General features: G+C 39.9%; 52 protein-coding genes and 1 pseudogene (1 of these 53 only partly in view). 29 read left to right on the top strand and 24 right to left on the bottom strand.

The features are described 5' to 3' along the window. Nucleotides 1–118 precede the first annotated feature (118 nt). The 4 genes from BGO42_RS06465 to BGO42_RS06450 are packed head-to-tail and all read right to left on the bottom strand — an operon-like array spanning nucleotide 119 to nucleotide 2490. On the bottom strand, nucleotides 119–763 hold the full coding sequence (locus BGO42_RS06465; RefSeq protein ID WP_273246677.1) for an endonuclease III domain-containing protein: 645 nt from the start codon (nucleotides 761–763) through the stop codon (nucleotides 119–121). Between the two features lie 4 nt (nucleotides 764–767). After that, a complete protein-coding gene (msrB, locus tag BGO42_RS06460) occupies nucleotides 768–1160 on the bottom strand; it encodes a peptide-methionine (R)-S-oxide reductase MsrB (protein ID WP_273246676.1) in 393 nt (130 codons plus the stop codon). Next, nucleotides 1157–1624 carry a peptide-methionine (R)-S-oxide reductase MsrB gene (gene msrB, locus BGO42_RS06455; RefSeq protein ID WP_177734683.1) on the bottom strand — a complete coding sequence of 156 codons (468 nt, stop codon included), beginning with the start codon at nucleotides 1622–1624 and terminating at the stop codon, nucleotides 1157–1159. Before msrB (BGO42_RS06455) ends, msrB (BGO42_RS06460) begins: the two co-directional genes overlap by 4 nt. A gap of 5 nt (nucleotides 1625–1629) precedes the next feature. After that, entirely contained in the window at nucleotides 1630–2490 is an 861-nt protein-coding gene (locus BGO42_RS06450; protein WP_273246675.1) for an alpha/beta hydrolase, read from the bottom strand. Nucleotides 2491–2670: 180 nt separating this feature from the next. Between BGO42_RS06450 and BGO42_RS06445 the strand changes: the two genes are divergently transcribed. From BGO42_RS06445 to BGO42_RS06395, 11 genes are all read left to right on the top strand, one after another. Next, nucleotides 2671–3489 (top strand): M48 family metallopeptidase, encoded by an 819-nt coding sequence (locus tag BGO42_RS06445; protein ID WP_394353027.1) that lies wholly within the window; start codon nucleotides 2671–2673, stop codon nucleotides 3487–3489. A 56-nt stretch (nucleotides 3490–3545) separates the two neighbouring features. Further along, on the top strand, nucleotides 3546–4841 hold the full coding sequence (locus tag BGO42_RS06440) for an MFS transporter (RefSeq protein WP_273246674.1): 1296 nt from the start codon (nucleotides 3546–3548) through the stop codon (nucleotides 4839–4841). A 62-nt stretch (nucleotides 4842–4903) separates the two neighbouring features. Beyond that, nucleotides 4904–5497 carry a lipocalin family protein gene (locus BGO42_RS06435; protein ID WP_273246673.1) on the top strand — a complete coding sequence of 198 codons (594 nt, stop codon included), beginning with the start codon at nucleotides 4904–4906 and terminating at the stop codon, nucleotides 5495–5497. Nucleotides 5498–5661: 164 nt separating this feature from the next. Next, on the top strand, nucleotides 5662–6660 hold the full coding sequence (locus tag BGO42_RS06430) for a DUF6252 domain-containing protein (RefSeq protein WP_273246672.1): 999 nt from the start codon (nucleotides 5662–5664) through the stop codon (nucleotides 6658–6660). A 266-nt stretch (nucleotides 6661–6926) separates the two neighbouring features. Next, nucleotides 6927–9386, top strand: coding sequence for an endopeptidase La (gene lon / locus BGO42_RS06425; RefSeq protein ID WP_273246671.1), 2460 nt, complete (start codon nucleotides 6927–6929; stop codon nucleotides 9384–9386). 142 nt (nucleotides 9387–9528) lie between these two features. Beyond that, nucleotides 9529–10548, top strand: coding sequence for a type IX secretion system protein PorQ (gene porQ, locus BGO42_RS06420; protein ID WP_273246670.1), 1020 nt, complete (start codon nucleotides 9529–9531; stop codon nucleotides 10546–10548). 12 nt (nucleotides 10549–10560) lie between these two features. Next, nucleotides 10561–11250 carry a (d)CMP kinase gene (gene cmk / locus BGO42_RS06415; RefSeq protein WP_273246669.1) on the top strand — a complete coding sequence of 230 codons (690 nt, stop codon included), beginning with the start codon at nucleotides 10561–10563 and terminating at the stop codon, nucleotides 11248–11250. Between the two features lie 129 nt (nucleotides 11251–11379). Beyond that, nucleotides 11380–12756, top strand: a complete 1377-nt coding sequence (locus tag BGO42_RS06410; RefSeq protein WP_177734675.1) for a nucleoside permease — start codon at nucleotides 11380–11382, stop codon at nucleotides 12754–12756. Between the two features lie 306 nt (nucleotides 12757–13062). Beyond that, entirely contained in the window at nucleotides 13063–14826 is a 1764-nt protein-coding gene (gene rpsA, locus BGO42_RS06405) for a 30S ribosomal protein S1 (RefSeq protein WP_177734674.1), read from the top strand. 235 nt (nucleotides 14827–15061) lie between these two features. Next, nucleotides 15062–15628, top strand: coding sequence for a fasciclin domain-containing protein (locus BGO42_RS06400; protein WP_273246668.1), 567 nt, complete (start codon nucleotides 15062–15064; stop codon nucleotides 15626–15628). A 144-nt stretch (nucleotides 15629–15772) separates the two neighbouring features. Continuing rightward, nucleotides 15773–16453 (top strand): HAD family hydrolase, encoded by a 681-nt coding sequence (locus BGO42_RS06395; protein ID WP_273246667.1) that lies wholly within the window; start codon nucleotides 15773–15775, stop codon nucleotides 16451–16453. A 71-nt stretch (nucleotides 16454–16524) separates the two neighbouring features. Here BGO42_RS06395 and pheT read toward each other — a convergent pair whose 3' ends face one another. Then, the gene (pheT, locus tag BGO42_RS06390; protein WP_273246666.1) at nucleotides 16525–18951 is read right to left on the bottom strand and encodes a phenylalanine--tRNA ligase subunit beta; all 2427 of its coding nucleotides are present in this window, start codon (nucleotides 18949–18951) and stop codon (nucleotides 16525–16527) included. 253 nt (nucleotides 18952–19204) lie between these two features. On the opposite strand from pheT, the pseudogene BGO42_RS06385 reads away from it, so the two are divergent. After that, a pseudogene (locus BGO42_RS06385) lies at nucleotides 19205–20718 on the top strand (aldehyde dehydrogenase family protein). Between the two features lie 74 nt (nucleotides 20719–20792). Then, nucleotides 20793–21167, top strand: coding sequence for a DUF779 domain-containing protein (locus BGO42_RS06380; protein ID WP_273246665.1), 375 nt, complete (start codon nucleotides 20793–20795; stop codon nucleotides 21165–21167). On the opposite strand, the gene BGO42_RS06375 is transcribed toward BGO42_RS06380, so the two are convergent. From BGO42_RS06375 to BGO42_RS06360, 4 genes are all read right to left on the bottom strand, one after another. Then, nucleotides 21164–22087: an AraC family transcriptional regulator gene (locus tag BGO42_RS06375; RefSeq protein WP_177734668.1), complete on the bottom strand. Its 924-nt coding sequence runs from the start codon at nucleotides 22085–22087 to the stop codon at nucleotides 21164–21166. The genes BGO42_RS06380 and BGO42_RS06375 overlap by 4 nt on opposite strands. A 105-nt stretch (nucleotides 22088–22192) precedes the next feature. Continuing rightward, on the bottom strand, nucleotides 22193–23056 hold the full coding sequence (locus BGO42_RS06370; protein ID WP_273246664.1) for a bestrophin family protein: 864 nt from the start codon (nucleotides 23054–23056) through the stop codon (nucleotides 22193–22195). 149 nt (nucleotides 23057–23205) lie between these two features. Further along, nucleotides 23206–25308: an ATP-dependent DNA helicase RecG gene (recG, locus tag BGO42_RS06365; RefSeq protein ID WP_177734666.1), complete on the bottom strand. Its 2103-nt coding sequence runs from the start codon at nucleotides 25306–25308 to the stop codon at nucleotides 23206–23208. Between the two features lie 81 nt (nucleotides 25309–25389). Then, nucleotides 25390–26130 (bottom strand): MBL fold metallo-hydrolase, encoded by a 741-nt coding sequence (locus BGO42_RS06360; protein WP_273246663.1) that lies wholly within the window; start codon nucleotides 26128–26130, stop codon nucleotides 25390–25392. 207 nt (nucleotides 26131–26337) lie between these two features. Between BGO42_RS06360 and BGO42_RS06355 the strand changes: the two genes are divergently transcribed. The 4 genes from BGO42_RS06355 (at nucleotide 26338) to BGO42_RS06340 (ending at nucleotide 29974) form a co-directional block, all read left to right on the top strand. Then, the gene (locus BGO42_RS06355; RefSeq protein WP_273246662.1) at nucleotides 26338–28431 is read left to right on the top strand and encodes a S41 family peptidase; all 2094 of its coding nucleotides are present in this window, start codon (nucleotides 26338–26340) and stop codon (nucleotides 28429–28431) included. A 294-nt stretch (nucleotides 28432–28725) separates the two neighbouring features. Beyond that, entirely contained in the window at nucleotides 28726–29091 is a 366-nt protein-coding gene (locus BGO42_RS06350) for a hypothetical protein (RefSeq protein ID WP_273246661.1), read from the top strand. A 26-nt stretch (nucleotides 29092–29117) separates the two neighbouring features. Beyond that, the gene (locus BGO42_RS06345; RefSeq protein ID WP_273246660.1) at nucleotides 29118–29561 is read left to right on the top strand and encodes a hypothetical protein; all 444 of its coding nucleotides are present in this window, start codon (nucleotides 29118–29120) and stop codon (nucleotides 29559–29561) included. A gap of 146 nt (nucleotides 29562–29707) precedes the next feature. Beyond that, nucleotides 29708–29974 (top strand): hypothetical protein, encoded by a 267-nt coding sequence (locus BGO42_RS06340; RefSeq protein WP_177734661.1) that lies wholly within the window; start codon nucleotides 29708–29710, stop codon nucleotides 29972–29974. A gap of 137 nt (nucleotides 29975–30111) precedes the next feature. Here BGO42_RS06340 and BGO42_RS06335 read toward each other — a convergent pair whose 3' ends face one another. From BGO42_RS06335 to BGO42_RS06320, 4 genes are all read right to left on the bottom strand, one after another. After that, entirely contained in the window at nucleotides 30112–30798 is a 687-nt protein-coding gene (locus BGO42_RS06335; protein ID WP_273246659.1) for an aspartyl/asparaginyl beta-hydroxylase domain-containing protein, read from the bottom strand. Between the two features lie 3 nt (nucleotides 30799–30801). Continuing rightward, the gene (locus tag BGO42_RS06330; protein ID WP_177734659.1) at nucleotides 30802–31308 is read right to left on the bottom strand and encodes a hypothetical protein; all 507 of its coding nucleotides are present in this window, start codon (nucleotides 31306–31308) and stop codon (nucleotides 30802–30804) included. 78 nt (nucleotides 31309–31386) lie between these two features. After that, on the bottom strand, nucleotides 31387–32001 hold the full coding sequence (locus BGO42_RS06325; RefSeq protein WP_273246658.1) for an HD domain-containing protein: 615 nt from the start codon (nucleotides 31999–32001) through the stop codon (nucleotides 31387–31389). Nucleotides 32002–32008: 7 nt separating this feature from the next. Beyond that, nucleotides 32009–32740 carry a Dph6-related ATP pyrophosphatase gene (locus tag BGO42_RS06320; protein ID WP_273246657.1) on the bottom strand — a complete coding sequence of 244 codons (732 nt, stop codon included), beginning with the start codon at nucleotides 32738–32740 and terminating at the stop codon, nucleotides 32009–32011. An 89-nt stretch (nucleotides 32741–32829) separates the two neighbouring features. On the opposite strand from BGO42_RS06320, the gene BGO42_RS06315 reads away from it, so the two are divergent. Together BGO42_RS06315 and BGO42_RS06310 are read left to right on the top strand one after the other, a co-directional pair. Beyond that, complete coding sequence (locus BGO42_RS06315) at nucleotides 32830–34899, top strand: M1 family metallopeptidase (protein ID WP_273246656.1); 2070 nt, start codon at nucleotides 32830–32832, stop codon at nucleotides 34897–34899. A 209-nt stretch (nucleotides 34900–35108) separates the two neighbouring features. Next, nucleotides 35109–36854 carry a hypothetical protein gene (locus BGO42_RS06310; protein WP_273246655.1) on the top strand — a complete coding sequence of 582 codons (1746 nt, stop codon included), beginning with the start codon at nucleotides 35109–35111 and terminating at the stop codon, nucleotides 36852–36854. Between the two features lie 84 nt (nucleotides 36855–36938). On the opposite strand, the gene BGO42_RS06305 is transcribed toward BGO42_RS06310, so the two are convergent. Then, on the bottom strand, nucleotides 36939–37457 hold the full coding sequence (locus BGO42_RS06305; RefSeq protein WP_177734654.1) for a DUF7935 family protein: 519 nt from the start codon (nucleotides 37455–37457) through the stop codon (nucleotides 36939–36941). Between the two features lie 156 nt (nucleotides 37458–37613). On the opposite strand from BGO42_RS06305, the gene BGO42_RS06300 reads away from it, so the two are divergent. From BGO42_RS06300 to BGO42_RS06290, 3 genes are read left to right on the top strand one after another with little or no spacing between them, the layout of a single operon-like run. Next, nucleotides 37614–39953 (top strand): ATP-dependent helicase, encoded by a 2340-nt coding sequence (locus BGO42_RS06300; RefSeq protein ID WP_273246654.1) that lies wholly within the window; start codon nucleotides 37614–37616, stop codon nucleotides 39951–39953. An 11-nt stretch (nucleotides 39954–39964) separates the two neighbouring features. Beyond that, nucleotides 39965–40114: a hypothetical protein gene (locus BGO42_RS06295; protein ID WP_177734652.1), complete on the top strand. Its 150-nt coding sequence runs from the start codon at nucleotides 39965–39967 to the stop codon at nucleotides 40112–40114. 24 nt (nucleotides 40115–40138) lie between these two features. Continuing rightward, nucleotides 40139–40759: an L-threonylcarbamoyladenylate synthase gene (locus BGO42_RS06290; RefSeq protein ID WP_177734651.1), complete on the top strand. Its 621-nt coding sequence runs from the start codon at nucleotides 40139–40141 to the stop codon at nucleotides 40757–40759. Between the two features lie 209 nt (nucleotides 40760–40968). On the opposite strand, the gene BGO42_RS06285 is transcribed toward BGO42_RS06290, so the two are convergent. From BGO42_RS06285 to BGO42_RS06275, 3 genes are all read right to left on the bottom strand, one after another. Continuing rightward, nucleotides 40969–41808 (bottom strand): OmpA/MotB family protein, encoded by an 840-nt coding sequence (locus BGO42_RS06285; RefSeq protein ID WP_177734650.1) that lies wholly within the window; start codon nucleotides 41806–41808, stop codon nucleotides 40969–40971. 83 nt (nucleotides 41809–41891) lie between these two features. Further along, complete coding sequence (locus BGO42_RS06280) at nucleotides 41892–42881, bottom strand: glycosyltransferase family 2 protein (protein WP_273246653.1); 990 nt, start codon at nucleotides 42879–42881, stop codon at nucleotides 41892–41894. A gap of 14 nt (nucleotides 42882–42895) precedes the next feature. Next, on the bottom strand, nucleotides 42896–43342 hold the full coding sequence (locus tag BGO42_RS06275) for a type I restriction enzyme HsdR N-terminal domain-containing protein (RefSeq protein ID WP_273246652.1): 447 nt from the start codon (nucleotides 43340–43342) through the stop codon (nucleotides 42896–42898). Between the two features lie 55 nt (nucleotides 43343–43397). Between BGO42_RS06275 and holA the strand changes: the two genes are divergently transcribed. Further along, nucleotides 43398–44402 (top strand): DNA polymerase III subunit delta, encoded by a 1005-nt coding sequence (gene holA / locus BGO42_RS06270; RefSeq protein WP_177734647.1) that lies wholly within the window; start codon nucleotides 43398–43400, stop codon nucleotides 44400–44402. 63 nt (nucleotides 44403–44465) lie between these two features. Beyond that, a complete protein-coding gene (locus BGO42_RS06265; protein WP_177734646.1) occupies nucleotides 44466–44648 on the top strand; it encodes a CAL67264 family membrane protein in 183 nt (60 codons plus the stop codon). Between the two features lie 114 nt (nucleotides 44649–44762). On the opposite strand, the gene BGO42_RS06260 is transcribed toward BGO42_RS06265, so the two are convergent. From BGO42_RS06260 to BGO42_RS06240, 5 genes are all read right to left on the bottom strand, one after another. Beyond that, nucleotides 44763–45404, bottom strand: coding sequence for a hypothetical protein (locus tag BGO42_RS06260; RefSeq protein ID WP_273246651.1), 642 nt, complete (start codon nucleotides 45402–45404; stop codon nucleotides 44763–44765). 109 nt (nucleotides 45405–45513) lie between these two features. Continuing rightward, nucleotides 45514–46020 (bottom strand): GNAT family N-acetyltransferase, encoded by a 507-nt coding sequence (locus tag BGO42_RS06255; protein WP_273246650.1) that lies wholly within the window; start codon nucleotides 46018–46020, stop codon nucleotides 45514–45516. 179 nt (nucleotides 46021–46199) lie between these two features. After that, nucleotides 46200–46529, bottom strand: coding sequence for a YegP family protein (locus BGO42_RS06250; protein ID WP_177734643.1), 330 nt, complete (start codon nucleotides 46527–46529; stop codon nucleotides 46200–46202). Nucleotides 46530–46650: 121 nt separating this feature from the next. Continuing rightward, nucleotides 46651–47064, bottom strand: a complete 414-nt coding sequence (locus BGO42_RS06245; protein ID WP_273246649.1) for a hypothetical protein — start codon at nucleotides 47062–47064, stop codon at nucleotides 46651–46653. A 150-nt stretch (nucleotides 47065–47214) separates the two neighbouring features. Continuing rightward, nucleotides 47215–47631, bottom strand: coding sequence for a GNAT family N-acetyltransferase (locus tag BGO42_RS06240; protein ID WP_273246648.1), 417 nt, complete (start codon nucleotides 47629–47631; stop codon nucleotides 47215–47217). Nucleotides 47632–47843: 212 nt separating this feature from the next. Between BGO42_RS06240 and BGO42_RS06235 the strand changes: the two genes are divergently transcribed. The 5 genes from BGO42_RS06235 (at nucleotide 47844) to BGO42_RS06215 (ending at nucleotide 53892) form a co-directional block, all read left to right on the top strand. Continuing rightward, nucleotides 47844–48098 (top strand): hypothetical protein, encoded by a 255-nt coding sequence (locus BGO42_RS06235; RefSeq protein WP_177734641.1) that lies wholly within the window; start codon nucleotides 47844–47846, stop codon nucleotides 48096–48098. After that, nucleotides 48095–49672 (top strand): malate dehydrogenase (quinone), encoded by a 1578-nt coding sequence (gene mqo, locus BGO42_RS06230; protein WP_273246647.1) that lies wholly within the window; start codon nucleotides 48095–48097, stop codon nucleotides 49670–49672. Before BGO42_RS06235 ends, mqo begins: the two co-directional genes overlap by 4 nt. Before the next feature lie 345 nt (nucleotides 49673–50017). Continuing rightward, nucleotides 50018–50512, top strand: coding sequence for a GNAT family N-acetyltransferase (locus tag BGO42_RS06225; protein ID WP_273246646.1), 495 nt, complete (start codon nucleotides 50018–50020; stop codon nucleotides 50510–50512). Continuing rightward, on the top strand, nucleotides 50512–50991 hold the full coding sequence (locus BGO42_RS06220; protein ID WP_273246645.1) for a MarR family winged helix-turn-helix transcriptional regulator: 480 nt from the start codon (nucleotides 50512–50514) through the stop codon (nucleotides 50989–50991). The genes BGO42_RS06225 and BGO42_RS06220 overlap by 1 nt, the downstream gene beginning before the upstream one ends. A gap of 618 nt (nucleotides 50992–51609) precedes the next feature. After that, nucleotides 51610–53892 carry a cation:proton antiporter gene (locus BGO42_RS06215; protein ID WP_273246644.1) on the top strand — a complete coding sequence of 761 codons (2283 nt, stop codon included), beginning with the start codon at nucleotides 51610–51612 and terminating at the stop codon, nucleotides 53890–53892. A gap of 220 nt (nucleotides 53893–54112) precedes the next feature. On the opposite strand, the gene BGO42_RS06210 is transcribed toward BGO42_RS06215, so the two are convergent. Together BGO42_RS06210 and BGO42_RS06205 are read right to left on the bottom strand one after the other, a co-directional pair. Then, complete coding sequence (locus BGO42_RS06210; protein ID WP_177734636.1) at nucleotides 54113–54328, bottom strand: class I lanthipeptide; 216 nt, start codon at nucleotides 54326–54328, stop codon at nucleotides 54113–54115. A gap of 229 nt (nucleotides 54329–54557) precedes the next feature. Then, nucleotides 54558–55385: the 3' portion of a hypothetical protein gene (locus BGO42_RS06205; protein ID WP_273246643.1), read on the bottom strand. 69 nt of this gene lie beyond the right edge of the window; the window shows 828 of its 897 coding nt (coding positions 70–897); the start codon falls outside the window, past its right edge; the stop codon is at nucleotides 54558–54560.

Raw genomic sequence — 55385 nt, 5'->3', positions numbered from 1 at the left:
AGTTTAATGATGAAAACACCTAATTTTATACATGAAAAAACCAGCCAGGTAAGCCTGACTGGTTAATATATTTTTATTCTAAAATCTGTCAACCTATTTTAGGACGACTCATTTATAATTAGTTATTATTGTAATAATGACAATGGGCATTAATAAAGCAGCCGGGGCATTTCGGGTTGGTAGGCCGGCAGATCTCCCTTCCTAAAAAAGAGATACACATGCCAACATCTTCCCATAGCGTCCTGGGGAACAGCTGCATGAGCAGTTTTTCGGCTTTATTGCCGTCTTTTGTAGCAGGAATAAGCCCGATTCTCGGGGCAACTCTCAGTACATGCAGGTCCACAACAATACCAACAGCCGGTTTTACAAAGGATTCTTTCATGATCACATTGGCCGATTTTCTTCCGATACCTTTCAACTGGGTCAGGGTTTCCATTGTAAGCGGAATGTCTTTATCAGTTTTAATGAGTTGTGCCGTTTCCAGTATCCATGCGGATTTCATCTGGAAATGCCTGACACCGCTGATATATGGAAATAAATCGTCATGAGTGGTATCCTGAAGGCTTTCAAAATTGGGAAATCGCCGGAAAAGTACGGGTGCTATTTTATTGATATTGGCATCCGAATCCTGAGCGGATAATATCACCATAATAACCAACTGATACAGGTTCTGGTATTCCAGGGGATGTTTCCGGTCTTTATACTGTGTAATGATTGGTGCTAATTTCTCGGCCCAGCTTATGGAATCACTAAATAAGTCCATGGATTTATTCCTCTTTAAAATCGATAGAAAGCGAATTGACGCAGTAACGTATTCCCGTTTCGGTCGGACCGTCATTAAATACATGTCCGAGATGGCTGCCGCAATTGGCACACAAAATTTCAGTACGGATCATTCCGTGGGAAACGTCTTTTATATAGGCTACTTTTCCGGGAATGGATTCGTCAAACGAAGGCCAGCCGCAATGCGAATCAAATTTAGAATCGCTTTCAAAAAGCGGTTCACCGCAGGCACCACAGCAATAGGTACCGTTTTCAAAGTGGAGGTTGTATTTTCCGGTATGCGGATATTCCGTTCCTTTCTGACGAAGAATGCGGTAACGTTCTTCGCCCAATTCGGATTTCCATTGTTCTTCGGATTTGTTTATCGGATAACTCATTTTTTTGCAGGTATAAATTTAATGGATACAGAGTTGGTACAGAATCGTTTTCCGGTTGTCGCTGCCGGACCGTCATCAAAAACGTGCCCCAGGTGGCTGCCGCAGTTGGCACACAACACTTCGGTTCTGTCCATACCAAAACTATTGTCATGCTGGTAAATAACCGAACCTTTTATGGCCTGATCAAACGAAGGCCAGCCGCAATCGGATTTGAATTTGCTGTTGGAATTAAAAATAACCTGGCCGCAGGCTGCACAAACATATTTCCCTTTTTCAAAAGTATTCCAGTATTTTCCGGTAAAAGCACGTTCGGTTCCTTTATTGCGCAGTACTTCATACTCTTCTTTGGTTAGCTGTGCTTTCCATTCTTTGTCTGTTTTCTGGACGTTGAACTTTTTACCCGGTGTTTGCCCGAAACCGGAAAAAGCAGTCAACAATGCGATAACATAAATTAGATTTTTCATAACCTTTAGTGTAAAAATTCCATAATCCGTTTAATGACTTTACTATCGCCTAATATTTTTCGGTGACCCAGATCTTTGGTAATCATGAGCTGTCCGTCTTTTAAATGCTTGTAGATGTGGTGTGCCGCTTTTACCGGAACATCATCGTCGTCTTCGTCATGAATCACTAATACCGGAATAGTAGCCGTCTCTGCTGCTATATACGAAGAAAAGTTTTCCATGGTTTCGCCAAATTTGTGTTCAAACCGGGCTTTCATTCGCTGGCTGATTTCCTTTTTTAAACCCAATTTCAGGATAAAATCGTCCATAATGTCTTTTACAATATCACCGCTGCCAATGATAATTGCTTTTTTAACTTTCAGTTGTTGTTTGATGGCATTCATTACCGACATCCCGCCTAAGGAATGCCCGATGGCATATTCAAACGGCCCGTATTGTTTTTCAATCTCTAATATTGCAGCAATAAATTCTTTCATATTGCTGGTTTTTCCGGGCGATTTTCCGTGTCCGGGTGCATCAAAACTAATCGTTGCATAACCGGATTTTAGTAACTCATCGGCTATTTTTACCAATTGCGTACCGCGTCCGCTCCAACCGTGAACCAATAAGACTTTTTTATCGGAAGAACCGTAGTGATACAAAATCACCTCTTTTTGGATCGCAGGAACCATCAGTAATTCCTGGCGGCTGTTTTTATCCATTTCAAATTCTCTTTTGGGCGTTTTGTAACGGATTGGGGTTATAAACAATTTCATGGCAAACTGGGTTGCCAGATCTGAAGATACTTTTTCAAATAGTTTGGCCGTGAAAAGAATTACTTTGGGTATTTTAACGGATTGTTGGTGCTTTGGTTTATTTTCTTTCATTTTTGTATACTAAAACAGTTGCAAGTTAAGTTATAACTGTCGTTTTATTGATAAATTATTCTTAAAATATAGGGAAACGAAATCCGGTTCCGGAGAGAAGGAGCCTTGATTTTTGTTAGGATATTCATTACTAATTTATCAGGAATCACTAATTTTGTTAAAATTTAAAATGTATCCCTTATGAAAATGAATTATCGTTTAGTAGTAGCTGGTTTATTGGTATTGGGAATTTCCTGTGCTAAAAACCCTTTTACCGGAAAAAGCACTTTGGCATTAGTGCCGGATAGCGAAATTTATCCGTCTTCTTTTCAGCAATACAATCAGTTTTTAAGTGAAAATAAGGTTGTTAAAGGTACCAAAGATGTACAGCGCGTTGAAAATGTGGGAATGAAAATCAAAGCGGCAGCTGAAAAATGGCTGAACGCCAATGGATATCAGGGATATTTAAAAGACTATAAATGGGAGTACAATCTGGTAGACAGTAAAGAAGTAAACGCCTGGTGTATGCCTGGTGGAAAGATCGTATTCTACACCGGAATATTGCCTATTTGTAAAGACGATGCGGGAATGGCCACGGTAATGGGGCATGAGGTAGCGCATGCTTTATTAAATCACGGACAGCAGAGAATGAGTGCCGGTTTATTACAGCAATTGGGTGCAGCCGGTGTGGGTGCAGCTGTTGGAAATAAAAGTGCGGAAACCCAGCAGATTGCCATGACGGCTTATGGTGTAACCACACAATATGGCGGTATGCTGCCTTTTAGCAGAAAACACGAAAGTGAAGCCGATAAAATAGGACTAACCTTAATGGCAATTGCCGGATATAACCCGGATACCGCTGTTGCTTTCTGGCAGCGTATGGCGGCTAATTCCGGAGGACAGGCACAACCGGAATTTTTAAGTACGCACCCGAGTAATGAAACCCGTATAGCGGAAATCAGGAATCTAATTCCGCAATCAAAAGCGGAAGCGAAAAAATTTGGTGTTGTTTTTAAATAAAAAAATATAGTATCTTCGAAGCTGTTCAAAAAGAACAGCTTTTTTTATACCTATTTATGATACATCTTGAAAAAGGCAGCAAGAAACTGCTAAATGCATGGGCATTTTATGATTGGGCAAACTCTGTTTATGCCCTGGTAATCTCATCATCTATCTTTCCGTTATATTATGGAGCACTTTTCCGCATTAAGGAGATAGAAGAAATTCCGCTTTTCGGATTATCCATTCGCAGTGAAGCCCTGATCAGCTATATAACAGCTATCGGTTTTTTAGTGGTCGCTATTTTATCGCCGCTGCTTTCCGGTATTGCCGATTATTTAGGAAATAAAAAGACCTTTCTGAAGTTTTTCTGCTATATGGGATCGCTTTCCTGTATGGGATTGTATTTCTTTTCATTGGATAATATCATCATCGGATTGCTGACGTACATGCTGGCGTTGATTGGTTTTTGGGGAAGTCTGGTTTTTTATAATTCCTATTTACCCGATATTGCTTTTCCGGAACAACAGGACAGCATCAGTGCGAAAGGATATGGATTAGGCTATGTGGGCAGTGTTATATTGTTAATCATCAACCTGATCATGGTCATGAAGTTTGAAACCTTCGGCTTTGAAAACCAGCTAAAAGCAATGCAGTTTTCTTTTGTGCTGGTAGGACTGTGGTGGATGGGCTTTAGCCAGTATACTTATCGCTATCTGCCGGATTATAAAAACGGTAAAAAGATTCAGAAACAGATTATTTTTAACGGATTCAAAGAATTACAGAAGGTATGGAGCCAGTTAAAGGAAATCAAGCCGTTAAAACGTTATCTGGGCGCTTTCTTTGTTTACAGTATGGCTGTGCAGACGGTTATGATTGTTGCGGCCTATTTTGGTGAAAAAGAAGTCGCCTGGGGTAGTGACGAAAAAAGAACAATGGGATTAATTGTCAGCATACTGCTGATTCAGTTAATCGCTGTTTTCGGAGCCTTTATTACATCAAAAGCATCCGCGAAGTTTGGAAATATCAGGGTGTTGATGCTGATCAATTTCCTTTGGATCCTGATCTGTATCTATGCCTATTTTGTAGTAACACCAAATGAATTTTATATTGCAGCCAGCTGTGTAGGACTTGTTATGGGCGGAATACAATCGTTATCCCGATCTACCTATTCGAAGCTTATCCCGAAAACACAGGATACCACTTCCTTTTTCAGTTTCTATGATGTATCGGAAAAGATCGGTATCGTAATCGGTATGTTTTTATATGGCTATATTGCAGACATAACCGGGAAAATGCAGAATGCCATTTTGTTTTTAATTGTATTTTTTGTGGCAGGATTGATCCTGTTAACAAGGGTACCCAAAGAATAAAAAGAAGAAATTTTCGTTACTAAAGAATTAACCGTAATATTGTAATTAACTAAAATTGAAGTATGAAGAATATTAGAAATATAGGTATGGGCTTATTAATAGCCGGAGGACTTTTATTTACTGCTTGTGATGTAGAGCCGGTAGACGGAGCTTTGCTAACCAATAACGGAGGAAACACAGGTGGTGGCAATACCGGCGGAGGAAACACTGGTGGCGGTAATACCGGTGGCGGCAATATCACAGGGACGTATTTAATGACAGCCTTTAATACTTCTGTTCCTACCGATTTGAATGGAGACGGCACACCTTCAACCAATCAGATGAATGAAACAAACTGTTTTAACAATAGCCTGTTAGTATTGAATGCCAATAATACGTTTACGGCATCCTCCAATGGAATTGATATTGTTTCTGACGGAGTAACGGAAACGATGGAATGCTTTACCGATCCGAATCTTACCGGTACGTGGACTTTAACCGGTACTACTTTATCACTAACGTATACGGATGAAGGAGAAACCTATACAGATAATTATACGGTTTCCGGAAGTACGATAACAGCATCTGTTGAAGAAGGACAGGTTGTAGGTACTGCCAATGACGGTTCACCGGTTTACCTGACAGCGACTATCAGCATTGTCTATACAAAACAATAAAAATCAGGATACCTGTTTTAAAGCTGCCTTTAGGGCGGCTTTTTTTGTGTTTTTCACTAAAAAAACAGATATGTGATATCCGTATATTTTTGTTCAATTAAATAAAAAAAATTTGAAATAAACCGCTATATTTGGCGAAATTTTAACAAACTAACAAATTAAAGATGACAAAAATTAAACTTTTAGCAACGGTTTTCTTGTTTTTTACGGCATTTACTTTTGTTTCCTGTGAGGTAGAGTCAATTGACCCGGCATTGGCAGTTAATAATGGCGGAAACACAGGAGGTGGTAATACTGGCGGTGGCAATACCGGTGGTGGAACAAGTGGAGCATTTAAAGCAGATTTTGATGGACAGACTTTTACCGCTAATACTACTCAGGCAATTGTTAATGATGACTATATTGCTATAACCGGAATGAAGTCAACAGGAGAGTTTTTTCAGATTACAGTACCGGAAGGAACCGTTGGAACCTACACCTGGGATGATTATGATGAAAATTCAGGAGGTGTACAAGGTGGTTTTGCATTAATATACAGTCAGGCTTCCGGAAGTATTCCATATATGGGAGCAAGTGATCAATGGGGAGCATTTGCAGATGTTCCAGGCTATACTGATACAGCTGAAATTATAATAACCAGTATTGATACACAGAATAAAAAAATATCGGGTAAATTTAAGTTTACAGGAATCAGATATGCCAATGGAGTTACGATAGAAACAAAAGTATTTACAAACGGATCGTTCACCAATATTCCATATACTGCAGATGTACCTACAAATCCATCAAATAATAATACTTTTTTTGCAAAACTAAATGGGCAGAATTTTACTCCAACAAATATTTCTGCGATGTCTATGTCAGATAGAATCAATATTATTGGAAGAAAAGGTGCTGTTGAAAACATAGCATTATCTCTGAAAAGTAATGTAACACCAGGAACTTATAATTTAACCATGATTGGTGATTATTCGGGAAGATATACTAAGGATATGAGTCCGTTAGGAAATTTTGCATCCGATTCAGGTTCTGTGACTGTTATTAGTCATGATGTAGCAAATAAAAAAATAAAAGGAACATTCCATTTTGTCGCTACACTACCGGTTTTATCACCTGATACTCATAATGTAACAGACGGAACTTTTGATGTAACGTATCAATAATAGTAATAGGATCGAATTTATAAAATCTGAAGTATTCCTGCTAAAGAAGAAACAGATACAAAATAGCAATCGCGATATTCTTAATTAAGAAAGAGAATAAAGTAATACAAAAGCCCGGACAATGTTTGGGCTTTTTTATGGCACAAAGATTGATTTATATACAGGGAGTTAACGATAATCGCTGACGATTGGTTAACTATCAGTGTAATAGTTGTAAAAACTATTGCACAATTCACTATTTAATGACAAAATGACTTAAAAAAACTATGTCAAATCAAAAAATACTTACACTGGACAATTTGTCACTTCAGGAAATCGATACGGATGCAGAATTAATTCCGTTAATGACTCCTGAGGACGAGGAAGAGATGAATAATGAAGTCCTTCCGGTAGACCTGCCCATTCTGCCATTGCGTAACACGGTACTTTTTCCGGGTGTTGTCATTCCGATTACGGCAGGAAGAGATAAATCGATTAAACTGATTAATGATGCTAATTCCGGTGACAAGATTATTGGAGTAGTAGCGCAGAAAGACGAAAACGTTGAAGAACCTTCGGCAGCCGATATTCACAATGTGGGTACGGTGGCCCGTATATTACGCGTACTGAAAATGCCGGACGGGAATACCACGGTAATTCTTCAGGGGAAAAAACGTTTTGCTATCGATGAGGTAACTACCGAAGAACCGTATTTAAGAGCGACCATAAAAGAAGTTCCGGAAGAGCGCCCAACCGAAAAGGATAAAGAATTCAATGCGATAATCGAATCCATCAAAGAACTGGCTATTCAGATTATAAAAGAAAGCCCGAATATTCCAACGGAGGCTACTTTCGCCATTAAAAATATTGAAAGCAAATCGTTTCTGATCAACTTTGTTTCGTCAAACATGAACCTTACGGTGAATGAAAAACAAAACCTGTTGGCTGTAAACGACTTAAAGGACCGGGCACTGGAAACATTGCGTTTCATGAACCTGGAACTGCAAAAGCTGGAACTGAAAAACGATATTCAGTCAAAAGTTCGTTTTGATTTAGACCAGCAGCAACGGGAATATTTTTTGCAGCAGCAAATGAAAACCATCCAGGAAGAATTGGGCGGTGTTTCCCATGAAGAGGAATTAGACGAAATGCGCGAAAAGGCAAAGTCTAAAAAATGGAATGAAAAAATAAAAGCGCATTTTGATAAAGAGCTGTCAAAATTACAGCGAATGAATCCGCAGGTAGCGGAATTTTCAATTCAGCGCAACTATCTGGAATTGTTCCTGGAATTGCCATGGAATCAATATTCAAAAGATAAATTCGATTTAAAACATGCTCAGAAAATACTGGACAGGGATCATTTCGGACTGGAAGACGTTAAAAAACGTATTATCGAACATCTGGCAGTTTTAAAACTGCGAAACGATATGAAATCCCCGATCCTTTGTTTGTACGGACCTCCGGGCGTTGGTAAAACCTCAATCGGAAAATCTATTGCCGAAGCTTTAGGAAGAGAGTACGTTCGTATCTCATTAGGCGGACTGCGTGATGAAGCGGAGATCAGAGGACACCGGAAAACCTATATCGGTGCAATGCCGGGTAGAATTATCCAGAGTCTTAAAAAAGCCGGAACATCCAATCCGGTATTTGTATTAGACGAAATAGACAAATTATCCAGCAGTCATAACGGCGATCCGTCATCGGCTTTACTGGAAGTTTTAGATCCGGAACAAAACTCCGATTTCTACGATAACTTCCTGGAAATGGGCTATGACTTATCTAAAGTAATGTTTATTGCTACTTCAAACAGTATGAACAGCATTCAGCCGGCTTTGCGCGACAGAATGGAAGTGATTAACATGACCGGCTATACGATTGAAGAGAAAATTGAGATCGCGAAGCAGCATTTACTGCCAAAACAATTACAGGAGCATGGACTTACAGTAAAAGACCTGGTGATCGGTAAAAAACAGCTGGAAAAAATTACAGCAGGATATACCCGTGAATCCGGTGTTCGCGGACTGGAAAAGCAAATCGCTTCGATTGTCAGAAATGCAGCGAAGTCCATTGCAATGGAAGAAGCATACAACATTAAAGTTACCGATGAAGACATTATAAAAGTATTGGGCGCTCCTAAAATGGAACGTGATAAATATGAAAACAATGAAACGGCAGGTGTGGTAACCGGATTGGCCTGGACAAGTGTAGGCGGTGATATTTTATTTATTGAATCGATTATTTCCAAAGGAAAAGGTAACATGACGATGACCGGAAACTTAGGTACGGTAATGAAAGAATCGGCTACGATTGCTTTGGAATACATCAAATCCAATGCAGAAATGTTAGGCATCAACCCGGAAGTGATTGCAAATTACAACGTGCACATCCACGTTCCGGAAGGCGCAACGCCAAAAGACGGACCAAGTGCCGGTGTGGCGATGTTAACGTCCTTAGTATCGAGCTTTACGCAAAAACGCGTGAAGAAAAGCATTGCAATGACCGGAGAAATCACGCTAAGAGGAAAAGTACTTCCTGTAGGCGGAATCAAGGAAAAAATATTAGCAGCCAAAAGAGCGAATATTAAAGAGATCATCCTTTGTAATGAAAACAAAAGGGATATCGATGAGATCAAACCGGAATATCTGGAAGGACTGACTTTCCATTATGTGAAAGAAATGAGCGAAGTACTGGCTATTGCCGTAACAGACCAAAAAGCGAAACACGCTAAAAAGTTACTCGCAGAGTAAGGGATATCCTTTCCGGAAGCATCATAAAAGGCATACGTTAATTTAAAAATTAGCGTATGCCTTTCTTGTTTTATTTTTTACTGTAAGTAAAAAAATAATATCTTCGCAACTGCGTTATATAATTCAGAAACGAACATTTAAAATGTCAAAAAAAATACTGACTTCTTTTTTTCTTATCATCTGTACCTGTTCGTATGGGCAGATTGGAGGAAAATATACCTATCAGTTTCTGAATTTAGTTACCTCACCGCGTCAGGCGGCTTTGGGTGGTAAAACGGTTACGATATATGATAATGACGTTAACCAGGCGATCTTCAATCCGGCGACTATCAATGTAGAAATGGACAATCATCTTTCGGTGAATTACGGGAACTATTACGGAGAAGTTACCTATGGTACGGCTGCCTATGCCTATACCTGGGACCGGCACGTTCAGACCTTCCATGCCGGCGTTAACTATGTGAATTACGGAACCTTTGAAGGATATGACGAAAGCGGAACCCGTACCAATGACTTTACAGGAAGTGAAATTGCACTTTCTTTCGGCTATGCCTATAATATTCCGTGGACAGACATACATGTGGGCGCTAGTGCCAAACTGATATCCTCCACACTGGAAAGCTATAACTCTTTTGGAGCAGCGGTAGATATCGGCGCTATTTATGTAGATGAAGATAACGATATTAATATCGGACTGGCCGTTCGGAATGTGGGAACACAAATCACGACCTATGCCGGAATGCAGGAAAAATTACCGTTAGAGATCATTGCCGGAATTTCACAGGAAATGGCAAATGTGCCCATCAGGTGGCACCTGACCTTAGAAAACTTGCAACAGTGGGATATTGCTTTCTCGAACCCTAACAGGTCAGAAAACACCATTGACGGAGAAGTTAAAGAAGAAAAAGTATCTTTTATAAACAATGCGATGCGGCACGTTATTGTCGGAGCGGAATTGTTTCCCGGAAAAAGCCTTAATTTCCGTTTGGGCTATAACTTCAGAAGAGGTGAAGAGCTGTCCATTACCGATCAGCGAACCTTTGCCGGAATTTCTGCCGGATTCGGACTTCGATTCAATACCGTTAAATTCGACTATTCTTACTCGCGCTATACTTCCGCAGGAAATACCAGCCTTTTCGGACTTACGATTAACTTACAATAAAATACAAGCATTTTGAAAAAAATTACCATAGCAATAGATGGCTTCTCATCGACGGGAAAAAGTACACTGGCAAAACAACTGGCAAAAGAGCTGGGATATGTGTATGTCGATACCGGAGCAATGTACAGAGCGGTAACCTTGTTTGCCATGCAACAAAATATAATTTCGGAAAATCACTTCAATAAAGAACAACTTATTGCTGCTTTGCCGGAAGTGGAACTGCATTTTGAGTTTAATGCCCATCTGGGTTTTGCTGAAATGTTCCTTAATGGTAAAAATGTAGAAACAGAGATCAGAACCCTTGAAGTATCCCGCCAGGTCAGCAAAATAGCCGAAATTTCACAGGTGAGAGCCAAATTGGTGGAGCAACAGCAAAAAATGGGGGAGAACAAGGCGATAGTAATGGACGGTAGAGACATCGGAACCGTTGTGTTCCCCAATGCGGAACTGAAAATTTTTATGACGGCAAGTCCGGCAACCAGAGCACAGCGCCGTTATGATGAACTAACCGGAAAAGGACAGTCGGTAACTTACCAGGAAGTACTTCAGAATGTAACAGAACGCGATCAGATTGATACCAGCAGAGAAGATTCGCCATTGGTAAAAGCGGCCGATGCTTTTGAAATTGACAACTCTGATTTAAACAGAGAAGAGCAGTTCGAACTGGTTTTAAAACTGGTAGCAGAAAAATTAGCACAATAAACACCTTTAAATTATAATCCGAAATAAATGAAGTTTGTCTTATAACTTTTTTTATTTTGGATTTCTTCTTTTTATTAATAGCTTTACCAGCTTTTTTAAAATTAAATAACCCTAATTACAACATATAACATGAGTATAAAGAACCGTCTCATCTTAATGAATTTCTTCCAATTTTTTGTTTGGGGGGCATGGCTCATTACTATTGCAAATTATTGGTTTGGAACTAAGAACTGGGAAGGAACCCAGTTTGGACTGGTTTTCGGAACTATGGGAATCGCTTCTTTGTTTATGCCGACACTAACGGGGATTATTGCCGACAGATGGGTAAATGCAGAAAAACTATACGGAATACTGCACATCCTGTATGCTGCGGTTTTATTCTATATGCCGCAGGTAGGCACGCCAACAATGTTTATTTACATTATGCTTTTGGCAATGTGCTTTTATATGCCTACGATTTCCCTGAGTAATTCCATTTCCTATACCGCTTTAAAACAAAACAACAGTGATATTGTTAAGGATTTTCCACCTATCCGTGTTTTTGGAACCATAGGCTTTATCGTAGCCATGTGGATTACCAATTTAACCGGAAATAAGGCTACAGATTACCAGTTTTACATTGCCGGTATTGCCGCTTTGATCCTGGGAGTTTATGCCTTTACCTTACCAAAATGTAAACCGCAACGATTAATAAGTGAAAATGCGTCTATTACAGAAACATTAGGATTGGAAGCATTCAAACTGTTTGGTAATTATAAAATGGCGTTGTTCTTTGTTTTCTCCATGTTTTTAGGAGGAGCTTTACAGTTAACAAACGCTTATGGCGATGTGTATCTGGATGAATTCAAGCATTTCCCTAAATATGCCGATTCGTTTGTGGTAAAATATTCTACGATAATAATGTCGATCTCCCAGATATCGGAAACATTATTTATCCTGGCAATTCCGTTCTTCTTAAAACGTTTTGGTATCAAACAGGTAATGTTAATCAGTATGCTGGCGTGGGTATTGCGTTTCGGACTGTTTGCCTTTGGCGATCCGGTAAACGGTTTGTGGATGATTATCCTGTCCTGTATTGTTTACGGAATGGCGTTTGATTTCTTTAATATTTCCGGTTCCCTTTTTGTGGAAACCAATACCGATTCCAAAAACCGTTCTTCGGCTCAGGGATTGTTTATGATGATGACAAATGGTTTCGGAGCTATACTGGGAAGCTTTACTTCCGGATGGGCAATTGATAAGTACTTTACGAAATCATTCAACAATACAACCGAACTGTCTACTTATTTACAGACGGAAACAACAAATCCGTTAATGACGGAATTTATAAAAAATCACGGTATTGAAATTTCGGCAGATGGTGTTTTTAGCAGCGGTATCTTTATGAAAGACTGGCATAACATCTGGCTTACATTTGCGGCCTATGCTTTGATTATTGCGATTGCTTTTGCAATTATGTTCAAGCACAAGCATGATCCTAAGGATGTTGAAAACATTGCGCATTAATATATACAGAAACCGGTAGCGAAAGTGTACCGGTTTTTTTATGCCGGATGGGAACCGGGATTTTAAAAGACAATACCGGATAAAAGCAACGGAACGCTCCTTGGGCATACGGCTCATATCCAACAGAGTAGGTGTGATATCTTTTTTAATAAAGCTTTGTAAATCAAAAAAATAATATTACCTTTGCACACCTTTTGTGCGAAGAAGAGTTTCCTTTAGGTATCAACTATTTATGTAAAACACTTCTGTTGTTTTCTATCGCATTAAGAAACTCGAGAAAATACAGAATACAAATTTTTATCAGACATGTCTGAACAATTAAAAACACAAGAAGAGTTTTTAGCGAATTTTAACTGGCATAACTTCGAAGAAGGTATTGATGCTGTTGACGAGAAAAACTTACAAGAATTTGAAGATTTAGTAGCAAAAACTTTCATCTCTACAGATGCTGAAGAAGTAGTAGAAGGTGTAGTAGTGAGAATTACAGAAAGAGATGCTATCGTTGACATCAACGCTAAATCAGAAGGTGTAATTTCATTAAACGAATTCCGTTACAATCCAAACTTAAAAGTTGGAGACAAAGTAGAAGTATTAATCGACGTTCGTGAGGACAAATCAGGTCAGTTAGTATTATCTCACAAAAAAGCTCGTACAATCAAAGCTTGGGATAGAGTTATCGCTGCAAATGAATCAGGAGAAATTGTTAATGGTTTCGTGAAATGCAGAACTAAAGGTGGTATGATCGTTGACGTATTTGGTATTGAAGCTTTCTTACCAGGTTCTCAAATCGATGTTAAACCTATCCGTGATTACGATCAGTATGTAAACAAAACTATGGAATTCAAAGTTGTTAAAATCAACCATGAGTTCAAAAACGTTGTTGTTTCTCACAAAGCGCTTATCGAAGCGGATATCGAAGTACAGAAAAAAGAAATTATTGGTCAATTAGAAAAAGGACAAGTATTAGAAGGTGTTGTTAAAAACATTACTTCTTATGGTGTGTTCATTGACTTAGGTGGTGTAGATGGATTAATCCACATTACTGACTTATCTTGGAGCCGTATCAACCACCCAAGTGAAGTTCTTGAGTTAGACCAGAAATTAAACGTTGTAATCCTTGATTTCGATGATGAGAAAACAAGAATTCAATTAGGTTTAAAACAATTAAACGCTCACCCATGGGATGCTTTAGATGCTAAACTTGCTGTTGGTGATAAAGTTAAAGGTAAAGTAGTTGTAATCGCTGATTACGGTGCATTTATCGAAGTTGCAGAAGGTGTTGAAGGTTTAATCCACGTTTCTGAAATGTCATGGTCTACACACTTACGTTCAGCTCAGGACTTCGTGAAAGTTGGAGATGAGGTAGAAGCTGTAATCTTAACATTAGACAGAGAAGACAGAAAAATGTCTTTAGGTATCAAGCAATTAACGCAAGATCCTTGGACTGATATCACTTCTAAATACCCTGTAGGTTCTAAACACACAGGAATCGTTAGAAACTTTACTAACTTCGGTATTTTCGTTGAGTTAGAAGAAGGAATCGACGGATTAGTGTATATCTCTGATTTATCTTGGACTAAGAAAATCAAACACCCATCAGAATTTGTTAACGTAGGTGACAAATTAGATGTTGTAGTATTAGAATTAGACGTTGATGGTCGTAAATTATCATTAGGTCACAAACAAACTACAGCTAACCCTTGGGATCAGTATGAAGATGCTTTCGCAGTAGGAACTATCCACAGCGGAACAATTTCTGAAATCGTTGACAAAGGTGCTACAGTTGAATTTGGTGATGATATCGTTGCTTTCATTCCAACTCGTCACTTAGAAAAAGAAGACGGGAAAAAATTGAAAAAAGGTGATACAGCTGATTTCAAAGTAATTGAATTCAACAAAGAATTCAAAAGAGTAGTTGCTTCTCACACTGCTATCTTCCGTGAAGAAGAAGAGAAAAATGTGAAAGCTGCTGAAGCTAACGTAACATCAACTAACAATAGTGAAAAAACTACTTTAGGTGATATCGATGCATTAGCTGAATTAAAAGCTAAAATGGAAAAAGGAGAGTAATCCCTGATTCAGCATATATTTTAAAGTCCCGGGCAACTGGGACTTTTTTTGTTATAACTGCTTCGGGTTTGTTTAATAGTGCCTGTAATTAAAAAAAAATATTGCCGGCAATCTGCTGATTTCTTGTGGAATAACAAGCCGCTGGAAAATTAGTGCCTATTTTTTTTACTTTTTAAAAACCAGGATGAAGTTTGTTGCGTAAATGACTGTATAAACAATAAAAATTATACCATTTATGAAAACTTCAAAAATCTTATCCGTTGCATTTATTGCGTGTGCGTTATTTTTAGGAACAGCTTCCTTTGCACAAAAAGAAAAAACAGTAACCGTTGGCGGTGCCCCAATGTACCCTTCTAAAAATATTGTAGAAAATGCTGTTAACTCAAAAGATCATACCACTTTAGTAGCTGCCGTAAAAGCAGCAGGATTAGTGGAAACATTACAATCTACAGGACCTTTCACCGTTTTTGCCCCAACCAATAAAGCATTTGATAAATTACCAAAAGGAACCGTTGAAACCTTATTAAAACCGGAAAACAAAAAACAATTACAAACGATTCTGACCTATCACGTGGTTGCCGGTAAAATGAATGCAGTGGATATTGATAAAGCCATCAAAAAAGGAAAAGGTAAAGCAACGTTGAAAACCGTTAGCGGTGGTACGCTGACAGCCTGGATGAAAGGGAAAGATCTGTATATAACAGACGAAAGCGGAAACAGTGCAAAAGTAACCATTGCCGATGTGAACCAGTCGAATGGCGTGATTCACGTAGTAGATACCGTTTTATTGCCTAAATCATAATGTTTTTTTTGATTGTTGTAAAAGCCATATCGTTTGATGTGGCTTTTTATTTTTGAATAAAGTTGTGTTAATCTCTTTTGGGGATAGGGCGGTAAAACGAAAGGAATTGTATATTTGTGTGCAATCACTTCTAAATTGCATAAAATGATTTTATCAGAATTTGATTTTCATCAAAACTACACCACTTTTTTATTTGATTTTGATTACACTTTAGCCGATGCTTCAAAAGGAATCGTAAGTTGTTTTCACATTGTTTTAAACCGCCACGGCTGGACCGGCATAACCGATGAAGTTATTAAAAGGACAATCGGAATGACACTGGAAGATTCGTTTGCCGTATTGACGGGTATTCAGGAAAAAGAAACGCTTATGCGTTTGAAGCAGGAATACATTGAAGAAGCAGACGGAATCATGTCGGACAATACCTTTTTCTATTCGGATGCTATTCCTTTTCTAACCCGGCTGAAAGATCATCAGCGGCAAACGGGAATTATCTCGACCAAACAACGCTATATTATCAACGAATCCATCGTGAAAAACCAGGTGGAAACACTGTTTGATATTGTTATTGGTATGGAAGATGTAAGATGGGCAAAACCCAACCCGGAAGGGCTTTTAACAGCTATGAAACGGCTCAATGCCGTTCCGGAGCAGACGTTGTATTTCGGCGACAATATAATCGATGCCAAAGCAGCGCAGGCAGCCGGAGTGGATTTTGTAGGTGTGACAACCGGAATGACAGCAAAGGAAGACTTTCATCAGTATCCGTATAAAAAAATTGTTGCCCGGCTTTCGGATATTTTACCGCTAAAAAGTACTTTATAAAGAAATTTGTAAAGTGTCAGCAATAAAAAAGTCCCGGTTTTCCGGGACTTTCTGTTTATAGTGAGGTTGTATTATCGCAATGTAGCGCCTAATTCTTTTTCAAAATTAGCCTGCAATTTCTGCATGATCTTGTCAATCTGAACATCCGTTAAGGTTTTGGAATTGTCCTGAATGGTAAAGCTCACGGCGTATGACTTTTTACCTTCCGGTAAATTGCTGCCTTCATACACGTCAAAAAGGTTGACATCTTTTAACAAGGTTTTTTCCGTTTGTTTGGCAATAGCAAAAATCTGATCGAAAGCAACCGTATTGTCAATCAATAAGGCTAAATCCCTGCGTACTTCCGGGTATTTCGGGATTTCCACAAATTTGATTTTTGTAGAAAGTAATTTCAAAATAGCACTCCAGTTAAAATCGGCGAATAAAACTTCCTGTTTGATGTCGAAATGTTTTAAAATCGATTTTTTAACCGTACCCAATTCCACAACAATATCTTTTCCTACAGATAAAGCCGTTCCTTCTGCAAATACATCATTGTCCAATGGTTGTGTAACCGTTTTATCAATGCCCAAACGGGATAATATCGCTGTCACATAACTTTTGAAAGAGAAGAAATCCGATGGTTTCTGGGCAGTTGTCCAGCTTTCCATCAAACGGTTTCCGGTTACAAAAAGCGTTAAGTGTTTGTTTTCTTCATATCCGGAAGGAAGCTTGTGATAGCTTTTTCCAAATTCGAATAAACGTAAATCGCTGCGTTTTCTGTTGATGTTAAAAGAAATCGCTTCAAGACCGCTGAACAATAACGACTGACGCATTGCGGATAGATCGTTGCTAAGCGGGTTAAGCATTAACACGTTGAATTCCTCTTTTAGCTTCTCGGATAATTTTACATATTCCGGAGAAGTAAGCGAGTTCGCCATCATTTCATTAAAACCTTGTGAAACCAGCTGGTTGGCAACAATGTTCTGGATCTTATAATCCTCCGTACGGGACGAATTTGAAATCGAAGCGTTTAATTTTTGTGTAAAATTGATATTGTTATACCCGTAAACACGTAAGATCTCTTCAATAACGTCAATTTCACGCTGAACGTCTACGCGGTAAGCCGGAATGGTTAATCCCAATCCTGCATCGGAAACGCTGTTTACTTTGATATCAAGCGAAACAAGGATTTTCTTAATGGTTTCATTGGATAATTCCTGTCCGATAATTTTGGTTACATTTCTGAAATTCAGTAAAACGGAGAAATCCTCTATTTTTTTCGGATACAGGTCAATAACATCCGAAGTGATTTCACCGCCGGCTACTTCCTGGATCAGTAAAGCAGCGCGTTTTAAAGCATATTCCGTGATCGTCGGGTCAATACCTCTTTCGAAACGGAAAGAAGCGTCTGTGCTTAAAGAATGACGTTTTGCTGTTTTACGAACAGCGATCGGATTAAAGTAAGCACTTTCAAGGAAAATAGCCGTTGTGTTCTCTGTTACACCCGAATTTTTTCCGCCAAAAACACCGGCAATACACATCGGGCCGTTGTCGTCACAAATCATTAAATCCTCTTCATGCAATGTTCTTTCCACATCGTCAAGCGTCACAAACTTGGTTCCGGCAGGAACAGTTTTTACAGCAACTTTACCACCTTTAATTTTAGCAGCATCAAAAGCGTGCAACGGTTGTCCTAATTCATGCAATACATAATTGGTAACGTCAACAATATTGTTCTTTGGTGTTAAACCAATTGCTTTTAAACGGTTTTGCAGCCAGGCCGGAGACGATTTTACGGTAATGCCCGAAATGGTAACCCCGCAATATCTTGGCGCAAGCTTATTGTCCTCAACTTTAATGTCGATTTTTAGCGTACGTTTTTCAACTTTAAACTTACTCACAGAAGGAGTGATTAATTCCGAATGCGTAATATTCTTCTGAATCAATCCGGCTCTTAAATCTCTGGCAACACCCAAATGGCTCATCGCATCGGCACGGTTTGGTGTCAATCCGATTTCGAATACTTCGTCTGTTTCAATATTGAAAACTTTGGACGCCGGTGTTCCGGGTTTTAAATCATCGGCCAGAACCATAATACCGTCATGACCTTCTCCAAGACCTAATTCGTCTTCAGCACAGATCATTCCGTGGCTTTCCTCTCCGCGGATTTTCCCTTTTTTAATTTCAAAAGCAACACCTTCTTTGTCGTATAATTTTGTACCAATGGTCGCTACGGCAACTTTTTGTCCTGCCGCTACATTTGGAGCACCACATACAATCTGAACAGGAGCACCTTCACCCAGATCAACAGTAGTAATTCGTAATCGGTCGGCATTAGGATGTTGTACACAGGTCAATACATGACCAATCACAACGCCTTCAAGTCCGCCTTTTAAACTTTCATACTTATCAACACCTTCCACTTCCAGACCTAAATCAGTCAGTAAGGCAGCAGTGTCTTCCGAATTCCAATCTAATTTTATGAATTGTTTTAACCAGTTGTATGATATACGCATTGTAGTAAATTTTAAGGATGCAAATATAAGTATTGTAAGGCGTAGAATAAAGAAAAGTTTGCCTTTTTTACAGAAAGAAATGCCTTTTGCTTATTTGTAATTGTGTAACGAAATAACAGAATTAATAAGGAAATCTTAATAAAATAAACTTAAAATTTTACAGGTGTAAAAAATATGCTATTGATTGAAGGAATTATGCTATTTTACTGTTGGCATTGGCGGTAAATTTGAATAAACGCAAAAAACAATTATTATGAGCAATGTATTTCAAAGACCCCAATTTAAAGAAAAGTATGATAATTTTATAGGAGGGAAGTTTGTGCCTCCGGTTAAGGGAGAGTATTTTGAAAATGTATCACCAATAGACGGGAAAGTATTTGCAAAAGCCGCCCGTTCCACAAAAGAAGATATTGATCTGGCACTTGATGCTGCGCATGAAGCTTTTAAAACCTGGGGAAAATCATCTCCGGCATACAGAAGTCTGGTGCTGAATAAGATTGCTGATGTCATGGAAGCAAACCTGGAATACCTGGCAACAGTGGAAACTATCGATAACGGAAAAGCGGTACGCGAAACCCTGGCTGCCGATTTGCCGCTTTGTATTGATCATTTCCGCTATTTTGCCGGGGTGATTCGTGCCGAAGAAGGAACCATTGCCGAACATGATTCCAATACCGTGAGTATCTGCCTGCATGAACCTTTAGGTGTCGTAGGACAGATTATCCCGTGGAATTTCCCGTTGCTGATGGCTACCTGGAAAATAGCACCGGCTATTGCGGCAGGAAACTGTACCGTAGTAAAAGCAGCCGAACAGACACCGGTTTCCATTTTGATATTAATGGATTTAATTAAAGACGTAGTGCCGCCGGGAGTAATCAATATTGTAAACGGATTTGGTATTGAAGCCGGAAAACCGCTGGCAACATCGCCCAAAATTGCCAAAGTATCCTTTACCGGCGAAACCACAACCGGTAGATTGATCATGCAGTATGCAGCAGAAAATATTATTCCGTCCACGATGGAACTGGGTGGGAAATCTCCGAATATCTTCTTTAAATCCGTAGCGGATGCCGATGATGAATTCTTTGATAAAGCGATTGAAGGAGCAGTAATGTTTGCGTTAAATCAGGGCGAAATCTGTACCTGTCCGTCAAGAATACTGGTACAGGAAGATATTTACGACAAATTTATAACACGGGTTGTCGGGTTGTCGAAAGAGTAAAAGCAATAAAGATCGGACATCCGTTGGATAAAACTGTCATGATGGGCGCGCAGGCATCGAATGACCAATACGAAAAAATACAGTCCTACCTGAAAATCGGAAAAGAAGAAGGTGCGGAAGTGCTGGTAGGCGGGAATATCAACCGTTTGGAAGGAGAATTATCCGGTGGTTATTATATCGAGCCTACGGTATTTAAAGGTACCAATAAAATGAGGATTTTCCAGGAAGAAATATTCGGACCGGTAGTGTGTGTAACCACTTTTAAAACAGTAGAAGACGCTATTGCGATTGCAAACGATACTTTATATGGATTGGGTGCCGGAGTATGGACCCGTGATGCCCATGAATTATATCAGGTGCCGAGAGCTATCCAGGCAGGAAGAGTCTGGGTGAATAATTACCATGCCTATCCGGCGCATGCACCGTTTGGCGGGTATAAAAAATCAGGTTTTGGAAGGGAAAACCATAAAATGATGCTTGAACATTATCGAAATACCAAAAATATGCTCATTTCGTATGACAAAAAGAAACTAGGATTCTTTTAATTTTTTTCAAAAACAAGTACCTCAATGAAACCTAACAGGGTAACTGCCCTGTTAGGTTTTTAAATTTTAAAAGTATGACAGCACGGGTAGCAGTAACCAATGAAGCAATAGCTTTAATAGATCAGTTAAAAGAACGAAACGGCGAATTGATGTTCCATCAGAGCGGCGGCTGTTGCGACGGCTCGCAGCCCATGTGTTTTCCAAAAGGAGAATTTCAGCTGGGATATAGCGATGTATGCCTTGGTGTGATTGAAGGCTGTGAATTCTGGATGAGCAAAGACCAGTTTGAATACTGGCAGCACACGCATTTAACGCTGGATGTAGTGGCTGGCAGAGGTGCCAGTTTTTCGTTGGAAATCCCGTATGGCAAACGGTTTATCATTCATTCCCGGTTATTTACCGAAGCAGAACGGGGCGATCTGGAACCTTTGCGCTATAAGGAAGATTAATTGATGTAAAGCAGCTGGTACTGCTTAGGCGTAATGCCTTCGTATTTTTTAAACAACCGGATAAAATAATTGCAATCTTCAAAACCGGACTGAAAACAAACTTCATTTACCTGGATGGTTGGGTTTTTTAGCAACTGTTTGGCCTGTTTGATTTTTTCATTCAGGATAAACTCAATAGGGCTCATGCCTAATTCCCGTTTAAAGAAACGGTAAAAGGAAGTAGTGCTCATGCAGGCTTTATCGCTCAACTCTTTTAAGCTGATGTTCTCGCGGATATTTTTTCGGATGTATTCCACCACGGGGATAATCGGACTGTTTTTGTCCGGAAAAGCATTGGTGTCAATTGCTTTTATTGTTTGTGTCTGTATGATGCGGACCAGTAATTCCTGTAACGTCAGGTCGGCTAAAGCATCTTTGGTTATCGAATCGCTCATGCATTCTTTAACCAGTTTGTTAATTGTGGTCGCTAATTCGATATTGTTGTAAAAGAAATAATTCTCATAATCCAGTTTCCAGAAATTGCCGTTACCTTCTTTGGGATAACGCTCGTTTAAAAAATGAAGCGTTTCCTTTATTTTGATGTGGTCAATTGCCAGGGCAAGGCATTGCGTGGGATTGTTTCGGGAAGCTTCCGGAAAATCAATTTTCATTTCCACATTCGCTGGAATAACAACGGTTTCACCTGGTACATATTCAAAACCCGGCTCATCAAACAAATGCATGATCTTTTTGCCTCTCAGCATACTGGTAACCACCAGATCATTAAACTTTAGCGGAACCAGGTCGGAAGTCTGATAGGTTTCAAAAATATTTAACTCGCAATTGTTCAGCGAATAAATAGTTCTGTTTTCAACTAAAGTCTTCAGTGACTTTTCGTTGGATAAAACAGGTGCCGTTAGCAATGATTTGGATAAGCTCATGATTTGTAACTTCAAATTTAAAAAAAGCAGCCTGAAAATACAGGCTACTAAATTTAGTGAAAATTACTGAAGTGCGAACCTCAATAAGATAAAATTAACGTTCGGTCAGAGTAGTTCTTCCACGTGTATTTTGATATTGCTCGCCATGCGTTCGGTCGGTAAATCGTTGGCATCATCTCCGAAAGGATCTTCGATCTCTTCGGCAATCAGCTCCAGACTCGCTAAAACATAGAAAATAAAAACAACCACCGGAACCACATAGTAACCCAGGCTGAATACGTAGCCAAAAGGAAGCGTCATGACATAAAAGAAAATGAACTTCTTGATAAAAGCACTGTACGAATAGGGAATAGGTGTGTTTTTAATACGTTCGCAGGCACCGCAGATCTCGGTAAACGACTGTATTTCGCTATTGATGATGATAAGCTGGTCGCCGGTTATCTTTTTGGATTCGTACAACTCGTTGATCTTGTTGAACATCATGCGGGCTACCTGATTCGGTTTGTGCTTGTTGTGATCCAGGCTGATATCAAAATCCTCCGAAAGCTGTTTGCTCGTATTCGTATTCTTTAAATGACGGTTTAAGATGGATGCATAGCCGGGAATCATCGTTCTGAAATAGATACGATCCCTTTCGTCTTTTAGCATGGCGGCCAGCTTAATAGACAGATTGCGACTGTTATTCACTAATCCGCCCCATAATTTACGCCCTTCCCACCAGCGGTCATAAGCAGTGTTCGTGCGATAGGCCAGTAGCAAGGAAATCACAAAACCCAGCATACCGTGCATGATGGTGATATTCTTAACATGACTCTGTTCGGATAACTTCCAGTATTCCATTTCCAGATATCCGATTCCGGCAGAATAAACACCAATGGTAATCATCATTGGAATTAACTGACGAAAGGTATCCGCTTTGTGAAAACGAAAAATAAAAGTAATCCAGTCCTTGGGATTGTAAGCAACCATACTGCTGAGTTTTTATATTGTTTGTTTTGTTATTTTATAGTGTTTGAATAGTAATTAGTTATAATGCATTATTTAAAGTAAAATCATAAATATCAGATCTCAAAAATCATCCCTCGTATATCATACTTCATATATCAAAAATCATCCTTCTAACTAATATAATTCCAGATATTCTTTTTCTTCGAGATCTCAATAAAAGCCTGACGTAAAGCCAGGTGTTCCGGTTTGGTCATTGAAGCATCGTCCTTTAACAGCCGGATGGCATGGTGACGTGCCAATTGCAGAATCTCGCGATCCTTTACCAGATCGGCTATCTGTAAATTCAGCACACCGCTTTGCTGCGTGCCCATAATATCGCCCGGACCGCGCAGTTTAAGATCCACTTCCGAAATTTCAAAACCGTCGTTCGTACGGCACATGGTTTCAATCCTGATTTTGGTATCGTTGCTCAGCTTGTGTCCGGTCATCAGTATGCAATAACTCTGTTCGGCACCACGTCCCACGCGGCCGCGAAGCTGGTGCAGCTGCGACAACCCGAAACGTTCGGCACTTTCAATGATCATAACACTCGCATTGGGAACATTCACGCCCACTTCAATAACCGTGGTAGCAACCATGATGTTGGTTTTTCCGGAAGCAAAACGCTCCATTTCGGCATCTTTTTCCGAAGGCTTCATTTGCCCGTGCACGATGCTCACGCTGTATTGCGGCAGCGGAAAATCGCGGGAGATACCCTCATAACCATCCATCAGGTCCTTGTAATCCATTTTTTCGCTCTCCTGGATCAGCGGATAAACAATATATATCTGTCGTCCTTTTGCTATTTCATCTTTTAAAAACTTCCATACTTTCAGACGGTTGCTGTCATAACGGTGTACGGTCTGTATCGGTTTTCTGCCCGGCGGAAGTTCGTCAATAACAGAAATATCAAGATCACCATACAGGCTCATGGCCAGCGTACGCGGAATCGGTGTTGCCGTCATGACCAAAACATGGGGCGGTACCTCGTTCTTTTTCCAAAGCTTTGAGCGTTGCTCCACACCAAAACGGTGTTGTTCGTCAATTATTGCCAGTCCTAAATTGTGAAATTTCACTTTATCTTCCAGTAAGGCATGCGTACCGATAATAATGTGCAGACTGCCGTTTTCCAGTTCCTCGTGAATGATGCGTCTGTCGGCGGTCTTGGTGGAACCGGTTAATATCCGGATGTTAATGTCCAGTCCCTGTGCCAGTTCCCGTATTCCTAAATAATGCTGATTGGCTAAAATTTCCGTTGGTGCCATTAAACAGGCCTGAAAACCGTTGTCCAGTGCCAGCAGCATACTCATTAAAGCCACGATGGTCTTACCGGAACCCACATCGCCCTGTAGCAGGCGGTTCATCTGCGCATTGCTGCCCAGATCGTTCCGGATTTCCTTCAACACCTTTTTCTGGGCATTTGTCAGGTCAAAAGGCAGATGATGGTTGTAAAACGTTGTAAAATAATCGCCCACTTTATCAAAAGGATGTCCTTTGATTTTGTGCTTGCGGATAAGATTCTTGGTAATCAGCTGCAGCTGGATAAAAAATAACTCCTCAAACTTCAGCCGGAACTGCGCCTTGGCCAGCAGGTCCTGGCTTTTTGGAAAGTGGATGTTAAAAAGCGCCGCATTTTTCGGGATTAGCTTTAACTCTTCCACCAGATAGGCAGGAAGCGGCTCTTTAAACAAGGCTTGTGTTTCAACAAAAAGCTGTTGCATCATCCGGTTTACCGCTTTGTTGGTAATCCCTTTTTGAGTCAGCTTTTCGGTAGACGGATAAACCGACTGCATTGCCGAGCGCAGGCTTTTTTCGTGTTCGGCCAGTAACTCCATTTCCGGATGTGCCATATTGAACATGCCGTTAAAAGCCGTTACCTTTCCGAATATCACATAAACAACATTGAGCTTTAAACTTTCCCGTATCCATTTCTGTCCCTGAAACCAAACCAGTTCCATTTCTCCGGTATCGTCCACAAAAGTAGCAACCAGACGCTTTCCGCGTTTTTGCTCCACGGTTTTGATATGGATCACTTTCCCGATGATCTGTACTTCCGAATTGTTGTTTTGCAACTCGTTGATCTTGTAATAACGGGTGCGGTCTATATAACGATTCGGGTACAGGTTGATCAGGTCTCCATAGCGGTGAATGCTGAGTTCTTTACGCAGCAATTCGCCACGTTGCGGACCAACGCCTTTCAGGTATTCTATAGGAGTTTCAAGAAGATTATTCATCCGGGAATTTGTGTTTGTAAAAGCACTTTACGAAGATAGCGGTAAATTGGGAAATTTGAAAACCCGGAAACCAAAAAACTTTTAAAACATTTCGGCTTTAAACCGCAATACCGGTATCTCATTATCGTGATATAACAGAATGGTCCAGTTTTCATTCTTTGCCTGAACCTCCCATTTTTTACGCCATTCCATCGCAGCTTTGCCGTCAAAATCCGTTTTATAGGCTATATGATGCTGCAAATAAGTGAGCTGCGGTAAATTGTCGCCGCCGTAAAAAGCGGTTTCACTGTCTTCCGTAACCCAAAACACCTGATGGTAGGGAGTATGGCCGCCGCAAACGGTAAAACGGATCGTATCGGTAATAAAACCCTCATCTTCCGTTTGCATAACCAGTTGCGGATGCTGTGTTAAGGCTTCCAGCAGTTTCGGTTCAAAGGAAGGTTGGTGTTTTTCGGATAAGGCATAACGCAGTTCCCGTTCCTGCAGGTAATAAACAGCATTCGGAAAATGGAACTGAAAAGAACCGTCAGCCAGGAAAGTCCCCATGCCGCCGGTATGGTCTTTATGCAAATGGGACAGCAGCACATGCGTAACCTGTTCCGGTGCGATACCTTCTTTTGCCAGAGCGGTAAACAGCTGCAACCGGCCGTCAACGGAAAATCCCAAACCGGTATCCAGCAGGATGACTTCCGTTTTTGTCTGTATTAAAAAAGGCTGAATGGACAGCAGCATACCTTTAGGATTGGCCAGATTGCCATAAGGGATAAAGGTTTTTCCTGCTTCAACATTGAATTTTCCTTCTTGTAACGGGGCTATTTTCATGCTTGGTAACATTTTGTTTTTTGAAGCGTTTTAATAAGAATCGGGTTAAAAAACGCAAACGAATTTAATATTGGTATTAAAAGTAGCAAACATTTAAAAGAGTAACCGTAAATTTCTTTTATTTTTTTTTGAAAATAAAAACCTACATTAGTAACCCTTTTTAACGATTAAAAGCATTCGTAATTAACAAATTAAACCATGCGGTATATGAAAAAAATACAACAATACTGTTTTAAGAATATGGCAATGCCGGTAGCGATGCTGCTGTTGTTCTTCCTGAACACAATAAACGCGCAGTCGGTTAAACCAAAATTTAATTTTGATTTTGAACAGTATGAAAAGAACGAACAGCTGCCTGCAGGATGGAATGTCTGGGAAAATTATAAAATAGGGAAAGACACGGTCGTTGTTTATTCCGGGAAGCATGCTGTAAAAATCCAGGCAACCGAAGGTGGAAACCCTTATGGAGTGCTGGTCACCACGTTACCGGACAGTTATGAAGGGAAAGAGATCAGGCTGGAAGGCTATATGAAGACGGATAATGTGGAAGGTTTTGCCGGTTTATTTATCCGTCTGGATAAAAACGGAAGCATTGTTGCCTTTGAAAACATGGAGAAAGAGGGGATAGCCGGAACAAACGACTGGAAAAAATACTCCATCGCCGTACCGAACCATCCGGATGCCAGTACGATTTATGTGGGCGCACTCCTTTCCGGAAAAGGACAGATCTGGCTTGACGATTTTGTAATAACCGTCGACGGGAAAAGAATTGAAACCATTAGTTACCCGGCAGACAACGATATAACGGAATTTGCCGCAGGCTCCGGTTTTACAATGAATAAACCCACACCGCAACAACTGGATAACCTGTATGAACTGGGGAAAACATGGGGCTATTTAAAATACCATCACCCGGAAATCGCTGCCGGGAAGTACAATATGGATTATGCGCTTTTCAGAGCACTTCCGATAGTGAAATCGCCAAAATTTGCAACAGATAAAGAAGTCTGGATTGCTTCTTTCGGGAAAATGGAACCTGGAAAAATCAAGCGAAGCTATTACCTGGGCTTCGGACAGGCGGATAACCCTGTCTTTAAAAATGAAGCAGCGTATCCGGATATGAAATGGGCGGACGACGGCTACAAACTGTTGGCACTTTTCCGTTACTGGAACATGATTGAGTATTACTTCCCGTACAAGCACCTGATCGAAAAGAATTGGGACAGCGTACTTAAAAAATACATTCCTAAAGTTTTAGCGGCCCAGGACGAATTGACTTATAAGCTCACGATGATGCAGCTGGTTAGTGAAATTCAGGATTCCCACGGTTTTGTCTTTTCGGCTGGTAAAGCGGTTGAGAATTTTTTCGGGGCCAACATTGCTCCGGTTGAATTAAAAGCGATTGAAGGCAAAATAGTAGTAACCCGTTTGTTAAACGGAATTGGGAAAACGACCAACCTGAAAGTAGGGGATATCATTACTAAAATTAACGGAGTTCCCGTTCAAAAAGTAATAGATGATAAAAAACAATACCTGGCGACTTCCAACAAAGCAACCGAAATCAGGGATATAAGCCGTAAATTACTGCGAACGAATGCAGCGAGCATCAGTGTGACGGTAAACAACGGTAAAAAAGATGAAATTAAAAAAATTGCCAGTCAGCCTTTAAAGGAGGTGCAGTTTTTTGCAGACGATACACCATCGCATAAAATGCTGGAAGGAAACATCGGTTATATTTATCCGGGTGCCCTTCAGAGAGGGGAAATCATCGGCATCATGGAAAAATTCAAGACAACAAAAGGACTTGTTATTGATTTAAGATGCTATCCGTCCGATTTTATAGTGTTTAGCCTGGGCGGTTATTTAATGCCAAAACCAACCGATTTTGTCAAGTTTGCTGCCGGATCACTTGAAAATCCGGGAAGCTTTAAAATGAGCGACAAAGCCTTGCAGGTGGGACGTGAAAATCCGGATTATTATAAAGGAAGGATCGCGATACTGGTTAACGAAACCACCCAGAGTAATGCCGAATATACAACTATGGCCTTGCAGGTGGCGCCAAATGCCAAAGTATTTGGAAGCCAGACAGCCGGTGCCGATGGCAATGTTTCTGAAATTGACCTGCCCGGAAATTTTAAAACCATGATTACCGGATTGGGAGTTTATTATCCTGACCAAAGGGAAACCCAGCGAATTGGTATCGTTCCGGATGTGGAAGTAAAACCCACCCGAAACGGACTCATGAACGATAAAGATGAGGTACTGGAAAGAGCACTCCGATATGTAGCATCAGCAAAATAAAAAGCTTTTTAGCCATAGAAATCCCGTTTGCAAGCGGGATTTTTTGTGGGATATAGCAAGCGAAACCTAGGATATACGGGCTATTGGTCCGGTATGTTTCTCATCGATAGCGGGTTGTCTGCCGGGCCGGCTTTGGCCTTGCTTCTGAAAAAACAGGTAAAAACACGTATAAAAATCAGTGGGCTACTTTTTAGTTTTATGCTTTCAAATGCTGTATACAAAATTATCTTATCGGCTATAAGGTTAAGTATTTTTTGACGATTGAACTATAACCAAAAAACGATAGTAGAAAAAATGAAAATTTCCCAAATTACCATTGCAACCTGTTCGTTGTTTCTTTTTAGTATGTGTCAGAAAGGAGAACAAAAAATGACACAATCTTTTCAGATCGAAACACAGCAGGGAGAAGGTACACAATCTCCGGAAGCATTTAACAGTCCGGTTAATTTAAAAAGCCTTTTGGATGATGCCTCAGCAGCATCATTATTAGCAATGTATTCGCTTCAGAAAAGTAATGCCCTTACCAGGGGCGAAAGCGCAACGGTAATGGAAAACAGCAAGGAAACTGTGAATGAAAAAACAGAAAGTATCATTTTAGAAAATCTGCCACCGGCAGATACATCGTGGTTGCAAAGTCTAAAGGCAAGTTCAAGACAGTAATTAAGTAACCTTTAAAAGTTAGTAAGATGGATAAGAGTACTTGTAATCACAGCGCTGTTTCCGGAACGGAAGCACCGGAAACTCAAAAAAAAGGCATTTATCATGCAATTTCTGCTTTGGTATTGCGTGTATTGACGGTGTTTTTTCCAAAATGTTCCTTGTGCTGGACATCCTATATGTGTATGCTGGTAAGCTTCGGAATCGCAAAAATTTCCTATACCGGATGGTTGTTTCCGCTGCTGTTGCTGCTGCTTATTTTGAATTTGTGGGCATTGCTTAAAAAAATAAAACTAAAAGGATATGCGCCCTTTATACTAAGTCTGACCGGTTCCCTGATTATTTTGATAAGCAGAACGTTTTCGCCATTGACCCAATGGACGGTAATCGTGGGTATGCTGCTTATTTTCTGCGGTTCCCTGTGGAATAGTTTCGCGGTATCCCGGATGCAGATGCAAAGCCTGGCAAATTAGCCAAATCAATATATAAATTAAAAGTTCGGAGTAATACGTAAAAAGCCCCCCTTTATAGTATAGTTGCTTTATCCCGGTAAAACAACTTGTGTAAAACGAATCCTATATAAATAAAGAACGTTGTTTAACCAAAAAAACAAAGCCCCATGAACGGATCATTTATAGTTTCCGCATTTGCAACAATTAACGGAAAAAAGTACTATCTGGGAACAGAATCGGTTTTAAGTGATCACTATACCGATTACAATACAAAAGTATCAATCAGGCAGGTAAAAGCCGATTTCAGATTACAGGATTTTATGGACGAATCACTGAATAAAGCAAGCTTTGACTTTATTGTCCACGGCAGGGAAGAAAGCCTTCCGTTAATGGCAAAACCGGTTGTAGATTCAAAACGATTTTATCGATTATAATGCCACATAAAATGAAGGTCATAGTAAGCATAGTTTAGAGTTCCATAAATAAATTGTGTTTATAGACAGGAGAGGGTAGGTTTGGTTAAGCCTACCTTCTTTGTTAGGGGTATGTCGTTTTGGGTGTAATGGTAAAATCAACTGTTGTTCAGGCTTTTGATGATGCTTTCGGAAACAAGAGGGTTCATGCGGTTCAGTTCCTCAATGATACGCTGTTTTTCCGGTTCCGTCAGTTCCGAAACCGGTTTTTGGAATTGTTCCGGCGAAGCTTCTTTGTAAAACAGGGCATCGGTCCATTCGTTTTGAAGTCCGTCAATAACCAGGTGAATACGGTCGGCAGTACCGTTATTTACAACCGAATGGGTAAAGTTCGCATTAATGTACCAGCAGTCGCCTTCTTCCATAACGAGCCGTTTGTCATCCAGGATAAATATAACGTCCGGATTGGTGATAATTGGTATGTGCAGGCGAAAAGAGCCGTCTTCATAACCCAGGCAGTAATCGCGATGCGGTTTTATCTCGGTTCCTGCGGTTAAATTGAGCAGCCGGACTGCAGTTTTTTCAAAAGGGAAATTATCGAGTATCGATTTAAAATAAGCACAGGATAACAAAGCATCGGTATAATGTATCGCTTTGCTGTTCATTGCCAGGATGGAATCTGATTTTCCGTTTTCCGACATCAGCGCTACCGAAGTCCATTTTCCGTTATAATCGTTCTTGTTGTAATGATCGGTCCATTTGTAGGACATTATTTTGGCAACATCGTCCTGTAAACGCTGTTTGTCAAATGTAAAAGGGAATTTTATTGCACGTACCAGTTCCATACTTTACTCTCTTAACCATTTTTGCATATAGGGAAAAGCTTTTTTTCCTTCGGTTGCGGCTTTTGCCTCACTTAAGGTCATGCCGGCCCATTCTAAAAACGGAAGACCGATGTAATTGCCTTTTCTGAAATTATCCATCAGCATGTCCGAACCGTTTTTATAACCGTTAGCATGAAACACAAATTCAAGCGGAAGCTGTAAATGCTGTGCCGCAGCAAATGACCACAGCAGCGTGCCTATTTCTTCACCGCCCGAAGGCCAGTCGGGACTTTGCTGTTCCGTTCCGGCTACTTTCCGTTCTGCAGGAGTGGTAACGGCGAGATGACCGGCTTCATGCAATAAATCACCGGGATATAACAGGCGTTCAAAATCTACATAAATACAACCAGGACCTAAGGAAAGTCCCGGTAAAAAGGTATCGTGAAGTTCTTTTTCAACTACAGCGATGCCGATTTCATTGAGAAACGTCAGAACTTTTTCAAGTTCCAGGGTATGTTGTACAAACTGCATTCCGGTGTTATTTTGGGAGCTTAAAAATAGTAAAAAGCAGCCTGTCCGGATTAAGTGGTTTTACCTGATTTTAACAGACTATATTAATTCCAGTTCCCGCTGCAGGTTCTCTTTTGCTTTTTGCTCGTAACGGTCGCGGTAAACGGCAGTCTTGTAGATCGTATCCATTGCCAGGAAATGCTGTAAAACCTTTTTTCTTCCCGGATTATACAACATGTCGGGATAAATGGCATATTCCTTACGGATATTCCGATAATAAACGGCATAAATATCCCAGTCTGCTCCCAAAACGGATAAATCGGCATCGGTGAAAAGATTGGTATCTGTATCGGTTTCGGATTCGTGCCGTTTCGTTGCCAGTATATGTTGTTTGCAGCGCTGGATCCGGTGTGCAGGATATCCGATCCGGGTTAATTCTTTTTCGGCCAGCTGTGCACTCTTTTCTTCATTGTCCTGTTTGATGGTATTGTAAACGGCATCGTGATAAAAAACAGCAAACACTACCGTGTCCCAATCTTCAATCATTTCGCTGTGCTGCGTTAAGGAAGCCAGTAAATTTTCAAGATGGCTGAGGTTGTGGTAATACCTTCCGGAACTGTTGTAATTTTTGGCAATAGTATGCCACAGGGCATTGGCAGTGTCCGTATCGGCATCGTATTTAGCGATCAGGTTGCAGAATATTTGTTGGAGCATGAGGGGATTATTTAGGAATTAAATCGCAATACCAGAAACCATAATCCGGAGCAGGAGTTTTTTCGGGATCTGTATTGCAGCTGGTATCTGTTTTTGGGGCTTCATATTTTCGGTGTACGATTTCGCCGATTTCAAAGCGAACAGCTTCCTTAAATAACGGGCCATCAAAGGTAAAGGTATGAAATTCCCCGTTTTCCCCGCAGGGATCTACCGTGTCCGGTAAATCGTTTATAAAGGAATCGTCAATAATCCGTCCGGCGAAACTCTTGTCAAGGTGTTTTTCATTGACGCAGGTTACGATAGTCTTAAAACCCAGGGCAATAAATTCCCGGATAAGTGCTGTAGTCGGGATTTTCCAGAGCGGAAAAACAGCCTGTAAATCCATGGAAGCCAATTTGTTTTCCCGGTAAAGCCGCAGGTCTTCTAAAAAGATATCGCCAAAGATGGAATGGGTAATCCCTTCTGCCTTTAAACCGGTGAGCGTATTTTGCATTACGGCTTCATATACTTCCATCGTAGGCATTTCGGGAATTTCCATTTTTACCAGCGGAATACCGATGCTGGCCGCCTGCTGCTCCAGTAATGCGGTACGAACCCCGTGCATGGAGATCCGGTCATATTGCTTGCTAATGCTGGTTAGCAGGTAATTAACGTCGAAAGTATCGTTTTGAAGGGTTTTATAAAGGGCAAGAGTAGCGTCTTTTCCGCTGCTCCAGTTAAAAACGGCTTTTGGTTTCAAAATAGAAGGATTAAAGCGTAAACTTACAAAAAAAGCAGCGAAAATGTTAGGGCAATCTTTGTAACTTTGAGCTTTCCATTATTCCCGATATGAAGCGACTAACTGCGGTAATTTATTTTATTTGTGCTTTTACACAGGCACAACAACTTGAGAAAGTAGACTTTAAAACAATCAATGCCTCCCTCGCATTTGATGTAGCGGCAAAAAAAATAAGCGGCGATATCACTTATGATTTTGAGGTATTGGCAGCAATCGATACGATTGCGATAGATGCGCAGCGTATGGATTTTACACAGGTAAAGATCAATAACAAAACCGTTGCATTTAAAAATAACGGCAGGAAGCTACAGCTTTTTGAAGGATTTAAAAAAGGGAAAAACAAGCTGACACTGCATTATGAAGCACAACCCAGACAAACCCTCTATTTTATAGGAGCCGGCGATCAGGCCCAGATCTGGACCCAGGGACAGGGGAAATACACCAGTCACTGGCTGCCAAGCTTTGATGATGTTAATGAAAAAATGATCTTTTCACTTACGATTGCTTACGATAAAGATTTTCAGGTACTCTCAAACGGGGTGCTGAAAAATAAAGAACTGAAAAATAACCGGATGGTCTGGCAGTATGCCATGGAAAAACCAATGAGTTCCTATCTGGCGATGCTGGCTATTGGCAGGTTTGCTAAAAAAACGGCAATTACGGCAACGGGCACTCCTTTGGAATTTTACCTTCAGGATACCGATACAGCTAAATTTGAACCGACCTACCGTTATTCGAAGGAAATATTCGATTTTTTCGAACGCGAAATAGGCGTGAAATACCCGTGGCAGGTTTACCGGCAGGTTCCGGTACTGGACTTTTTATATGCCGGGATGGAAAATACTACGGCTACCATTTTTTCCCAGGATTATGTAGTAGATGAAACCGGGTTTAACGACAGAACCTATGTGAATGTCAATGCCCATGAATTGGCGCACCAGTGGTTTGGGGATCTGATCACGGCACAATCGGGTAAACACCACTGGCTGCAGGAAGGATTTGCGACGTATTATGCCTTACTGGCAGAAAAGGAAATCTTTGGAGCCGATCATTTTAACTGGGAATTGTATGAAATGGCCGAACGTTTGCTGCGGGCTTCCAAAACGGATGCGATACCGTTGTTAAATGAAAAAGCAAGTTCGATTACCTTTTACCAGAAAGGAGCGTGGGCTTTACACTATCTGCGCACTAACGTAGGTGAGGAGTCTTTCCGGAAAGCCGTCCAGGCCTATTTGCAGAAATATGCGTTTAAAAATGTAATAACCGATGACTTCTTAGCCGAAATCAATAAGGTTTCGGATTTTGACACACAGCAGTTCCGGAAAAACTGGCTGGAAAGTGCCGAATTTCCAATAGCGGAGGCTTTATCGATTGTCAAGAAGAACAAATTTATCCGGGATTACCTTGAAATAGTAGATTTACAGGATCAGCTTTTAACGGTCAAAGCGCAAAAACTGGAAGCGGTATTACAATCGGATGCCTTTTATCCGGCTAAGGAAGAAGTGATCTATCAGCTTGAAAATACACCGTTTGAGCAAAATGTAGCCCTGTTTCGCGTAGCCTTAAAATCTTCGGATCTGAAAGCAAGACAGGCGGTGGCAAAATCACTGCGCACCATCCCGAAAACCTTTAAAAAAGAATATGAAGTGCTGTTGGACGATGCGTCCTATATCACTCAGGAGATTGCGCTTAAGGCATTGTGGGCACAATTCCCGGAAGAACGTACGCCATTATTGGACAAAACGATGAACTGGCAGGGATTTAACGATAAAAACCTGAGAATAAGCTGGCTGACGCTGGCACTTGCCACAGCCGATTATCAAAACGATCATAAAATGCCGTTTTATGAAGAACTACTGGATTATGCTTCCCCGAAATATGAAAGTAACGTCCGTCAGAATGCGCTGGTCAATTTGTTGTATCTGAACAAAAATGACAGCAATACCTTAGCCTGTCTGGTAAACGGAACCACCCATCACAAATGGCAGTTCAGCAAATTCTGCCGGGAAACCATCCGGACACTGCTAAAAACGGAACGTTACAAAGCCTATCTGACGGAATTATTACCCAAACTGCCGGAAAATGAAAAGGCACAGTTAAAAAGACTGCTCGAAGAATAAAGCAGCCGGAAACAGCTGTTGTATCGCTTATTTTTAAAACTCGTATAATTGGGTTTGTTTATATTTTTAAGTGTTTTGTTGTTATTAAAGTATTGCTTGTTAAATAATGTTGTTTTTTATATTAAATAAATATTAAAAAATGCGATTTGTTTACGCAACTAATACGGACAAATGGTATCTATAAGGTAACAACACTAAACAACAAGCTTATGAATAAAATCAAACTCTTAATGGTAGTACTGGCTTCCATGCTATTGACGATCGGATGTGAATCTGAAAGTACTTATGAAGGAGGCAGTTCCGGAGGTGGTAATATCTCCGGTAATTTTGGAAATCAGGTTTCCCGTGATTTTATCGGACAGATAGTAGACGTTAACAACAATCCTATTCAAAGCGTAAATGTAAAAATAGGAAGCACAACTGCTCAAACAGACAGTAACGGAGTGTTTATCATTAAATCGGCTGCGGTTTACGAACGTTTTGCGTATATCACTGCGCAAAAAGCCGGTTATGTAGACGGCTCGCGTACGATGGTTCCTACTAACGGGAATAATAATGTAAAAATCATGATGCTGCCTTTGCAGCCGGTTCAGGTTATTGCTTCCGGTGCGGCGAGTGAAGTAACGCTTGCTTCCGGAACGAAAGTTGTTTTTGACGGTGCTTTTCAGGATGCAAACGGTGCGGCCTATTCCGGCACTGTGAGTGTCTCAATGTATCATTTACTGCCGTCTGATGCTAATTTAAGCAGCCTAATGCCGGGAACTTTATTTGCCCAGGACGAGAGCGGCAACGCAAAAGCTTTGGAAACACTGGGAATGCTTAATGTGGAATTACGGGGCAGTGCCGGTCAGAAACTGCAAATTGCCAGCGGACATACCGCGCAAATGGTCATGAAAATAGACAACAGCCAGCTGGCTTCCGCTCCGGCAACGATTCCGCTATGGCATTTTGATAATGCCAAAGGCTATTGGATCCAGGAAGGAAGTGCAACCAAACAAGGCAATACCTATGTAGGGAATGTTTCCCATTTTTCATGGTGGAACTGCGATGCCCAATTCCCGGTAATTTCAATGTGTGTGTCTTTGGAAGATGCTAATGGTAACCCATTGTCCAGTATTCAGGTTGGCATTATCAGAAGCGGGAACTTGTATCCGGTTATGGGAACAACCAATACGAACGGACAGGTTTGCGGACTGGTGCCGGCAAACGAAAGCTTAACGATGGTTATTTACGATAACTGCGGCGGAATAATCAGTTCAACACCAATAGGGCCTTTCTCTGGCAATACAACCTTGCCGACGGTTGTTGTTAACAATCCGGGAGTAATGCCCACGCAGATACAGGGGAATCTGGTGAATTGCAGCAATGCCGCTGTGACAAACGGTTATGTTATTTTAAATTACGGAAATCAGCCGCAATATGCCATGATTACAAACGGTGTTTTTAGCTTTAACACGCTGGTTTGCGGTACTTCTACAGTGAACTTTTCTTTAGAAGGATCGGATTATGATAATTTACAGACAACGGGTAACATCACCTATACGTTTACCAGCCCGGTAACGAACATTGGTAATATTGTCGCCTGTAATGCGGTGACGGAATTTATTTCCTATCAGGTTGATAATGATCCAACGGTTTACATATTGACAAACCTGGGAGCATCCTATACACCTAACGGACTGAACATACACGGCAATGGCGTTAATACCGGAATTTATATCTGGGGTAATACCAATGTGCCGGGAACCTATACAACTACCAATTTTAGCGTTGAAGGAGTACCCGGAAACTATATCTCTTCACAGATTTCCAATACGGTTTCTTTTAACCTGAGTAATTTTGGAGCTGTAGGACAATATATAGACCTTACGTTTAACGGAACCTATCCGGATAATATGAATCCGGCGGTCACACATACGATTACGGGGGTAGCCCACGTGATCAGAGATAATTAATTGTTTGTTTGTTATTTTAATCGAAAAAAGACTTTTCATGCATTTGAAAAGTCTTTTTTATTTAAGGTCAGTGATAAATGCTGTTTAGCGAAACAATTCGCCCACTTCGTTTTTAAGGAACGACAAGGCTACCGAACTTGGCGATTGTTTTTCCATCATATCACTTAAAATAATTTCACGCAGTTTATTCGCATTTTCAGCACCCATAGATGCCTTTCGGATAATCTGGATAGTAGTGTGTTTTGCGGTCAGGATAATATTCCAGCTTTCCTCGGAGATATAAATCTGTTGGGTCAGGTTATGTTCGTATTCCTGTTCGATATGGTGGATCAGCAAGCTTTCATAATCATTTTTATCGGAAGTAATCGGAGCAATACGCACCAGTAATTTTGCCGGATTGATTCGCTCTAAAAACAAGGTCATGCGCTCGTAGGCCTGTAAACGAATCGGAAGGGCACTTTTCTGAGCTTCCTTGTGTAATAAAAAACGACGGCGTCCTTCTTCATTTTGGGTGTGCAGGTTAAAGAAATAATAAGCTACACCACCGGTAATGATTGCAGGAACAGTATATGCTAATAATTCGACGATTTTGGTTGCGTCCATAGTATGATCGGGAATATTTTAAAATTAGAATTAAAAATCGGCTCAAAGCGTTACAAATAAACGAATAAAGAAATAAACACGCAAAATAAAAAACTATCGTAAATTAATTGTAATAAAGCGTAATGAGTAGTATTTTTGAAGTTTGATATTATCACCATGCAAAATTATATTGATCAGCTTAACGAAGCCCAGCGTGCGCCGGTTTTACAGAAAGACGGGCCTATGATTGTGATTGCCGGAGCGGGCTCAGGGAAGACCAGAGTATTAACCATTCGTATCGCTTACCTGATGCACCAGGGAGTTGATTCGTTTAACATATTGGCCTTAACCTTTACAAACAAAGCCGCAAAGGAAATGAAAGTGCGTATTGCCAGCATTGTTGGAAACAGCGAAGCCAAAAACTTATGGATGGGAACATTCCACTCGGTTTTTGCTAAAATCCTGCGTAGTGAAGCCGACAAACTGGGATATCCTTCCAATTTTACCATTTATGATTCTCAGGACAGTGTGCGTTTGATAGGACAGATTATCAAAGAAATGCAGCTGGATAAAGACGTGTACAAACCCAAACAGGTTTTGGGCAGGATTTCGTCGTATAAAAACAGCCTGATTACCGTTAAAGCCTACTTTAACAATCCGGAATTACAGGAAGCCGATGCGATGAGTAAAAAACCGCGTATGGGCGAAATCTATCAGAACTATGTTGAACGCTGCTTTAAATCGGGCGCGATGGATTTTGATGATTTACTATTAAAAACAAACGAATTACTGACGCGTTTTCCGGATGTTTTAATGAAATACCAGGATCGTTTCCGCTATATACTGGTGGATGAGTACCAGGATACGAACCACTCTCAGTATCTGATTGTGCGGGCGTTGTCCGACCGTTTCCAGAATATTTGTGTGGTAGGGGATGATGCGCAGAGTATTTATGCCTTCCGTGGGGCGAACATCAACAACATCTTAAACTTTCAGAAAGATTATGAGGGCGTAAACACCTACCGACTGGAACAGAATTACCGTTCTACCCGTAACATTGTGGAAGCCGCGAATACCATTATCGATAAAAACCAGACCAAACTGGATAAGGTGGTTTGGACGGCAAACGATTTTGGACCAAAAATAAAAATCCATCGCAGTTTAACCGATGGTGAAGAAGGACGTTTTGTAGCCGGTACTATTTTTGAGCAAAAGATGCAGCATCAGATGAACAACAATCAGTTTGCGATTCTGTACCGTACCAATGCGCAATCCCGGGCAATGGAGGATGCGCTCCGTAAAAGAGATATTCCGTATCGTATTTACGGAGGATTGTCATTTTACCAGCGTAAGGAAATCAAGGATGTATTGTCCTACCTTCGATTGGTTATCAACCCGAAAGACGAAGAAGCTTTGGTACGTGTTATCAATTATCCGGCAAGGGGAATTGGCGGTACGACCGTAGAAAAATTAATCATAGCGGCGAATCATTACAAACGTTCCATCTTTGAAGTAATGGAACATATTGATAAAATTGATTTAAAACTAAACTCCGGAACCAAAGGCAAACTAAAGGATTTTGTAACGATGGTTAAAAGCTTCCAGGTAATTAATGAAACCCAGGATGCTTTATATCTAACCGATTATGTTGCCAAAAAGACCGGATTGATCCAGGAACTGAAAAAAGACAGCACGCCTGAAGGTATTGCCCGAATTGAGAATATCGAAGTTTTGATGGGCGGTATCAAGGATTTTATTGAAGGACAGAAAGAAGTAGACGGAGCCCGTGGTGCGTTATCGGAATTTATGGAAGATGTGGCTTTGGCTACGGATCTGGATAACGATACCGGCGATGACGACCGTGTAGCGCTAATGACCATTCACCTGGCAAAAGGACTGGAATTTCCAACCGTATTTATTGTAGGGATGGAAGAAGACCTGTTCCCGAGTGCGATGAGTATGAATACCCGTAGTGAACTGGAAGAGGAACGCCGGTTGTTTTATGTAGCCTTAACCAGGGCAGAACACCAGGCTTACCTGACCTATGCGCAATCGCGTTACCGCTGGGGAAAACTGGTTGATAGCGAGCCGTCCCGATTCATTGAAGAAATAGACAGCCAGTATTTGGAATATTTAACACCGGTGGAAACCAATTACCGTTATAAACCGACAATTAATGCCGATATTTTTGGCGATGTGGACAAATCCAAACTGCGACTGGCAAAACCGATTGCCGGAACGCCACCCAAATATATAACGGATAACGAGGAACCGAAAATGGATAGAAATATCCGTAAGCTGAAACCGGTTTCGGGTAATGTACCAACTTCCGGAAGTGCCAATCTGGCCAATAACGCCCTGAATGTAGGGAATATGGTTATGCACGACCGGTTCGGAAAAGGACAGATCCTGAACCTGGAAGGCGTTGGAGCTGATAAAAAAGCGGAAATTAAATTTGAAGTAGGCGGAATTAAAAAACTATTGCTGCGTTTTGCGAAACTGGATGTAATAGGGTAAATTTATAAAAAATGGAAACAGCAACACAACATGATGCAACAGGATTACTCATCTGGCAGGTTGTTATAACAGCCGTGTTTTTTGGGTTAGGCCTTTTATTGTTCTACTATTTCAAACGAATGAAGCAGAAAAATAAAGAACACAACGATAAGCCCCGATAATGTTTAACCGTAAAAGCTATAAGCATGGCAGAATTTATTAAAATTTACCCAGAAAATCCCAATCCGGCAGCTGTTGCCAAGGTTGTGAAAATTTTAAAAGATGGCGGATTAGTCATTTATCCAACCGATACGGTTTATGGATTGGGCTGTGATATTACCAATTCGAAAGCTTTGGAGCGGATAGCCCGGATTAAAGGTATCAAACTGGATAAAGCCAATTTTTCATTTGTTTGCTGTGATTTGAGCAATATTTCCGATTATGTCAAGCAAATCGATACGGCTACCTTTAAAATATTAAAACGCGCTTTACCGGGACCATACACCTTTATTCTTCCCGGTAATAACAACCTGCCGAAAGAATTTAAAAAGAAAAATACTGTGGGTATCCGGGTGCCCGACAATGCTATTGCCCTGGATATTGTTCGCTTGTTGGGGAACCCGATCGTATCGACATCCATTCATGATGACGATGAGGTTATTGAATATACCACCGATCCGGAATTGATTTTTGAGAAATGGCAGAACCTGGTCGATGCGGTAATAGATGGTGGCTATGGAGATAATACCGCTTCCACGGTGATTGATCTTTCAGGCAGTGAACCGGAAGTTATCCGTGAAGGAAAAGGTAGTCTGGATGTGTTGTAGTTATTTTTGTTTTTTGGCAAAATCTTTGTTTATACGATAATATATCATACCTTAGCGTAAGAAAAATTAAGCCAAATCGTTATAAACAGCTATACAAAGTGCTATTCTTAATTTAAATATTTAATTGGTTATTAAAAAAAATTAGGGATACATAAAAGCAGGTCTTTCGGACCTGCTTTTTCTATTTATAGGGATGGTGTTAAAAACAATTAGTTTTTACCAGCCATGTTTTTCATTTCTTTTTCAATCATATCATAGAACTGATCGATTTTTGGAAGGACAACAATTCTTGTTCTTCTGTTTTTGGCTCTGTTATCAGGCGTGTCATTATCTGCTAAAGGCACATAGAAACTTCTTCCGGCAGCGATTAATTGTTTTGGATTTACACCCAAATCTTCCTGTAATACTCTCACAATAGAGGTAGCTCTTTTAACAGATAAATCCCAGTTGTCAATTAATACGGCATTTTTGATAGGCACATTATCCGTGTGTCCTTCAACCATACATTCGAAATCCGGTTTGCTGTTAACTACTTTCGCTACTTTAGCTAAAACTTCTTTTGCTCTGTCGCTCACTACGTAGCTTCCGCTTTTAAATAATAATTTATCGGCAATAGAGATGAATACAACTCCTTTTTCTACATTGATCTGGATGTCCGGATCGCTGATACCCACCGAGCTTTTTAAACTGGTAACGATAGCAAGCGTTACGCTGTCTTTTTTCGTTAACGCATCCTGAAGACGGGTAATTTTTAAATCTTTTTCTTTAAGACTTTCCAAAGATTTTTCCAGGTTTTGAGCACCTTTTGAAGATAAAGTGGTCAAATTCCCCATGTTATTAATTAAATCGGAGTTGTTTTTCTTTAAAAAGTCAAGTTGTCCCGCCATAGCGTCTTTTTCAGTTAAACAAGAATTTAACTTAACGGTACACGTGTTTAAAAGGTCCTGAATTTTTTTATTTTCTTCTTCTAATGATGCAATTTTTTTCTTTGAACCACAAGATGTCAAAGTGATTGCAAGTACTGAAAGGGCAATAACGATTTTTTTCATAAAATGATGAATTTATAGGAATTACAAATTTACTAAGATTTTACTGCGGGTTAAAGTTTAAAAAGATAAACTAATGTTAAATCTTATTTATCAAAAAACCTGCCATTTTTTAAGTAATAGCGATAAACTATTGACCTGTTCCGATAATAATTTTCAGACTGAACGGCACTTCTTTTTTGTAATGACTTGTTAATGAACAGGTAAAAGTAGTAATGTGATTTTAGAATAGCCCAGGTATGTTTGAATTTTCCCTGAAAAAAAAAGCGCACTCCGGCAATTCCATCCAGCGATAACCGGATAAAAAGGGTAGGGAACAATTGCTTTTTGGGTAAATTTTTAGTCATCATCCACAGGGAATTCCTGAAATTCAGGAATGTTTTACGGGGATTTCCGGTATTCAGCGTTGCGCCGCCCACGTGGTATACGGTAGAAAAACCGCAGTATTTTGCCGTATAGCCTTTGTTAAAAGCACGCCAGCACAAATCGATCTCTTCCTGGTGGGCAAAGAAATCGGAATCAAAACCGTTTAATTCCCGGAAAATATTTTTCCGGATAAACATACAGGCACCGGATGCCCAGAAAATTTCGGTTATGTCGTCATATTGACCTTTATCGGCTTCAACGGTATCAAAGATGCGGCCACGGCAGTATGGAAAGCCGTATTTGTCAATATAACCGCCGGCAGCACCGGCATATTCAAAATGTGTTTTCTGTTTGTAATCCAGTATTTTCGGCTGGATAATCGCTGTTTGCGGTTCCCGCTCAAAAAGTGCAAGTATCGGTTGCAGCCAGTTCTCCGTTACTTCAATATCGGAATTTACCAGCGCATAAATCTCTTCTTCTACCTGTTTCAGGGCTTCATTATAGCCTCCGGCAAAGCCAAAATTGCGACTGTTGCTAATGATTTTTACCGTAGGAAAGTGCGCTTTTACATAAGCAACGGACGTATCGGTTGAGGCGTTATCGGCCACATAGATAGTCGCTTCGGGCGAATGGTGGATCACGGAGGGTAAAAACTGTTCCAGTAATTTTACGCCATTCCAGTTTAATATGACTACAGCTGTTTTTTTCAAAGTATACGCTTTATTTAGGATATAAAATCGGGCAGTTCCCGAAGGAACTGATACTCTTGTTTTTCATAATCCATCCGGCAAAAATAATGATTTAGTCCGTTGGTCACCATTAAATAATCGGCCGCCAGCACCATATTGTACCGGGCAATCTGGTCGAAAGTGCCTTGTGTAATGGCTACTTCGGGAGCTTTACATTCTACTAACAGGAAAATCGAACCGTCCGGTTTAAACACTACCGCATCGTAACGTTTGGTTAAACCGTTAATTTTGATGACTTTCTCTACGTTGATAAAAGATTTGGAATAGTTCTTTTCCTGTAGTAAAAACTGAACGACATGCTGGCGTACCCATTCTTCCGGTGTGAGCTGGATAAATTTTTTACGAATCTCATCAAAAATAGCCACTTTATTTTCACTATTTTTGAACCGGAAGGAATAGGGCGGAAAATTCAATTTTTGCATAGTACAAATATAATTTGAAGTTTTTAATTTCCCGACAACTGTTAAAGAATCTATTTTGGACGAAGTATTAAAAATCATAAAGGATATAAAGGCAGGCGACATCAAACCTATCTATTTTTTGATGGGAGAAGAACCGTATTATATCGATAAGCTGGCAGGATATATTGAAGATAATATTTTATCGGAAGATGAAAAAGGCTTCAACCAGATGGTTTTGTATGGACGCGATGTGACGGTAGAAGAGATTGTATCAAATGCGAAGCGTTACCCGATGATGGCGGACCGCCAGGTGGTGATTGTAAAAGAAGCACAGGAATTATCCCGGACCATCGACAAACTGGAAAGTTATGCCGAGAATCCGCAGCCTACAACGGTTTTGGTAATCTGTTATAAATACAAAACGCTGGATAAGCGTAAAAAAGTGACCAAAGTACTGGATAAGGCCGGAGTGGTTTTTGAAAGTAAAAAACTATATGAAAATCAGGTAGGCGACTGGTTAAAACGCGTTTTATCCGGGAAAGGCTATCAGATTGAACCCAAGGCGGCAGCAATGCTTGTGGAATTTTTAGGTACTGATCTAAGTAAGATTTCCAACGAATTGGACAAACTGGCGATCATTTTACCCAAAGGAAGTACGATCACGCCAAAAGTCATTGAAGAAAATATCGGTTTCAGCAAAGACTACAACAATTTCGAATTGCGGAAAGCCATAGGGGAAAAGAATCAGCTGAAAGCCTATCAGATAGCCGATTATTTTGCACAAAATCCAAAAGACAATCCTTTGGTTGTTACGACCGGATTAGTGTTTGGCTTCTTTTCGCAGTTATTGCAATACCACGGACTGAAAGATAAAAATCCGGCTAATGTGGCGAAAGTTTTAAAAGTAAATCCGTATTTTTTGAAGGATTACGATGTGGCGATTAAGAATTACCCGATGAAAAAAGTGAGTCAGATCGTAGCGATATTGCGTGATGTGGACGTGAAAAGTAAAGGGGTGGGTGCTAATGCGTTACCGCAGCATGATTTACTGAAAGAGATGCTGGTTAAGATTTTTAATTAACACTTCATAAACGCTACCACACTGATATTATTACGATATTTGGCGTTCAAAATAAAAAAGATTATGGGAATGAATAAAAATACCATCTTAGGATGGGCAACGTTAATCATGGTTATCATGGGATTTTTACTGATTGGCTTGGGAATTTTCAGATACAGTGAAGTTTCAGGCTGGGGATTCGCAGCGGTAGGAATTGGCTTTTTGGCGAATGCATGGGTTTTTAACGCCCTTAAAGGAAGAGTGTAAAACCATAATAAGAAATCCGATAAGCGTTAATGTAGCGCTATTCTATATAAAAAACAAACCCGGAACGAGTTACTTGTTTCGGGTTTGTTTTTTGCATTACCGGATAACGAAAAGCTAATAATAATCCAATTGGCGGATTACAATTGTTTCCGGATTTTTGTCGCTTTTAGCGTCGTAAACCAGCATTTTGGTCCAGTTGTTTGAACGGTCAAAAGCTAAATACCGGTACTCTTTAAAAGAAGTGATTACTCCTTTTGAATCGGTTGTTTTATGCGACAATAACTGATTGTCTGTATTGTAAGTCAATACCGCTGAAAATTCCCCGGTAACAATATTGTCTTTATAGACCCGATAGGAGACATGCTGTACCCGGTTATTCCGGTATGTTGTTTTTCCTTCATTGATTTTTTTACCATCGGCATCCTTATTAACAGATTCCACTATGGTAGGCGACAGCCAAGTCATCGTTATGGTCTGCAGTAACTTACCATCGCGATCATAGATTTTTTCAGTTCCAATTTTATTGTTTTTATAGGAAGGAACCAGTTTCATAATGATAGTGCCTAAACTATCGGTAACGACCATTTCGGTATATTTACCTTCTTCATCAAATAAAAATAACTGGTTGCCTTCTGTATGGGCAGCTCCGTTTTCCCATTGATCGTTTATTAATTTGGGGCGATATGAATGCTCCCGGGTACTTTTTACACGGCCGTGAAGTCCATGCTGCAGCTGGGCAAATGAAGGCAGTGCCATAAAACATAGTAGTATCAGTAACAATCGGTTGGTCATGCAGTTGCTGGGTATTTCAGTTTGAACTCTTTCTGAAACGAAGATATAAAAAGGAGCGTAATCCTTACTGTTTTTAGACCACTATCTCAAACAGGCTGAAAGAACCGTCTTTATAATGTTCCGGCAGATCATCTGTGGCGGGATATTCAAAAACGCCTAAATAGTTGAAACCGCACTGGATATAATAATTGTTCAGTTTGTCGTTACCGCTTCCGGTATCCATGCGGATGTATTCTTTTCCGTTCTCTTTAGCAAACTGTTTTGCCCAGGCTACGATATGTTTAACAAAACCATTGCCGCGAAACTGCGGATTGGTGGCGATGCGGTGAATATAAATTGCCGGATCCCGGTCTTTTTCCTGCCAGATAAACGGATCATTATAGGTAATCACAAATACACAGGCAATCTCACCGCCAATTATCATTTTCCATTGGCGGTTTTCCCGGATTTCGGTTTCGACCAATCCGCGTTCAAAACCTTTCCGGTGTTTTTCGGCGACACTTTTCTGGTAGTCGGTTCCGGCTTCATACAGCTGAAAGATAGTGTCTATATCCTGAAAGGTACTAGTTGCAATAATCATAATTATACAGATTGAGTTGGAATGCTAATGTAAGATAAATAGGATTATTGTAGTGAAATTTGTGATTTTTTTATTAAATATAATAATGTGTGTGATATTTGTAAAATAATTGTTTATGATTAGCCGACAGGTAAAAAAGAAAAACCATCTTAAAAAGATGGCTTTACAATTATTGGCGATTAACTCAAATCTGCTATTTCGGCTGTTGGTGCATTCGTTTTTACCGATTCAATTCCGTTATCACGATTGCTGGCGTTTTCATACATTTGGCTGGTACCGATTATTTCACCGTTTGCTGCTTTCAGATTAAAATAGGATTTTCCGTTTGTTGCCGTTCTCCGGTCGTAACGGGAATCTAACGGCGCATTGTTTTTTACGGAATTAATCCCGTTCTGGCATCCGGATTTTGTTGTATACCCTTCGCTGGTAAGAATAATTTGCCCGTTAGCGGCTTTTAAATTGAATTGGAATTCCCCATTGATCCTTTTTTTAATTTCAAATTTTCCCATTGTTATTTTTTTAATGTTATGAGGAACAAGATTACTCCGGAATTAGCGGTAAGCCTTACGGGTTTCCGTAAAAGTGATCGTGAATAAACAACGGGAAAAGGATAATGGACTGCTTGAAAGACTACTTAAAACGGTAGCCGATACCGATTCCCATATTCCACTTTCCGTTTTGTGTGGCGGTTTTGGCATTGTAATAAAACGGAAGCTGTAGGGCAATTTTTCCATAGCAATAGGTTAATCCGGCGCCTAAGTTTGGCGTAACAAAAGCATTTTTAGGTTCGGAATGGTCTTCTTTAAAACGTAGTGATGGAAGCATTCCTAATAATAACTTTGACTTTCCGTTTGTATAACTGATATTCGGACCGACGAAATTTAAGTAAGCTCCTTTGTCTACATAACCGGCAATTACAGTACCTTCAAACAGGGAAAAGCCAATTTTGGAGCTTGGATTGGTATTAGGCTCGTTGTTTTGGGCGTTTACAGACGGACACATAAAAGCGATTGCAAACAGGAAGCAATAAATAGTTTTCTTCATTTTCTTAAAATGCTGTATTATTCGATAGCGGGGGCGAATTTAGCGCTTCAGGAAAAAGAAGATTTTGATCCTGTTATAGGTTAATTAAAATATGTAATAAGGATTGAATATTTTGTAATTAACGGAATCTGCGGTATTGAGGATAGCTGTTTACTTTTTCAGAAAGGCCATTCCCCGCGAAGCCGGCCAGACTTCCTGAAAACCGTATTGTTCATATAAACGGTAAGCATCACCGTCGGCAATCAGACTGATATAGCAGGAAGCAGGCAGTGATTCGTCAATAAAAGCTTTTAACTGCTGCATGATCAGTTTGCCCAATCCTTTTTTCTGGTGATCCGGCAATACACAGATATCCACAATCTGGCAATGGCAGGCACCGTCACCGATAATTCGTCCCATCCCGACAGCCTGGTTATCGTTTTCGGTATCCATAATGACCACACTGCACACCGAATGACGCAATCCTGTTTCGGCGGCTTCCGGTGTTTTAGGGCTTAATCCGCTGGACACGCGAAGATGGATATAGGTTTCCGGACTAACGTCCTGATAAACGGCTTTGTATTTCATGGCACTCTGGAAAGTTTTTTGTTTAAGAATGGTTGGAGTATATGCTGTTAAAAGCAGCCGGATAAAGATAAATCAAAAAGTAATAACTGCGATTATACAGTTGTAAAGGGATAATATGATTAATAATAACAAGTATATGCTGTTATTTTTTTATCTTTAAGTCACTGTTAACTATTTTATTTTGAATTATTTACCCCTAAAAAATAAAAATTATGGAAACAACGACTACTAATGACATCAAAAAGCAACAAAAAACACTTAAAATCCTATCGTCCATATTCGCGTTATTTGCCTGGCTGGTAGCGCTTGGAACAATTATCGGTACCGGTTATCTGTTGTTTACTCCCAGAGGCATTGGCGCCTGGATATTACCGGCTTTTACATTTATTGCAGGATTCCTGATTTTCCTGTTTTTATATGCTTTTGCCAAAATCATAAACATCTTAATTGAAATCAGCAACCGATGAAAAAGTGCCTGATCTACTTCGTAAGCGCTGTTGTATTGATTTCCTGTGCGGATAAAAAAGACAGCGAAAGTGAAACAACAGATGTTGTTTTGGTGGGTGGCGGGATTATGAGTGTAACATTAGGAACCATGTTAAAAGAACTGGATCCCGGATTGTCGGTAGCGATGTATGAAAAATTAGATGCCGTCGGACAGGAAAGTTCGGCTGCATGGAACAATGCCGGTACGGGGCATTCCGCTTTGTGTGAGCTCAACTACACACCGGAATTGAGTGACGGTACGATAGACATTCATAAAGCTGTGGAGATTAACGAGTCTTTTGAAATTTCAAAAGAGTTCTGGTCTTATCTTGTACGGGCTAAAAAAATTGGTCCGCCGCATTCGTTTATCAATCCCACGCCACACATGAGTTTTGTAACCGGTGAGAAGAATGTTACCTATTTGAAAAAGAGGTTTCTGGCGCTGCAAAAAGCACCGCTTTTTACCGGGATGGAGTTTTCGGATAATCCGGAGCAAATCAGCAAATGGATTCCGTTGGTTATGAATGGGAGGGATGCTTCCCAAAAAATCGCGGCAACCAAAATCGATATTGGTACCGATGTTAATTATGGTGCACTAACGCAGGAACTGACGGCAAATCTGACCAGGTCTGCCAAAACATTCCTGAAAGTGAATCATCAGGTGACTAATTTTAAAAGGAATAAAGACGGTACCTGGAAGGTTTATGTAAAAGACCTGACTACCAATCAGACGAAAACCATCAACGCCCGTTTTGTTTTTATTGGTGCCGGTGGTGCGACATTGCCGCTGCTTGAAAAAACACATATCCCGGAAGCCAAAGGCTACGGCGGTTTTCCGGTTAGCGGAGAATGGCTGGTGTGTAACAATCCTGAGATTATTGCACAGCACCAGGCTAAAGTTTACGGTATGGCCTCGGTTGGTTCTCCGCCTATGTCGGTGCCGCATCTGGACACCCGTATCATCAACGGCAAAAAAGAGCTGCTTTTCGGACCTTTTGCCGGCTTTACGCCGAAGTTCCTGAAAAACGGTACCTGGACTGATCTTCCGGAATCTTTTAATTTTTATAATATCCGCCCGATGCTGGAAGCCGGACTGGACAATGTCCCGCTGACAAAGTACTTGCTGGAACAGGTTGTTTTAACACCCGAACAACGTATGGCCGCTTTAAAAGAGTATTTCCCCAAAGCAAAAATGGAAGACTGGGATCTTCGAATTGCCGGACAGCGGGTTCAGGTTATTAAAATTGACCAGTCTACACAAGGCGGTATTCTGCAATTCGGAACAGAAGTAGTTACAGCTTCCGATGGAAGTGTGGCGGCTTTACTGGGCGCTTCTCCCGGGGCTTCAACTTCGGTATCGATTATGCTGAAAGTCATCGAAAAATGTTATGCCGAAAAACTCAAAACACCGGAATGGCAATTGAAAATCAGAGAAATGATTCCGTCCTATGGCCAAAAACTATCCGATAATATCCCGTTAGCAAATGCAATACGACAAAAGAACTGTGAAACACTGGGAATTGTCTGGAAAGAGATTGCGGAGGATGGGAAGTAGCAAAAAGCAAAGGGGCAAGGGGCAATTTTGATGGTGTAGAAAAGGAAGTAGCAAAGGGCAAGAGGCAAGGAGCAATTTTGATGGTGGAGAAAAAGCAAAAAGCAAGAGACAAGGAGCAAAAAGCAAGGTATAAGAATTTTTAAATCAATAATCAGGCAGTTACCAACTTTATGTATCACTACAAGGTTGGTAATTGCTTTTTTTTATTTTTTTGCCCTTTGCCTTTTACTAATTGCCCTTTGCTAATTGCCACTTATCAATTCTTTATAAAAACGTTAAATTCAACTTAAAATAATGTAATATATGTATTCAACTACGTAGTTTTGTATTGTAAATAAAAATACTATGAAAACAGTTATTAAACCTATAAAAAACGAATATTCAGCTGCTGCTGTCGATTTGATTTTAAGCATTCAGCAAAAGGAGTTTAACGTTCCCATTACTTTAGAAGATCAGCCGGATTTGCTGGCGATTGACCGTTTTTATTATACTAATGGCGGGTGCTTTTGGGGTGCTTTTATCGGTGAGGAACTGGTAGGCACTATTGCTTTGGTAAAATATGCCGATCAAGAAGGTGCCATCCGGAAAATGTTTGTTAAAAAGGAATACAGAGGTAAAGAGCTGGCGATTGCCCAGCAATTATTAGAGATCTTAATTGCCTATAGCAAAGAAAATGGTATAGAACACTTATATTTGGGAACCGTTTCAATATTGGAAGCAGCTTTACGTTTTTACGAACGTAACCATTTTGTCCGTATTGAAAAGGAAGCACTGCCGGAACAATTTCCGTTAATGAGTACCGATAATGTATTTTGTCATTTAACGCTAAATCAGGTATAATGAATATTATTGATGAATCGGGTATTTTAGCCATATCCACAAGACTACAGCGTCTTAGTGAACAGTTGCGTAAAGACGGCGCCTTAGTGTATAAGGCTTTCGGTATTGCGTTTGAACCCAAATGGTTTCCGGTTATTTATACGCTTCATCATAAAGAAGTATTGAGTGTAGTGGAAATAGCGAACGAAATTGGCTATACCCATCCGTCAACAATAAGCCTGTTAAGAGAACTTGAAAAACAAAAGCTGATCCGTTCTAAAAAGGACAAAATAGACGAACGCAAACGCCTGATTCTGCTCACAGCAAAAGGACAGGCGCTTATAGAAGAAATGAAACCCGTTTGGGAGGTTATCAGTACGGCGCTGAATGAAATAGCCGACAATCAGAACAATTTATTAAAAGCCATCAACGAAGCCGAAAGTAAAATAGCCAATCAGAGTTTTTTACAAAGGGCGATGCAGTTGAAAGAGGGGAAGTAAGGGCAAAAAGCAAGAGGCAAAAGGCAAAAGGCAAAAGGCAAGATGTAGGAGGTTAGAAGTATGATATATTAAGGGTTACTTCAAACCTCAAATATCAACCCTCTTCAATATAAGAAGTTAGAAGTACGATATATGAATGGTGTTTCTTAGAGGTTACTTCAAACCTCAAATATAAACCCTTTTCAGTATAAGAAGTGAGAAGTACGATATACGAATGTGTATCTTAGAAGATACTTCGTACTTCAAATATCATACCTCATAAATTAATATAAGAAGTTAGAAGTACGATATACGAATGTGCATCATAGAGGTTACTTCAAACCTCAAATATCTTACCTTGTAAATTCAATATAAGAGGTTAGAAATATGATATACGAATATGTTTCTTAGAAGATACTTCGTACTTCAAATATCATACCTCGTAAATCAAACTTCATAAATCAAACTTCATAAATCAAACCTCATATTTAACCATATCGTTACATTATTTCCCGGACTTATTACATTCCTTGTGTGCTATACTTCACACAAGCTTTTTTGCAGGGATATACTTTCTTTTTTTGCACTGCGGTTTATTATAAACGGCAGATAATGGAAGCATAAATAAAAAAGTAACGAATGAAAAAAATTAGAAACAGTATTTTTTACGTCAGTATCATTGGCGGATTTTCCGTGCTAATGTATTGGATTATTTTATTGGGAGCAAAACTGGAAGTGGGAAGAAACATCACCGTTCCCCAATCCGATAAGGCACAATGGGCTGAATTTGTAGACTCTTTTGTTCATAATTTACAACATCCGTTGGCGCTTTTACTGGCACAGATTATCACGATTATCTTTGTCGCCCGTCTATTCGGATGGATCTGTATAAAAATGAAGCAGCCAGCGGTAATCGGAGAAATGATTGCTGGTATTGTGTTGGGACCTTCGTTAATAGGGATGTATTTCCCGGAATTTTCCGCAACCTTATTCCCGGCTCAGTCATTAGGAAACCTGCAATTCCTGAGTCAGATAGGACTGATACTGTTTATGTATATCGTGGGGATGGAAATCGATATGAAGATATTGCGAAACAAAGCCCATGATGCAGTTGTAATCAGTCATGCCAGTATTATTATCCCTTTTGCCTTAGGGATGGGACTGGCTTATTTTATTTACGATCAGTTTGCTCCGGCGAATGTACAGTTCGCTTCTTTCGGATTATTTACCGGAATTGCGATGAGTATTACGGCTTTCCCGGTACTGGCAAGAATTGTACAGGAACGCGGTATTCATAAAACCCGATTGGGAACTATTGTTATTACCTGTGCCGCTGCCGATGATATTACGGCCTGGTGTATATTGGCAGCCGTTATTGCGATTGTAAAAGCCGGTTCGTTTGAAAGTGCCTTGTACACTATTGTAATGGCATTGGTTTATGTGGGCATTATGCTAAAAGTAGTGCGTCCGTTCCTGAAACGAATCGGAGATTTATATTCCACAAAGGAAAGTTTAAGCAAGCCGATAGTAGCTATTTTCTTTTTAACGCTGATCATTTCGGCTTATGCTACAGAAGTAATCGGTATTCATGCCTTGTTCGGAGCGTTTATTGCCGGAGCGATCATGCCGGAAAACATCAAATTCAGAAACCTGTTTATTGAAAAAGTTGAAGATGTTGCGTTGGTACTTTTATTACCGTTATTCTTTGTATTCACTGGATTAAGAACACAAATAGGATTGTTGAACGATCCGTATTTATGGAAAGTTGCCGGAATGATCTTCCTGGTAGCCGTAATCGGAAAATTTGTGAGCAGTACGTTTGCCGCAAAATTTGTCGGGCAAAACTGGAAAGACAGTTTGTCAATCGGTGCCCTGATGAATACCAGAGGATTAACGGAGCTGGTTGTACTGAATATCGGGTATGATCTGGGCGTATTGAGTCCGCAATTATTCTCGATGATGGTTATCATGGCATTGGCAACTACTTTTATGACAGGACCTACTTTAGACCTTATCAACTGGATTTTTAAGTCCAAAGAGGAAGAAGTGCCGCAGGATATGAAAACGTTAAGTCAATACAAAATACTATTGTCATTCGGGAAACCGGAATCTGGGAAAACCTTATTCAAACTGGCTGACAGTCTGACGAAAAAATTACAGGACAATTCGGAGCTAACGGCTATGCACATCGCACCGACGAATGAGCTGCACCATTATGATACGGAAGAATATGAAACGGTTAGCTTTAAAGAAGTAATTGAAGAGTCGAAAACGCTGAACCGACAGGTGACAACGATGTTTAAGGCTTCAGCCGATATTGACAATGAAATCACTAATGTTGTCAATAAAGGGGATTATGACTTGCTGTTAATTGGCTTAGGACAATCCATTTATGAAGGAAGTTTGCTGGGGAAATTATTAGGATTTACTACGCGAATCATCAACCCGGAGAAGTTATTGAACACGGTAACCGGAAAAGAGAATATTTTTGACAACGCTATTTTTGATGAAGGAACCAAGCATATTTTGTCGAAATCCCGTGTTCCGGTTGGCATCTTTATCGATAAAAACTTTGTAAAAGCAGAACGTATTTTTATTCCGTTGTTTACAACACAGGATAATTACCTGATTAATTATGCCCAGAAGCTGATTCACAATTCCGGTGCGCAGGTAATCATATTGGATATTGAAGGCAAAATAAAGAATGATGCCGAAACCAAAGAAAAAATCAGAGCAATAGAGCAGGTAGCCCCTAGCCATATCATGCTGCAAAAAGAACAGGTTGTTGAAAAAGAATTCCTGAAAGAGCAGGATTTAATGCTGATCAGTTCTGAAAGCTGGAAAAGATTGCTGGAATCTAAAAAACCGTGGTTGTCTGAAATTCCATCGACTTTGATTATCGCTGATGAAAAAACGGTATAGAAGTTCGATATAAGAGGTTAGAAGTATGATATATGAAGGTGTTTCTTAGAAGCTACCTCGTACTTCAACTATCAAATATCAACCCTCATAAATCCCACTTCTAATATCAACCTTAAAAAAACACTACCATCTTACTAATGCGTAAATAAAAACACCCTGTTGGTTTTAAATCAGCAGGGTGTTTTGTTATGTTGTAAAAGGCTGGTAGTTAGCTTTATCCTTATGGCTGTATAGGATCGCAGTCTTTGGTTAATACCGGTATTTCGCAACCGATTGCTCGGGTAAGTTCCGGCGGACCCATCGGGTCAATGCAGATCATTACAGATTGTGTATAAGTATACGGTAGTGCAGGACCTACACCACCACCTTTAATAGCGCCTTTTTCGCTATCTGTTAACACAGAAATTACTTTCTTTTTAAGGTTAAGCTTTTTCATTATATAATTGTTTTAGGGTTGTTCTTTTAAGGATTTTAAAAGTAGCTAATTAAATAATAACTGCTTACCCTTATTTAGGGTATTTTGCCCTATTTTGTTTTATTGTAATAAGGCAGTATGCGGGTGGTGAATGGTTGATGTAAGAAGTATGATATACGAATAAGTATCTAATTGTTCCTTCAGATATTTAGTATTGTCTAATATAGTAACTAAGTTAAGTATAGAGTTTTTATTTAATAATGGAATTGTATTCTGATTTTTCAACAAAATTTTCATAATACATTTTTGTAATTTCTGCTATTAAAGAGATTATTGTAAATTCTGTATTTGCTTCTGGTGCATCGGTGTTTTTAGTTTTGTCAGAAATTTGATTGATTAATTTTTGAGCATCCGAATAACAGTTTGAATTACTGTCAACCATATTTAATAATTCAACGGCATTTTGATAACTTTTTGCCGCAATTTCAGATTTCGCTTTTGCAATATTTTCTTTGCAAATTTTAGATTGGTACCCTTTGTAATATGTAATTGCATTATTCTGAGCTTCTGAATAACAATTATTTCCAGTCTCTGGAATTGATTGCAGTAAACTAATCGCCTGTACATAATCTTGTTTAGTATAAAGATTTGCTGCTTTAATCATTATGTTTGAACAGTTTTCATTGAAATATTCATAAATATTTTCTTTGCCTTTTTTTATAAAGTTGACCAAATCGTTATCTGTATTTTTTATTGATGTAAAAGCATTTGTTATTGCAAGTTGTTCCGTTTTTCCGCTCCCTTTTATTTTTTTTGAAATAATATTGAAATATTTTCTTGAAGAAATTTGTTTAATATTTAGAGTTAAGTCAATTGTTATAATTGTAATATTTTCTAGACCACCTTGAATCACATTTATATCATCAATGTTGATTATTGGAAAAATAACAAAATCATTGTTATAACCATACGTTACAACTCCAGATTTGTCAATCAAATTGGAAAGTTTACTTTCCAATTTTGCTATATGATTTTCATTTATTTTTCCATTTTGATTAGGAAGAATTAAACCAATAGT

The organism is Flavobacterium sp. 40-81 (genome assembly GCF_001898245.1).
Lineage (GTDB): Bacteria > Bacteroidota > Bacteroidia > Flavobacteriales > Flavobacteriaceae > Flavobacterium > Flavobacterium inviolabile.
This window is presented reverse-complemented; position numbering and strand designations above follow the sequence as displayed.

What these genes read in the sequence shown, in the direction of transcription:
- BGO42_RS06305 (WP_177734654.1), bottom strand. Translation starts at nt 37,457, where the DNA reads ATGGACGCAACCAAAATCGTCGAATTATTAGCATATACTGTTCCTGCA.
- BGO42_RS06355 (WP_273246662.1), top strand. Translation starts at nt 26,338, where the DNA reads ATGAAAAAAATACAACAATACTGTTTTAAGAATATGGCAATGCCGGTA.
- BGO42_RS06400 (WP_273246668.1), top strand. Translation starts at nt 15,062, where the DNA reads ATGAAAACTTCAAAAATCTTATCCGTTGCATTTATTGCGTGTGCGTTA.
- msrB (WP_273246676.1), bottom strand. Translation starts at nt 1,160, where the DNA reads ATGAGTTATCCGATAAACAAATCCGAAGAACAATGGAAATCCGAATTG.
- BGO42_RS06215 (WP_273246644.1), top strand. Translation starts at nt 51,610, where the DNA reads ATGAAAAAAATTAGAAACAGTATTTTTTACGTCAGTATCATTGGCGGA.
- BGO42_RS06360 (WP_273246663.1), bottom strand. Translation starts at nt 26,130, where the DNA reads ATGAAAATAGCCCCGTTACAAGAAGGAAAATTCAATGTTGAAGCAGGA.
- BGO42_RS06285 (WP_177734650.1), bottom strand. Translation starts at nt 41,808, where the DNA reads ATGAAAAAAATCGTTATTGCCCTTTCAGTACTTGCAATCACTTTGACA.
- BGO42_RS06235 (WP_177734641.1), top strand. Translation starts at nt 47,844, where the DNA reads ATGGAAACAACGACTACTAATGACATCAAAAAGCAACAAAAAACACTT.
- BGO42_RS06440 (WP_273246674.1), top strand. Translation starts at nt 3,546, where the DNA reads ATGATACATCTTGAAAAAGGCAGCAAGAAACTGCTAAATGCATGGGCA.
- BGO42_RS06465 (WP_273246677.1), bottom strand. Translation starts at nt 763, where the DNA reads ATGGACTTATTTAGTGATTCCATAAGCTGGGCCGAGAAATTAGCACCA.
- BGO42_RS06445 (WP_394353027.1), top strand. Translation starts at nt 2,671, where the DNA reads ATGAAAATGAATTATCGTTTAGTAGTAGCTGGTTTATTGGTATTGGGA.
- msrB (WP_177734683.1), bottom strand. Translation starts at nt 1,624, where the DNA reads ATGAAAAATCTAATTTATGTTATCGCATTGTTGACTGCTTTTTCCGGT.
- BGO42_RS06450 (WP_273246675.1), bottom strand. Translation starts at nt 2,490, where the DNA reads ATGAAAGAAAATAAACCAAAGCACCAACAATCCGTTAAAATACCCAAA.
- BGO42_RS06315 (WP_273246656.1), top strand. Translation starts at nt 32,830, where the DNA reads ATGAAGCGACTAACTGCGGTAATTTATTTTATTTGTGCTTTTACACAG.
- BGO42_RS06410 (WP_177734675.1), top strand. Translation starts at nt 11,380, where the DNA reads ATGAGTATAAAGAACCGTCTCATCTTAATGAATTTCTTCCAATTTTTT.
- BGO42_RS06325 (WP_273246658.1), bottom strand. Translation starts at nt 32,001, where the DNA reads ATGCTCCAACAAATATTCTGCAACCTGATCGCTAAATACGATGCCGAT.
- mqo (WP_273246647.1), top strand. Translation starts at nt 48,095, where the DNA reads ATGAAAAAGTGCCTGATCTACTTCGTAAGCGCTGTTGTATTGATTTCC.
- BGO42_RS06265 (WP_177734646.1), top strand. Translation starts at nt 44,466, where the DNA reads ATGGGAATGAATAAAAATACCATCTTAGGATGGGCAACGTTAATCATG.
- BGO42_RS06335 (WP_273246659.1), bottom strand. Translation starts at nt 30,798, where the DNA reads ATGGAACTGGTACGTGCAATAAAATTCCCTTTTACATTTGACAAACAG.
- BGO42_RS06260 (WP_273246651.1), bottom strand. Translation starts at nt 45,404, where the DNA reads ATGGCACTGCCTTCATTTGCCCAGCTGCAGCATGGACTTCACGGCCGT.
- BGO42_RS06430 (WP_273246672.1), top strand. Translation starts at nt 5,662, where the DNA reads ATGACAAAAATTAAACTTTTAGCAACGGTTTTCTTGTTTTTTACGGCA.
- BGO42_RS06250 (WP_177734643.1), bottom strand. Translation starts at nt 46,529, where the DNA reads ATGGGAAAATTTGAAATTAAAAAAAGGATCAATGGGGAATTCCAATTC.
- BGO42_RS06255 (WP_273246650.1), bottom strand. Translation starts at nt 46,020, where the DNA reads ATGATTATTGCAACTAGTACCTTTCAGGATATAGACACTATCTTTCAG.
- BGO42_RS06375 (WP_177734668.1), bottom strand. Translation starts at nt 22,087, where the DNA reads ATGAGCTTATCCAAATCATTGCTAACGGCACCTGTTTTATCCAACGAA.
- BGO42_RS06290 (WP_177734651.1), top strand. Translation starts at nt 40,139, where the DNA reads ATGGCAGAATTTATTAAAATTTACCCAGAAAATCCCAATCCGGCAGCT.
- BGO42_RS06225 (WP_273246646.1), top strand. Translation starts at nt 50,018, where the DNA reads ATGAAAACAGTTATTAAACCTATAAAAAACGAATATTCAGCTGCTGCT.
- rpsA (WP_177734674.1), top strand. Translation starts at nt 13,063, where the DNA reads ATGTCTGAACAATTAAAAACACAAGAAGAGTTTTTAGCGAATTTTAAC.
- BGO42_RS06275 (WP_273246652.1), bottom strand. Translation starts at nt 43,342, where the DNA reads ATGCAAAAATTGAATTTTCCGCCCTATTCCTTCCGGTTCAAAAATAGT.
- recG (WP_177734666.1), bottom strand. Translation starts at nt 25,308, where the DNA reads ATGAATAATCTTCTTGAAACTCCTATAGAATACCTGAAAGGCGTTGGT.
- BGO42_RS06330 (WP_177734659.1), bottom strand. Translation starts at nt 31,308, where the DNA reads ATGCAGTTTGTACAACATACCCTGGAACTTGAAAAAGTTCTGACGTTT.
- BGO42_RS06380 (WP_273246665.1), top strand. Translation starts at nt 20,793, where the DNA reads ATGACAGCACGGGTAGCAGTAACCAATGAAGCAATAGCTTTAATAGAT.
- BGO42_RS06370 (WP_273246664.1), bottom strand. Translation starts at nt 23,056, where the DNA reads ATGGTTGCTTACAATCCCAAGGACTGGATTACTTTTATTTTTCGTTTT.
- pheT (WP_273246666.1), bottom strand. Translation starts at nt 18,951, where the DNA reads ATGCGTATATCATACAACTGGTTAAAACAATTCATAAAATTAGATTGG.
- BGO42_RS06240 (WP_273246648.1), bottom strand. Translation starts at nt 47,631, where the DNA reads ATGAAATACAAAGCCGTTTATCAGGACGTTAGTCCGGAAACCTATATC.
- BGO42_RS06310 (WP_273246655.1), top strand. Translation starts at nt 35,109, where the DNA reads ATGAATAAAATCAAACTCTTAATGGTAGTACTGGCTTCCATGCTATTG.
- BGO42_RS06245 (WP_273246649.1), bottom strand. Translation starts at nt 47,064, where the DNA reads ATGAAGAAAACTATTTATTGCTTCCTGTTTGCAATCGCTTTTATGTGT.
- BGO42_RS06340 (WP_177734661.1), top strand. Translation starts at nt 29,708, where the DNA reads ATGAACGGATCATTTATAGTTTCCGCATTTGCAACAATTAACGGAAAA.
- BGO42_RS06210 (WP_177734636.1), bottom strand. Translation starts at nt 54,328, where the DNA reads ATGAAAAAGCTTAACCTTAAAAAGAAAGTAATTTCTGTGTTAACAGAT.
- BGO42_RS06350 (WP_273246661.1), top strand. Translation starts at nt 28,726, where the DNA reads ATGAAAATTTCCCAAATTACCATTGCAACCTGTTCGTTGTTTCTTTTT.
- BGO42_RS06220 (WP_273246645.1), top strand. Translation starts at nt 50,512, where the DNA reads ATGAATATTATTGATGAATCGGGTATTTTAGCCATATCCACAAGACTA.
- BGO42_RS06395 (WP_273246667.1), top strand. Translation starts at nt 15,773, where the DNA reads ATGATTTTATCAGAATTTGATTTTCATCAAAACTACACCACTTTTTTA.
- BGO42_RS06300 (WP_273246654.1), top strand. Translation starts at nt 37,614, where the DNA reads ATGCAAAATTATATTGATCAGCTTAACGAAGCCCAGCGTGCGCCGGTT.
- BGO42_RS06295 (WP_177734652.1), top strand. Translation starts at nt 39,965, where the DNA reads ATGGAAACAGCAACACAACATGATGCAACAGGATTACTCATCTGGCAG.
- BGO42_RS06435 (WP_273246673.1), top strand. Translation starts at nt 4,904, where the DNA reads ATGAAGAATATTAGAAATATAGGTATGGGCTTATTAATAGCCGGAGGA.
- BGO42_RS06345 (WP_273246660.1), top strand. Translation starts at nt 29,118, where the DNA reads ATGGATAAGAGTACTTGTAATCACAGCGCTGTTTCCGGAACGGAAGCA.
- lon (WP_273246671.1), top strand. Translation starts at nt 6,927, where the DNA reads ATGTCAAATCAAAAAATACTTACACTGGACAATTTGTCACTTCAGGAA.
- porQ (WP_273246670.1), top strand. Translation starts at nt 9,529, where the DNA reads ATGTCAAAAAAAATACTGACTTCTTTTTTTCTTATCATCTGTACCTGT.